The organism is Streptomyces sp. NPDC048604, from assembly GCF_043199435.1.
Classification (GTDB): Bacteria; Actinomycetota; Actinomycetes; order Streptomycetales; family Streptomycetaceae; genus Streptomyces.
This window is the reverse complement of sequence record NZ_JBICVX010000016.1, coordinates 101,662-157,937: the sequence shown is the minus strand read 5'-3', so window position 1 is coordinate 157,937 and position 56,276 is coordinate 101,662. Positions and strand designations below refer to the sequence as shown.

The window sequence follows — 56,276 nt, the reverse complement described above, 5'->3', positions numbered from 1 at the left end:
GTACGTCATCTGCAGGTTGCCGGTGCCCTCCTCCTCGGTGGCGAGGGTGGAGAGGGTGACGGTGCGCTTGGCGTGCTCGATCCGGTGGACCTCGCCGATGAGCACCCGGCACCGGTCGAGGACGCGGCGCAGCGGGACCACGACGTGGCGGGGCGAGATGGAGCCGGCCGCCGCCTCGGGCAGGAACGGCTGGTACGTCATGTACGGCTCGGGGGTGACCACCACGATCTCGACGGCGCCGTCTCTCAGCTCGGCCTTGAGCTGCCGCTGCAGGCGCAGCGCGGTGTACATCCCGACGTAGCCACCGCCGACAACGAGAATGCGCGCAGGTTCGGTCACTGTCCCATGACGCAACGCCGTCCGGGGTTTGTCCACAGGCCCGACGAATCATGTGACCGGAGGGATATGGAGGCATGGGGGGGCGCATGGGGTCGGTGTTCGGGGAAGTGCGCAGGTCACGATAGGGGTGGGGGGTGCGTGCAGGGGTCAGAATCGGGAGTGTTCCGGCCCTTGCTCCGATCGGGGGGCGCACCGTACGGAACGGCCCCTTCTGAATTGACCGCAACTCAACTATGTTCGTACCTCGTCGGGGTGTCGGGTCGTGGACGTGGACCTGAGCAAGTGACCGGTCCCCGGCCGTCAGGGCGGGGAGTCTCCGGGGGGAGACATCATGAGCGGGGGAACGCTTATGCACATTCAGGATTCTCATTGGCAGGCCGTCGTCGCGTCGCCGACCGACGGAGTGGTGAACGGTCGCGGGGCCGCGGGTCCGGCGGTGGGCCGTTCCGCTCCGCTGCGCGTGGACGCGCAGCGGAATCTGGAGCACGTGCTGCGGGCCGCGCGCGAGGTGTTCGGCGAGCTGGGCTACGGCGCTCCGATGGAGGACGTGGCGCGGCGGGCGCGGGTGGGTGTCGGCACGGTGTACCGGCGCTTCCCGAGCAAGGACGTACTGGTCCGGCGGATAGCCGAGGAGGAGACCTCCCGGCTGACGGAGCAGGCGCGGGCGGCGCTGGGGCAGGAGGAGGAGCCGTGGTCGGCGCTCTCCCGGTTCCTGCGTACGTCGGTGGCGTCGGGCGCGGGCCGGCTGCTGCCGCCGCAGATACTGCGGGTCGGCGTGGACGCGGACGAGCCGCTGGGTGGTCCGGTCGCGGAGGACGACGGGGCGCGGGTGCCGGCCCAGCGGGTCGTGATGGGCGTGCAGTCGGAGCCGCGGGTGGTCGCGCCGCGGACGGCTCCGCCGGCGGAGCAGGACGACGCGGGGGCCTCGGAGCTCCTGGAGGTCGTCGGCCGGCTGGTGGACCGGGCGCGGGCCGCGGGCGAGCTGCGCGGTGACGTGACGGTGGCGGACGTGCTGCTGGTGATCGCGACGGCGGCGCCCTCGCTGCCGGACGCGGCGCAGCAGGCGGCGGCGTCGTCGCGGCTGCTCGACATCCTGCTGGAGGGGCTGCGCTCGCGTCCGTCGGCGTGACATCGATGTGAAGGGGCCGGTGTCCGGTTCGTCCCGTGCCGGGCGTCGGTCCCGTCAATCTCCGGCGTCACTCGGATCGTTGAGCATTTCACGAACGAGTGATCGGTTACGCCCGTACCCGCGAAGTCTGCCCGGACGAGTGGTTGACTCACGCGGGGGTTCGGCGTACGCGCGCCCTGTGGCACTCTTGGCCGGTGTTCGGTTCTGAGCGTGCAAACGGGGGCTTCCGCGATGAGCGGTGAGGGTCGGGACGAGCCGCAGGGGGAGCACGGCGCCACGGAGACGGAGCCCGGAGGGCTGCCTTCCGGTCAGGTGCCGAACCAGGGCGGACCGCTGGGTTCCGCCGGTGTGACTGCCGCGGGTGTGCCTGCCTCGGGTGCGTCCGCCTCCGGTGCGTCCGCCGCGCATGTGTCCTCCGCTGATATGCCCGCGCACCCGGTCGACCCGAGCGTGCCCGCGCAGCGGGAGGCCAGGGGGACCGGTTCCGTGCTGCCCCCGCCGCTGGACCTGCCGCCCGCCGACGTCGAGCTGATCCAGCGGATGCGCGGCGGCGACGACAGCGCGTACGAAGAACTGTTTCGCCGCCACTCCGAGGCCGTCCGCCGCTATGCCCGCACCTGCTGCCGCGACGCACACACCGCCGACGACCTGACCGCCGAGGTGTTCGCCCGCACCCTGCAGGCGGTGCGCGGCGGCGCGGGGCCCGAGCATGCGGTCCGCGCGTACCTCATGACCACGGTCCGCCGGGTGGCCGCGACCTGGCTGAAGTCGCAGAAGCGGGAGCATCTGGTCGAGGACTTCGCGCTGTTCGCGGAGCAGGCCGCGCGTTCCGCCGAGGTCTCCGACGACGACACGCTGGAGCTGGGCGCGGACGTCCGCGCCATGCAGGAGGCCGAACAGACGCTGGCCCTGCAGGCGTTCCGGTCGCTGCCGGAGCGCTGGCAGGCCGTGCTGTGGCACACCACCGTCGAGGAGGAGTCGCCGAGCGAGGTCGCGCCGCTGTTCGGACTGACCCCGAACGCCACCGCCGTGCTCGCCAGCCGGGCCCGGGAGGGCCTGAAGCAGGCGTACCTGCAGGCCCACGTCAGCCAGACGCTGACCTCGGCCGGGGACTGCGCGCGGTACGCGGACCGGCTCGGCGCGTACGCCCGCGGCGGGCTGCGGATGCGGGCCGAGCGCGGACTGCGCAAGCACCTGGACGAGTGCGCCAAGTGCCGGCTCGCGGCGGGCGAACTCGAACACGTCAACGCCGGGATCCCGGCGCTGCTGCCGATCGCGGTCATCGGCTGGTTCGCGGCCGGGTACGCGATCAAGGCCGGCGGCGTGGTGGTCGGCGGTGTGGTGGGCGCGACCGGCGCGGGAGCGGCGGCCGCGGCGACCGGGGCGGCGTCCGGCTCGTCGACCGCGGGGGCCTCGTCGGCCGCCGCGGCGGAGGGGCTGGGCGCGCCCGCGAAGGCGGGCATCGCCGCGGCGGGGGCCGTCGCCGCGGCCGCGGGCCTGGTCTGGGCGCTGTCCGGCGACCCGCAGGAGCCGGTGGCGAAGCCCGCGCCGACCCCGCCGGCCGCCGCCCCCGCCGAGCAGCCGCCCCCGCCGCCGGCACCCACGCCGACGCCGCCTCCGCCGCCGGCCCCCGCGCCGAAGCCGAGACCGACGCCCACCCCGACCCCCACGCCGACGCCGGCGCCGCCCAAGCCGGCCCCGAAGCCGAAGCCGGCCCCCGAACCGAAGCCCAAACCCAAGCCGGCCCCGAAGCCCAAGCCGAAGCCCGCACCGTCCGCGTACCGGATCAGCGAGCTGGAGTACGGCACGTTCGGCGACGGCACCAAGCCGGAGGTGCGGCTCGGCGAGAGCACCTGGATGTGGCAGCGCCAGGGCCTGTACATGGGCGGCACGCCCTACGCCCACGGCGTCAGCGTCCACTCCCCGTCGTCCCTGGTCATCGACCTGAACCGGCAGTGCAGCAGCTACGACGCGGTGGCCGGCATCGACGACCTGAGCGCCGACCTCGGCGTCGGCGGGGTCCGCTTCGTGGTCCTCGCGGACGGCAACCGCGTCTGGCGCTCCAAGGTCGTCGAAGCCGGCGACCCCCCGGTCCCGGTCCACGTCCCCCTGACGGGCGTCCGCACGATCACCCTGCTCGTCGAACCGCACACCCCCTTCGGCCGCGCGGCCGTCGCCGACTGGGCGAACTCCCGCATCAGCTGCGCCTGACGGCTCCCGCCCTACCCCAGCGACGCGCGCGTCGGTACGCCGCCCGCGACTGCGCGTTGGCGGGGGGCCGCGGTGCCGGTCCAGCAGGTGCCTCGGCGGGCGAGGAGGCGGTGGAGCCAGAGTTCGGTGGAGACCAGGTCGGCGAGGCCGTCGAGGGGGACGGGTTCGCCGTCGGCGGCGGCGCGCAGGGCGCGGCGGACGACGCGGGCCTCGATCAGGCCGGCGTCGGCGAGGAGCGGGGCGGTGAAGAGGGCCAGGAGGTCGGGGAGGGCCGCCCGCAGGCCCGCGCGGGTGGCGGCCGCCGCGGGAGCGCCGCCGGCCGCGCCCCAGCCGGGGGGCAGGTCGTGGATGCCGGCGCCGGAGAGGACGGAGCGGAGGATCGTCGCCCTGGCGTCGGGCTGGACCCGGAGGGATTCGGGCAGTTCGCGGCAGGCGCGGACGACCTGGTTGTCGAGGAACGGGGTGTGAAGGCGCTGGCTGCGGATCTCCGCGGCCTGTTCCAGGATGCGGTGGTCGGCCGCCGCGCGGGCCAGCGCGGCCCGGGCACGGGACTCGCCGGGCCGCTGCACGGACGTCGGCAGCGTCGCCGCCCGGTTCAGCCGGGCCGACACCTCGGCCAGCGCCTCCCCGGTCAGCCAGCGCGCCGCCGGTCCCGGGCGCGACCAGGTCAGCGCGGCGAGCGAGGCCTCCAGGGGGCCGTGCGCGGCGACCGCGGCGCGGTTCGCGTGGAGCAGTCCGGCCGCTGCGGTCTCCAGACCGGTGCGGTACGGCGTACGGGCGAGGCGCCGGGCGGCGCGGTACACGGTCAGCGGAACGAGCAGCGCCTCCGCCGACGGGCCGGTCGCCTTCGCCAGCGCGGTCACCGGGCGCACCAGGGACCTGCGCCGGCGGTCCATCAGGAGGTCCGCGAGCCGCGCCGGGTGGGCGTCGAGGACCTGCCGGGCGCCGAGCCCGGTGAGGTGGTCCGCGCTGCCGGCCGCGAGCCGCCGCCGGTGTCGGGCGGCGGTGACCAGCGAGGGCCCGGGCTCGTCGGTGAGCGGCCCGTCGAGCTCGGCGTACGGCAGGGCCTCGTCGTGTGCGGGGACGACGACGTGGTGCAGCCGGGGGTTGGCGGCCAGCGCCCGGGCCCGCTCCAGTTCGTCCTCGCGGCCCCGGGTCGCCAGGTCGTTGAAGGTGACGGCGAGCAGCCGCTCCCCCGCGCCGGTGCCGTGCCCGAGGATCGTGCCGGGCACCCCGGGCAGCCCCGCGGCGAGCAGCGCGAGCGTGCCGGACGCGCTGCCGCCGGACAGGTCCGCGCCGATGCCGGGCGCGGGCACCGCCCCGCGGGCGGCCCGGCGTTCGGCCGGCCCCATGCCGGGCACGGGTCCCGGGTCGGGCGGCAGGGCGTCCGGCGCGTGCCGGGGCGCGGTGAGCCGGGCCCGTACGGCGTCGACGAGTGCGTCCCGCACCCCGTCGACGGCCTGCCGGGGGTCCTTCTCGGGCGCGGCGACCGCGAGCGAGGCGACCGGCTCGTACCCGGTGATCTCGCGGGAGCCCTCGCGCAGGACGAGCGCGTGGCCGGGCAGGACGCGGTGGACGCCTTCGTACGGGGTGGAGTCGCGCAGCGCCTCGGGGGTCTCGGGGCAGGCGAGCAGTGCGGCGAGGTGCCCGATGTCGAGCTGCGCCTCGATGAGGTCGGCGAGCGGGAGGGCGGCGGTGGCGTACGCGGTGCCGCCGGCCCACGGGGTGTGGAACACGGGCCGGGCGCCGGCGAGGTCGCCGGTGACGGTGATGCGGCGGCCGGCCTGGACGACGACGGTGTGGCTCCCGGCCCAGGCGGTGAGATGCCGCAGCGCCCCGCCGCGCGCCGCGAACAGCGCCACCTTCAGTTGTTCGTCGCTCGCGGCACAACAGCCCAGCACCGCAAGGCGGGTGTCGGCGTCGACGGAGACGACGCGGATCTCGTCGGGCCGCCAGTCGCCGACAGCCCACAGCGGATCGGGGTCGCCCCACAGGAGTTGGGCGCCGACGGGGTGGAGGGTGAGTCCCTCGGACGCGTCGCCGTATGCGCCGGCGGAGTCGGCGAAACCTGCGGGGCCGCCGGTGAACTGCGCCGCGCCGGCGGGCCCGACGCGGGTGCGCGTGCCGAAGCGCGCGGCGATACTGCTCCAGCCGACCAGCCACCGCATCGCTGCCTCCACAGACTGTGGACAACTTTCGTCACATCCAGTGGAGAACATGCTGCCACGGCGGAGGGCGCACGGGAGCGGCTCCGGGTCGCGCACGCAAAACGCGAATGCGCCCCTGGCATTGGCCAGTTGCCGACGGTCCGCGACGACTCGGCCCACCGTCGTCATTCGGCCATTCTCGGCGCGGGACGGTTCGGGCGTGTCGCGACACGAAAGGTGTCCCGTACGGGCCGTCCTCGGCTCCGGGTGACAGTCCGGGAGGCGCCGCTCGCCTCCCGGACCCTTCCGCCGCCCGCGGGGATTGGGGCGGCGGTATCCCCCAGCCCACTGCCGCTTCGCACAGCGGGCCGACCCACGCACTGCCCATGGAAGCGCTCCCCGGAGCGCCGGACGAGAGCGCACGGGCGGGCGCACGGCCACACGCCCGGAGCACGATCACCGGCCGCGGCCGCCCGCCCATCCCCCCGTACGCACCACAATCCCGCCATAGGGAACACCGCCTCTTAACGGTCGGGATGCGGCGAACTACGCTGGGTTTACGAATGCCGCACGCCTATGCCCGGCGTCGTGGCGGCCGTCTGGGTGTCGAGGGGTGGCGCATGTCCAGGGAACAACGCGGGCCGAACGACAAGCTCGGCACGGTTCTCGCCCTCGCGGGAATCAGCAACGCCGGCCTCGCCCGGCGGGTCAACGACCTCGGTGCGCAGCGCGGTCTGACGCTTCGTTACGACAAGACGTCGGTGGCGCGATGGGTGTCGAAGGGCATGGTGCCGCAGGGCGCCGCCCCGCACCTGATCGCCGCCGCGATCGGACAGAAGCTCGGCCGCCCCGTCCCCCTGCACGAGATCGGGCTGGCGGACGCCGACCCGGCCCCCGAGGTCGGGCTCGCCTTCCCGCGTGACGTCGGCGAGGCGGTCCGCTCGGCCACGGAGCTGTACCGGCTGGATCTCGCCGGTCGGCGGGGCGGCGGCGCCGGCATCTGGCAGTCGCTCGCGGGCTCGTTCTCGGTCAGCGCATACGCGACGCCCGCCTCCCGCTGGCTGATAACCCCCGCCGACCCGTCGGTGGCACGACAGGCCCCGGCGGACGGTACGAACGGCGCGGACGCCACGAACAGCGCGAGCAGCACGAACGGAGCGAAGAGCACGGCTTCGGCGGCCGACGCTGCCGCCCCGGCCTCCGAAGCTCCCGAGACCCCCGAGCTGCCCGACGACGGGTCCCCCCGGGTGGGCCACAGCGACGTCGCCAAGCTGCGCGAGGCCGCGGAGGACGCCCGCCGCTGGGACTCCAAGTACGGGGGCGGCGACTGGCGTTCCTCGATGGTCCCGGAGTGTCTGCGGGTCGACGCGGCGCCGCTGCTGCTCGGCTCGTACTCGGACGAGGTCGGCCGCGCCCTGTTCGGCGCGACGGCGGAGCTGACCCGGCTGGCCGGCTGGATGGCCTTCGACACCGGGCAGCAGGAGGCGGCGCAGCGGTACTACATCCAGGCCCTGCGGCTGGCCCGCGCGGCGGCGGACGTGCCGCTCGGCGGATACGTGCTCGCCTCGATGTCGCTGCAGGCGACGTACCGCGGCTTCGCCGACGAGGGCGTGGACCTCGCCCAGGCCGCCCTGGAACGCAACCGGGGTCTGGCGACGGCACGCACGATGTCGTTCTTCCGGCTGGTCGAGGCACGGGCGCACGCCAAGGCGAACGACGCGGCGGCGGCGGGCGCGGCACTGAAGGCGGCTGAGGGCTGGCTGGAGCGGTCCCGGGAGGGCGACGCGGACCCGTCGTGGCTGGGCTTCTACTCGGAGGACCGGTTCGCGGCGGACGCGGCCGAGTGCTACCGCGACCTGAAGGCGCCGCGTCAGGTGCGGAGGTTCACCGAGCAGGCGCTGTCGCGGCCGACCGAGGAGTTCGTCCGCTCGCACGGCTTACGCCTGGTGGTGAGCGCGGTCGCGGAGCTGGAGTCGGGGAACCTCGACGCGGCGTGCGCGGCGGGCGTGCGGGCGGTGGAGGTCGCGGGGCGGATCTCGTCGGCGCGGACGACGGAGTACGTGCGGGACCTGTTGCACCGCCTGGAGCCGTACGGCGACGAGCCTCGGGTGATGGAGCTGCGGGAGCGGGCGCGGCCGCTCCTGACGACGCCGGCGTAGTACTGCGGGGTCCGTCGGTTCCGTCGGTTCCGTCGGTTTTCCGGACGCGTGACACGCATCCCACGTCGTGGGCGTTTAGCGGGATTGTCAGCGGGCCAGTGCACTATCGGGGTGGGAGGTGGCACTGGTGTCCGGGTCTGGGTCCGCGTCGTCGTACGCGTCGTCGTACGCGTACGACTGTGATGTGCTGATCGTCGGCGGCGGGATCGTCGGTCTGTCGACGGCGTACGCGCTGACGCGCGCGCGGCCGGGCACGAAGGTCGCCGTCCTGGAGAAGGAGCTCGCCCCGGCGCGGCATCAGACGGGCCGCAACAGCGGGGTGATCCACAGCGGGATCTACTACCGGCCCGGCTCCCTGAAGGCGCGGTACGCCGTGACGGGCGCGGCGGAGATGGTGAAGTTCTGCGCCGAGTACGGCATCCCGCACGAGGTCACCGGCAAGCTGATCGTCGCCACCGGGCGGGACGAGCTGCCGCGGCTGCACGCCCTGGTGCAGCGGGGCCGGGAGAACGGGATCCCGGTGCGGGAGCTGGGGCCGGCGCAGATCAGCGAGTACGAGCCCCGGGTGCGCGGGATCGCGGCGATCCACGTCGGCACGACGGGGATCTGCGACTACGGGGCGGTCGCCGCCCAGCTGGCGGAGGCCGCGGGGGCGGCCGGGGCGGATGTCCTGTACGGCGCGGAGGTCGTCGCGGTCGACCGGCGGCCGTGGGGCGTGGCGGTCCGTACGGCGGACGGGCGGATCGTGCGGGGCCGGACCCTGGTGAACTGCGCGGGGCTGCACTGCGACCGGGTGGCCCGGCTCGCGGGAGACGACCCCGGGATGCGCATCGTCCCGTTCCGCGGCGAGTACTACGAGCTGGCGCGGCCGTCGCTGGTGCGGGGCCTGGTGTACCCGGTCCCGGATCCGGCGTTCCCGTTCCTCGGGGTGCATCTGACGCGGGGCGTCGACGGCGGCGTGCACGTCGGCCCGAACGCGGTGCCGGCGCTGGCCCGCGAGGGCTACGGCTGGACGACGGTCCGCCCGGGCGAGCTGGCCGCCACCCTGGCCTGGCCGGGCGCGTGGCAGATCGCCCGGCAGCACTGGCGGTACGGAGCGGGCGAGCTGCGCCGCTCCCTGTCGAAGCGCGCCTTCGCGGAGGCGGTGCGGCGGATGCTGCCGTCGGTCGAGGAGTCCGATCTGCGCCCCGCGCCGGCGGGCGTCCGCGCCCAGGCGGTGCTGCGGGACGGCACCCTGGCGGACGACTTCCTGATCAAGGAGTCGCCGCGGACGGTCCATGTCCTCAACGCCCCGTCGCCGGCGGCGACGGCGTCGCTGCCGATCGGCCGCGAGATCGCGCGCCGGGCGCTGAGCCACCTGTAGCGCCCGCACGGGCCGACGTGCCGCTCGGCGTGGCGCGTAAAATCGGACGCATTGTGTCTGAGATCCGTGAAACCTCCGCCCCCGCCCCCGCCCGCCGCGGCAGTCGTATGTTCGCGCCCGGGGAAGGGCCCGCGCCCGATCCGGCCGGGTCGCATCACGAGCGGCGGATCCGGAGCTTCCAGCCACGGCGCAGCCGCGTGACCGCAGGCCAGGCCGAGGCGCTGCTCAAGCGGTGGCCCGACTGGGGGCTCGACATCGACGGGCGGAGCGTGCTCGACCTCGACGCGATGTTCGGCGGACGGCCGGTCGTGCTGGAGATCGGGTTCGGCATGGGCGAGGCCACCGCGCAGATGGCGGCCGACGACCCGGACACCGGCATCCTCGCCGTCGACGTCCACACCCCCGGCCAGGGCAACCTCCTTGGTCTCGCCGACCGGCACGGCCTGGACAACGTGCGCGTCGCCAACGGCGACGCGATCATCCTGCTCCGCGAGATGCTCGCCCCCGACGCCCTCGCCGGCGTCCGCGTCTACTTCCCGGACCCGTGGCCCAAGAAGCGGCACCACAAGCGCCGCCTCATCCAGCCGGAATTCCTCACCCTCGCCGCGACGCGGATGAGGCCCGGCGCCGTCCTGCACTGCGCCACCGACTGGGAGCCGTACGCCGAGCAGATGCTCGAGGTGCTCGGCGCGCACCCCGGTTTCGAGAACACCGCCGCCGACGGCGGCTTCGCGCCCCGCCCCGCCTTCCGCCCGCTGACCCGTTTCGAGGGCCAGGGCCTCGACAAGGGGCACCGGGTGCATGATCTTCTTTTTCGCAGGAAGTAGCCCCTCCCCGCGGCTAACGTCGGACCGTGCCGAATGACGCCGTGCCCGCAGCCGACGCCGTGCCCGCAGCCGACGCCGCCGCCGTACCCACGGCTGCCGCTGCCGTGCCCACGGCCGACGCCGAAGCCCCGCCCACCGCGCCGGGCGACCGCGCGCAGTGGCGCTACCGCCCGCGGTGGGCGCTGCGGCACCGCAGGGCCCTGCGCGCCACCGCCGTCTTCGGTGTCCTCGCCCTGTGCGGCCTGGTGCTCCTGGCGCTGCTGCGCGAGAAGACCGGCACCGAGGGCTTCGTCGCCGGCCTGGGTCTCGCGGTGCTCCCGGTCCCGCTGCTCCTCGCCGCGTTCCGCTGGCTCGACCGGGTCGACCCCGGCCCGTGGAAGAACCTGATCTTCGCTTTCGCCTGGGGCTCCGGCGCCGCCGCGCTCATGGCGCTCACCGCGAACACCTTCGCGATCCGCTGGATCGCCGGCGCCACGGCCACCACCGACCCCGACGACGTGCTCAGCCTCGGCGCGACCTTCGTCGCCCCGGTCGTCGAGGAGAGCGTCAAGGGCGCCGCCCTGCTGCTGTTCTTCCTGCTGCGCCGCCGCCACTTCACCGGTCTCGTCGACGGCGTCGTCGTCGCCGGCGTCACCGCGACCGGCTTCGCCTTCACCGAGAACATCCTCTATCTCGGCAGCGCCTTCGGCGAGGACCTGGCGACCGGCGCGAGCGTCCTCGGCTCCAAGACCGTCGGGACCTTCTTCGGGCGGATCGTGCTGACGCCGCTCGCGCACCCGCTGTTCACCGTCTGCACCGGCATCGGCTTCGGCCTCGCCGCGGCCACCGCCCGCCGGCGCCGGGCCCGCCGCGTCCTGCTGCCGCTCGGCGGACTGCTCCTGGCGATGGGGGTGCACGCCCTGTGGAACGGCTCGGCCGTCCGCAGCCCGCTCGGCTTCCTCGCGGTGTACGGGGCGTTCATGGTGCCGGCCCTCGCCCTGCTGACCTGGCTCGCGATCTGGAGCCGGCAGCGCGAGCTGCGCACCATATCCGGGCGGCTCCCGGCGTACGCGGCGGCCGGCTGGCTCGCCCCCGCCGAACCGCTCGCGCTGTCGTCGATGCGGGCCCGCGCCATGGCCCGTTCGTTCGCCTCCGCCGCGTACGGTCCCGCCGCGGCGCGCGCGGTGCACGAGTACGAAGGGTTCGCGACGAGCCTGGCGTTCCTGCGCGACCGGGCCCACCGGGGCACGGCGGACGCGGACTTCACGGCGCGGGAGCAGGAGCTGCTGCACCACCTGTGGCAGCGCAAGGAGTTCGCCTCACCGGCGCTCACGTACGCGGCGGGGGCGACCGGCCGGTTCCGCCCGGCTCCGCCGCCCCCGCCGCACCGCGACTACACGGGTCCGAACCCGTACCGCGCCTGAGGTCTGCTCAGCCGCGTGCGTCAGATGCTCTGGCCCTTGTCCCGCAGCCAGGCCGCCGGGTCGATGCCCGCGCCGCCCGCGGTGTGGACCTCCAGGTGGAGGTGGGGGCCGGTCACGTTGCCGGTCGCGCCGACGCGGCCGATGGTGTCGCCGGTGGTCACCGTCTGGCCCGCGCTCACGGTCATCGAGGACAGGTGGGCGTACCAGACCTCGGTGCCGTCCTCGAGCTCGAGGACGATCCGGTAGCCGTACGAGCCGGACCAGCCCGCCGACTTGATGGTGCCGCCGTGCACGGCCTTCACCGGGGTGCCGGTGGGCGCGGCGAAGTCGAGGCCGGTGTGGTAGCCGGAGGACCACATCGAGCCGGCCTGGCCGTACTCGGAGGTGATCGTGTACGAGGAGGTGGGCAGCGAGTAGCTGGCGGCGAGCGCCGCCCGGCGGGCCGCCTCCGCCTTGGCCCTGGCCTCCGCCTCGGCCTTCGCCTTGGCCTCGGCGGCGGCCTTCTGCGCGGTGGCGGCAGCGGTCTGCTGGGTCTTCGCCTCGGTGGCGGCCTTCTCGGCGGCCGCCTTCTCCGCGGCGGCCTTGGCCTCGGCCTCGGCCGTCGCCTGCTGCTGCTCGGCCTGCTGGAGGATGCGGGCGCGCAGGGCCTCGCCCGCGTCGGCCGCCTCGATGGAGCCGCTCTGTCCGCCGTCGGCGGCGGGCAGGCTGAGGGACGCCTGGGTGAGCGGGCCGACCTTGTTGTCGGTGCTCTGGGAGTCGTCGGAGATCAGGGAGCCGACGCCGGGCAGGTCCTCGGCGGCGGGCAGGTTCATGTCCGGCAGCGAGATCGCGACCGGGGGCCTCTCCTTGGCGGTGGCCAGGCCGCCCGCGCCGACCGCCGCGATGACGCCGACGCCGAGGACGGTGGAGCTGCGGGCGATGCTGCGCTGCTTGACGACGCGGTGCCGGCCGCGGGTCGGGCGGAGCGTGTCCTCGCTGGGGTTCCACTCCTCCGTGAAGTCGCCTCCCCCGGCCATCGGGGCGCCATAGGCGTCGAAGTGGGTCTCGGGAGCAGCAGGGTTGGACGCCACGGAGGCGTACTCCTTTCCTTCCTTCTCGCCTACCGGGTTAGCTGACGGGTTCGGAGCAGGAAGGTCTCCTACGGGTCAACTTCGACCCGATTCACCCCAATAGGTGGTTCCCCGGTTCCCTTGCGGGATTCGGCGCGTGCGCACGGTGCCGTCTCTGGCGACGGCTGGGACGACCGCGCTGCGTTATCGAACGTTAATAGACACGCGGGCCCGATTCCAAGCTGTTCCTCTTGATCATTACGGGCATTGGCCTGGACTTAACCAGCCAGAACAGGGTGGAAACGGGCGAGTTGACCGGGCTCTTGACGAGACTCGAGCAACTGTTCACGAAGTGACAACACGTCAGCGTTATCTCTCCGAGATCCTTCGCTCACGGATCGTCACGAAGGCCTTCACACGGCATGTCACGGCACCACCGGCATCGTCCGCCGCCGCTCCGGCTGCCCCAGCGCGGGCCGGCTCACCGCCAGCAGCGCCATGTCGTCCGTCGCACCGCCCCCGGTGTGCCGGCGCACATCGTCGACCAGCGCGTCCAGGAGCGCCTCGGGCCCCTGGAAGATCCGGCCGGCCAGCCGCTCCCCCGGGGCGTAGAAGACCCCGTCCCCGTCGCGCGCCTCGGACAGCCCGTCCGTGTAGAAGAGGAGCGTCGCGCCCGTCGGGTACGGCCGCTCGTCGACCTGGTCCGGCCAGGAGGCCAGATCGCCCATGCCCAGCGGCAGCGCGGCCTGGCTCGGCGTCAGCCGCTCCAGGCCCCCGTCCGCGTGCAGCAGCAGCGGCTCCGGATGGCCCCGGTTGACGATCCGCACCCGGGCCCGGCCGTTCGGGATCTCGGCGAGCACGGCGGTGGTGAAGCCCTCGAAGGCGTCCAGGCTGCCGCGCCGCCGGCCCTCCCGGAACAGCGCCCGCTCCAGCCGCTGCGCCACGTCCTCCAGCGCGTCCTCCTGCTCGGCGGCCTCCCGGAACGCGCCGATGACCACCGCCACCGCCTCCACCGCGTCCAGCCCCTTGCCGCGCACGTCGCCGACGACGAGCCGCACCCCGTGCGGGGTGTCCTGGACGGCGAACAGGTCGCCGCCGATGAACGCGTCCGCCTGGGCCGCCTCGTAGCGGGCCGCCACCTGCAGCCCGCCGATCCGCCGGGCGGGCGTGGGCAGCACGGCCTTCTGCGCCGTCTCGGCGACGACCCGCGCGGAGGCGAGCTTCTCGCCGCTGCGCCGCACCACCCCGTTGATCAGCAGCGCGAACATCGAGACCGTCAGGACGGTGACGGTCTCGATGATCGCGGGCACGTCGGTGGCCGTGTCGTTGTACGTGTGCAGCGCCACGCTCATCACCACGGCGACGATGGCGGTCAGCAGCGTGGTGCGGAACGAGTAGAACGGCGCGGCGATCAGCGGGGCGGCGGAGTAGAACGGCGCGGCGGTGTACTCCGGCGGGGTGGCCAGGTCGAAGACGGCCCCGCCGAGGATCACGAGCGCGGGCAGGGCGCGGACGAACCGCCGCCCGCCCGGGGGCGTCGCCTCGCCCCTGCCGCCCTCCACCGATCGTCGCCCCACCTGTGCTCTCCCGCCGGTCCGCCCGAGCTGCGGACGGTACTCCGCCCCGTCCAGGCTGGCCGGAGCCGCGCCGCGCGGCGACCCGCCGTCGGCCGTCCGGGGGACACCGGCCCCCGGACGGCGCGCGGCATCAGCCGGGAACGGCCGCCGCCGCCCCTTCGTTCTCCTTCTGCCGCGGCGCGGCCAGATGCCCGCCGCGGGCCAGCAGCGCCACGGCCCCCGCGCACCCGAGCCCGACCGCGCACATCGCCAGCCACGGCAGCGGCGAGCGCACGCCGGTCGCGTCGAGCAGCACGCCCGTGCCCAGGTTCCCGAGGGTGATCCCGATCCCGCAGACGGTGTTGTAGAGCCCGTAGTGCGTGGCCACCCAGCGGTCCCGGGCGAGCGCGACGACGGTGTCCATCTCGTAGGGGTAGAGCACCGCGTTCGCCACCGCCAGGACCGCCGCGCACAGCAGCAGCCCCGCCACCGCAGGCACCGCCGCGGGCAGCAGGAACGCCACGCCCATCAGGGCGAGCCCGAGCACCAGGCAGCGGTTCCGGGTCAGCCGCCGCCTGCACCAGTCGGTGATCCGCAGCTGGCCGCCGAGCGTGACCAGCGCGGAGACCACGAACAGCGCGGTCGTCGCCGTCGTCGAGTCCGCCGCCAGCGGCAGCGCCAGGTACACCTGGAACGACAGCACGTACGAGCCGGTCATCGCCAGCGAGAACAGCCAGAAGGACCGGTTCGCGAGGACCGCCCGGAACTGCCCCCGGCCGTCCGCCCCCGGCTCCCCGGCGGCCTTGGCCCGGGCCGGCAGGTGCCGCAGCTGTACGAGCGTCAGCAGCGCGAACAGCACGGCCGCGACCGTGCAGGTCAGCCCGAAGGACACCCCCGTCAGCGCCACCCCCACCAGCGGCCCGAGCAGGATCCCCGCCTGGTAGTACGTGTTGAACAGGGCGAAGGCCTCCACGCGCCGCTCCCCCGCCTCCGCCGCCAGGTACGCCCGCACGGCCGGGTTGAACAGCGCACCGGCGAGGCCGGTCGCCACCGAGGCCGCGATCAGCACCGGCAGCGACTGCGCGAACGCCAGCGCCCCGAAGCCGACGGTGCGCAGCGCGCACCCGGCGACGATCAGCGGCTTGAAGCCGAGCCGGTCGGCGAGCGCCCCGCCGACCAGGAACATGCCCTGCTGGGACAGGTTGCGCACGCCGAGCACGAGGCCGACCGCCCAGGCCGCCATGCCGAGCCCGTCCGCGAGGTGCGCGGCAAGGTACGGCATCAGCATGTAGAAGCCGAGGTTGATGGTCAGCTGGTTGAGGAACAGCAGCCGGACGGCCGGGTCGAAGCTGCGGCTCTGCCGCCAGATGCGCCGCATCAGCGCTCCGCCTTCCGGTCCAGGACGCGCCGGGTCCACGCGGTGACCGCGCCCCCGTCCTCGTACGCGACGGGCGCCCCGCGCACCGGGCCGTCGAGCAGCCCGTGCGCGGCGCAGTACTCGTCGTTGAAGACGGTGTCGAAGTAGCGCTGCGGCCCGTCGGGGAAGACCGCCGCGATCCGCACGCCGCGCGGCCGGGTGCGGGCCAGCCAGCCGGCGACCAGCGCGACCGCGCCGACGCTCCAGCCGCCGCTGGCGAACTGCCGGGCGGCGAGCCGGCGCGCGGCGCGGACGGCCTCGGCCGGGGCGACCCAGTGGATCTCGTCGAAGGCCCCGTGGTCGACGTTGCCGGGGTGGATGGAGGAGCCGAGGCCGCGCATCAGCCGCTCGCCGGCCGGGAGGCCGAATACGGTCGAGTTGATGCTGTCGACGCCGACGAGTTCGAGCGCCGGGCTGCTGGTGGCGCGCAGCGCCCGGGAGATGCCGGCGGAGTGGCCGCCGGTGCCGACCGCGCAGACCAGGACGTCGATCCGGTCCAGCCGTTCGGAGAGCTCGGCGGCCAGCCCTTCGTACGCCTGCTGGTTGTCGGGGTTCTGGTACTGGTTGGGCCACCAGGCCCCGTCGAGGCGGAGCAGCAGTTCGGCGACCTTGTCCATGCGGGCCTGCTGCCAGCCGCCCTGCGGGCTGGGCTCGGTGACGACGTGGACCCGGGCGCCGTGGGCGGCGAGCATCCGCTCGACGATGGGCTCCAGGCCGGGGTCGGTGACGACGTGGACGGGGTGGCCGTGCAGCACGCCGGCGAGGGCGAGGCCCAGGCCGAGGGTGCCGGAGGTGGACTCGACGATCGGCGCGCCGGGCTTCAGATCGCCGCGGCGGCGGGCCTCCTCGACCATGTGGAGGGCGGCGCGGTCCTTGATGCCGCCGAAGTTGAAGCCCTCCAGCTTGGCCCAGTAACCGGTGCCGGGGCCCTCGTCCACCCAGAGGGTGGGGGTGTTGCCGACGGTCTGCAGGGCGATCTGGTCGGCGGCGGACAGCAGCTTGCTCATGATGTGCACATCCCTGGAAGTGGGTGCGGAAAAGAACGGAGCCTGTCGTGGTGTGCGGACGGGCCCGGCTCAGTTCCGGTCGACTCCCAGGGCGAGGCGCAGACTGTCGGGCGCGGGGCCGGGACCGGCGCGGTCGCGGACGCACGCGAGGTGCGGGGCGGCGACCGGGGTGTGCCGGTGCGCGAGGGGCGCGGCGCCGCCCTCGTCGGGGGCGGCGGGCTGCGGGGCGGCCTGGGCGGGCAGGTGCGCGTCGAAGGTCCAGCGCTCGTCGGGGCGCTCGCAGCCGTGCGGCAGCTCGGGCGCGGAGGCGACGGGGATGCCGGAGGCGCCGGTGACCGGGAGGCTGTGCCCGTGCGAACCGTGGCAGAGGCTCACGAGCAGGGCGGCGAGGGCGAGCAGGAGGACGACGGCGGGCAGCCGCCGTCGTACCCGTCGCAGTTCGGCCGCACGCTGGTCACTCATGGCGCACGTGACACTACGGGCGACGAGACTGCGACTGCAAAGAGGCGGGCTGGAATTCGGCCAGTGTTCACACAACGGCCCCCGGACCCAAGCGCTTCAGCCTCGGACATGCACGAAGGCCCGGATCCATCGAATGGATCCGGGCCTTCGTCTTCAGTAGCGGGGACAGGATTTGAACCTGCGACCTCTGGGTTATGAGCCCAGCGAGCTACCGAGCTGCTCCACCCCGCGTCGGTGAACCCAACAGTACGTCATCCGGAGCAGCATCGGAAATCGGATTTCGCCACAGCGGCGTGACCCTGGTCTCAGTGCCCTCTTCAGCAGCCGCAGTCGTCGGAGTCGACCGGTGCGGTCAGCGGGTCCGCGGCGCTCTGCGCGGGCCCCTCCCAGGTCTCGTACGCGAAGCCCTCGCGCACCCAGTACTCGAAGCCGCCGAGCATCTCCTTGACCTGGTAGCCCAGCTCGGCGAGGGCGAGCGCGGCGCGGGTCGCGCCGTTGCAGCCGGGGCCCCAGCAGTACGTGACGACCGGCACGCTCTTGTCGAGGAGCCGCTCGGCCTGCTCCGCGATCTGCGCGGTCGGCAGATGGAGCGCGCCGGGGACGTGGCCCTGGTCCCAGGAGGCGGTGGAGCGCGAGTCGAGGACCACGAAGCCCGGGTCGCCGCCGGCGGCGCGGGCGTCGGCGAGCGCGGCGGCGACGTCGGAGACGTCGGCGTGGAAAGCGAGGCTCGCGGAGAAGTACGCGGCGGCCGCGGCCGGGGAGGCGGGCGGCACGCGGAGCACGGGGTTGGCGGTTGCGGTGTTCTGCGGGTGCGTCGTCGTCATGTCTGAGAACCTACGGACGAAGATCATCGGGCTGAAGTGGGGATTCCCGGCGCTTGCCCGGATCGGCCGGGGAATCCCGTGCGTCGGGCGCGGCCCGGCGGGGATCTCACGTGCCGGGACGCGGACCGGTCACATCGTCCGCGCGCGGCCCGTCATGACGACGAGGGCCCGGCGCCGCGCCGGGCCGACGAGGGGAACCGACGACATGAACCCGGACAAGGACCTGCTCGCCCGGCGCTTCGAGGCCGACCGCGGCCGGCTGCGCGCGGTCGCGTACCGGATGCTCGGCTCGGTCAGCGAGGCGGAGGACGCCGTCCAGGAGGCCTGGATCAAGCTGAACCGCAGCGACACCTCCGCCGTCGAGAACCTCAGCGGCTGGCTCACGACCGTCGTCGGCCGGGTCTGCCTCGACATGCTGCGCTCGCGCACCTCCCGCCGCGAGGACTCGCTCGACGCCCGGGTGCACGTCCCCGACCCCGTGCTCCGCGCGGCCCCGGACCCGGTCGCGCGGACCGCCGACCCCGAACAGCAGGCGCTGGTCGCCGACTCGGTCGGCCTCGCGCTGCTCGTCGTCCTGGAGACGCTGAACCCGGCGGAGCGGCTCGCGTTCGTGCTGCACGACATGTTCGGGGTGTCCTTCGACGAGATCGGCCCGCTCGTCGACCGCACCCCGGCCGCCGCCCGCCAGCTCGCCAGCCGGGCCCGCCGCCGGGTGCAGGGCGCGGCCCCGGAGCCGGAGCGGGACGTCACCCGGCAGCGGAAGGTCGTCGACGCGTTCCTCGCGGCCTCCCGCGGTGGCGACTTCGAGGGCCTGCTCGCGGTGCTCGACCCGGACGTCGTGCTGCGCGCCGACGGCGGCTCGCTGCGGGCCGCCGCCACCAAGCTGGTCCGCGGCCCGGAGGCAGTCGCCTCGCAGGCCCTCTCCTTCGCCCGCTTCCAGGCGCAGGGCGTGCCGGTCCTGGTCAATGGCAACGCCGGCGTGCTCTCGCTGCAGGACGGCCGGGCGGTCGCGCTGCTCGCCTTCACGGTGTCCGAGGAGGGCCTGATCGTCCAGATGGACATCCTGGCCGACCCGGAGCGCCTGGAGCGGCTCGACGTGAGCGCGCTGGACTGAGCACCCGCCCGCCCCGGGAGTCACCCGCACGGGTGAAGGAACCCTTCGTACGGGTGTTGCGCCGGCGGGCGGACGTGGCTCCGGCCCCGCCCGCCCGACTTCACTGACTGATCGACACCGGTCGACCTCTCGGGAGAAGCCATGCGCAGCCACCGCTCGTTGCTCGTCGGGGCGGGGCTGCTGGCCCTCGCCTCGCTCGCCTCGCCCCCGGCGGCGTCCGACACGGACCCGGTGGCCGACGAGCCGGCGTGGGTGCTGCGCAGCCGTACGAAGCCGCTCGACCCGAAGGAGTACGCGCCGCTGTGCACCGCCGGCCCGGCCGGCGCGCCCGGGGTGCGCACTCTGGAGCTGTTCCCCGACGTGTCGGTGACCGCGGTCGCGGACCGGGTGGAGCGGGACGCGCACTCCACGGTGACCTGGGCGGGGCACGTCCCCGGACACCCGGAGCGGACGGTGCTCCTGACGGTGACGGGGGCGTGTGCCCCGGACGCCCGGGCCGCGGCGACGGCGGTGGACGCGGTGGTGACCCTGGACCCGCGCACGTACACGCTCTCCTCCGCGCCGGGCCGGCCGGGCCGGGTCCGGATCGCGGAGATCGACCCGCGCAAGAGGCCGAAGCCGGTGCCGGACGAGGTGCCGGCGCAGGGGGCCACGCCGGGCGAGCCGCCCGCGGAGGGCGAACCCGCCCCGGTCGTCATCGACATGACCGTCGGCTACACGCCCGCAGCCGCCGAGCGCATCGGCGGCGCGGCGGCGATGCGCTCCCGGATCGCGCTCGCCGACGCCGCCCTCGACAGCGCGCTCGCCGACAGCGGGGTGCGGGCGAGCGTCGACGTGGTGGCCTCGTACGAGGCCCGGTACGACGGCAGCGAGAACGCGGAGGACGCGTACCTGAAGCTGAAGGACCCCGACGAGGCCCAACTCGGCGCGCCCGCAGCCGAACTGCGCGAGCGTCACGCCGCGGACCTGGCCGCGCTGCTGGTGACGGTCCCGGCCGGATCCAGCACCGGACACGGCAGCCTGCCGCAGCCGCCGTCGGCGTCGACGGACCGCCAGGCGTACTCGGTGACGGACGTCGACAGCGTCGTCGACTGGTTCAACTTCGGCCACGAGGTGGGCCACAACCTGGGCCTGTGGCACGACCGGGCGACCCTGGAGCGCCAGACCGGCGGCCTGGACTACACCCGGTCGCTGACCACCCCGTACAGCACCGGCTGGATCACCGCGGACGGCCGCTTCCACACCCTCATGGCGTACGGCTCCTCCTGCCCCGACGCGTGCGCCCCGGTCAACCGGTACGCGAACACCGTGCGCCCCTGGGAGGGCCGGCCCCTGGGCGACGCCCGCAACGACAACGCCCGCGTGGCCCGCTGGACGGCCCCGATCGTGGCGGCGTACCGCACCCCGGCCACGCCGGTGGAGCGCCACGCCCTGACGCTGACCGCGAGCCCGGCCACGGGCGGCACGGTGACGCCGGCCACGTGGGGCCCGTACCGTCCGACGACGGAGATCACGGTGACGGCGACGCCGGCGGCGGGCCACGTCTTCGCGGGCTGGGAACTGGACGGCCGGGCCCTCGCCCACAAGGACCCGGCGCTGACGCTCCCGATGGCCACGGCGCACACGGTCGAGGCGAGGTTCGAACGACGCGCCTGAACGCGCGACGCCCCGCCCCTCAAGAGAGGGGCGGGGCGTCCGCGTGACGACTCGTAGGCCGTGTGGGACTCGAACCCACAACCAACGGATTAAAAGTCCGCTGCTCTGCCAATTGAGCTAACGGCCCTCGGCGAGTCACCCCCGAGCATAGCCGGACGCGGCCGGTGAGCCGATCGGGTATCGGTTCACCGGCCGCGCCGTTTCTCAGTACAGACCCTTGAACGAGCCCCAGCCGGACCCGATCTGCACGGGAGCGCCGAACCCGCCCTTGCCGTCCCCGGAGATCCGGAACAGCAGTCCGGTCCTGGTCCGGGCGACGAGATCGCGCTTGGCGTCGGAGTCGAGGTCACCGACGCCGACGACGGAGTTGTACGTGCCGCCCCACCCGGAGGCGATCTTCACGGCCGCCTTGAACTTGCCGGCCCCGGCACCGGAGTACCGGTACAGCGACCCGTCGCCCTTCCGCGCGACCAGGTCCCCGATCCGGTCCCCGTCGAGGTCCCCGGTCCCGGCGAGGTGCGTGAACACGCCCCACCCGGACCCGATCCTCACCCCGCTCGCCAGCGTCCCGCCGGCCTTCCCGGCGTACAGGTAGAGCGCGTCCCCGTTCCGCGTGACGAGATCGGCGCGGCCGTCCCTCGTCAGGTCCCCGGCCGAGGTCAGCACGTTCATCCCGCCGAAGCCGCTGCCGGCCTTGGTGTACGGAACGGACGGCGTCAGCGCCTTGCCGCACCCGGGCTTGTACACGCGCAGCTCACCGCTGGACATGCGGACGAGCACGTCCTTGCAGTTGTCCCCGTTCACGTCGCCGAACGGCACGGCGGCGTTGAGGGTCGTCCCCCAGCCGGGCCCGGCGAGCTTCCCGGAGACCCGTCCGGTCCCGGTGCCGAACCACACGTCCAGTGAACCGCCGGAGGTCAGCGCGAGGAGGTCGTCCTTCGCGTCGGGGTACGTGGACGGACCGGAGTGGTCGCGGGCGGAGGGCTGGGCGCCGCCGAGCGTGAACGTGCCGCTGGCGATGCCGTACTTCGCGGTGCCGTCGGCACCCTGGGCGCCCATACCCCAGGTGTAGACGCCGTCCGGCGCGGGGCGTCCGGCCGCGTCCTTGCCGTCCCACGTCAGCGTGACGACACCGCGCGCCGGGCCGCCCTCGACGGTGCGCACGATGCGGCCGGAGGCCGCGTGGACCACCGAGAGACTCGACGTCGTAACCGGCTTGGAGACCCAGGCGCGGGCGCTCCAGGAGGCCTTTCCGCCCGTCATGACGACGGAGGAGACGGGCGCGTCGGAGTCCAGCCGCCGCACGGGCAGGGTGGTGGGGATCCGCGTGACGCGCGTGTCGCCCGAGGCGTCGACGTAGGCCACGGTGCCGGCGAAGCGGTCGACGGTCCAGCCGTTGCCCGGCTTCACGTCGGCCGGCCTGCCCAGCTCCACAGCCGGGGAGGCGCCGTCGTAGCGCTTGAGGACGCCGTCCTGCTCCAGGACGACGAAGTTCTCGCCGAGGAGCGCCGAACGGTGGTCGGGCAGGTCCCAGCCGGCGCTGTTGTTCAGGGCGCGCAGGCCGTCGCGCTCGGCGCACTTCCAGTACGCGAGCTGGTTGCGCACCTGAAGGTCCGTGAGATCACAGGGGAAGTAGTAGTCCTTCTGCACCACGGTCTTGCCCGTGCGGACGTCGATCGCGTCGATCACGCCGTTCCGGGTCGCGCTCTGCACCCACAGCCGGTCGCCGTCCAGCGACGTGGGCCGCCCGCCGAGGTCCCGGCGGAAGACGATCTGGCCGGTGTCGAGGTTCACGACCTCGTGCCGGCCGTCGGACCCCTTGTACGAGGCGTACCGGCCGGAGGCCTCCAGGTCGCCGTTGATCTTCACGTCGGGGAAGTGCTTCGCCGGGAGCTGCTTGCCCTCCTCCAGGACGTACAGCCCGCTGCCGTTGATCTCCTCGAAGACGACCCTGCCGTCACCGGTGGGGACCAGCTCGGGGCACCAGAACGGCTCCTGGCAGCCTGCGTAGAACGCGTAGGAGTGCTCGCCGCGGTCCACCCGCGGGCCGGCCGTGAGCGCGCCGGAGACGGACAGCTCCGTGGAACGGACGCGGGCCGTGCGGTACGGCACGTCGTCGACGGTGTGCAGGACGCCCTGCGCGGCCGCGATGCGCCGGGTGCGGCTGGCGGCCAGGGGGACGTCGTACAGCTTGGCGGTGGCGGCCGTGCCGTCGGCCTCGGCCTTCACGGAGTGGACGGTGCGCTCGGTCGCGCCGTCGGCGCGGACGAACAGCAGCCGCCCGTCGGGGCCGGCGACCCGCGGGCCGGGCAGCGCCCCGCCGAGCAGGACCCGCTCCGCGCCGTCGGAGAGCCGCCGGGCCACGATCTCGCGGCTCGTCTGCGACCCGGACTCGGCGCGGGAGTACAGCAGTTCGCCGCCCACGACGCCGAGCGGCGTGCCCGCCGGCTTCGGGAACTCGTGCGCCGGCTTCGACCAGTCGGCGACGTCCCAGAGCTGCGCGGTGGTCGCGGTGGAATCCGCGGCATACAGGTGGCTGCCGAGGAGCTTCAGCGTGCTGACCGCCCCGGTCGCCTTGAACGGCGTCGGCTTCACGGTGAACGAGGTGTCGACGTACCCGACGGTCCAGGCGCCGGCGACCTGGTACTGGACGAAGAACCCGGCCTCGCCGCGCACGCCGAAGGCGACGACCTGGGTCGTGCCTTCCGGCAGTCCGCCGAGCAGCCGGTCCTTCACCTCGCCGTTCTCCACGGAGAGCGCGTGGATCGCGACGACGCGGCCGTCCTTGCGTTCGTCGGTGATCAGCGTGGTCCCGAGCATGTGCAGGAAGTTGCGCCCCGCCGGGATGGCGACGGTCTGCTCGGTGCCGCCGTGGACGTCCTGCAGGACGACCTTGCGGGCGGTGGTGTAGTAGCGGGCGATCGTGTCGGAGCCGGTCGCGTGCACGACGTTGGCGCCCTGCTGGTCCCAGCGGACCGCGTCGCCGCCGCCGTACGGGACCCAGGTGAAGCCGCCCTCGTACGAGCCGCGCAGGAAGCCGGTGGCCCCGGCGAGCTGCAGGCTCCCGGCGTCCGGGGCGACCTGCCGTTCGGCCGGGACGGTCAGCGCCGGCGGCAGTGGCTCTTCCGCCGCGGCGGTGCCCGCGCCGAGCGGCGAGAGTGTGGTGAACGCGGCGGCCACGGCGACGGCGACCGCCGTCGTACGGGCATGGCGGCGCGTCGAGGCGATGCGGGTCAAGTCCCCTCCCAGAGACCCGTGGTGAGGGTTTCGCAGGGCCCCCCGGCCGCACCTCTCACCACAGATGCACCGACTTTAACAGTCGCCTCTCTCGCCACGAATCAATTTCCGAACCCGTTCAAAGCCGTTCACGAGAAAGGCCCGCACCAGCAGTCGAACTGCTCGTACGGGCCTTGCTCAGGTTCTTACCGACGGATTCTTACCGACCGTCAGCCGTTGCGCTTCCAGCGGGGCTTGTCGTCGCGACGGCCGAAGGAGGAGCCGGAGCCGGAGCCGGTGCTGCCGCGGTGGTCGTCACGGCGGCCGAACGGGCGGTCGTCGCGGCGGTCGCGGTTGAACGGACGGTCGCTGCCGCGGTGGCCGCCGGACGGGCGGTCGTCGCGACGGAAGCCGCCACGGTCGTCACGGCGGTCGAAGTCGCGGCGGAAACCGCCACGGTCGCCACCACGGTCACCGTCACGACGGTCGTCGCGGCGGAAGCCGCCACGGTCGCCACCACGGTCGTTGTCGCGGCGGAAGCCACCCTGCGGGCGGTCGTCACGGCGGAAACCACCGCGGTCGCCACCACGGTCACCGTCACGACGGTCGTCGCGGCGGAAGCCGCCACGGTCGCCACCACGGTCGTTGTCACGACGGTCGAAGTCGCGGCGGAAGCCACCGCGGTCGCCACCACGGTCACCGTCACGACGGTCGTCGCGGCGGAAGCCGCCACGGTCGCCACCGCGGTCGTTGTCACGACGGTCGAAGTCACGGCGGAAACCGCCGCGGTCGCCACCGCGGTCGCCGTCACGACGGTCGTTGCGACGGTCGAAGTTGCCCCGGTCGTCGCGGCGCTCGCGCTCGCGGTCGCGCTCCTGCGCGGCAGCGGCGGCCTTGGCCTGCTCCTCGGCGGCCTTCGCGGCCTCGGCCAGCTCCGCCTCGGCGGCCTCGGCCACCTCGGCGACCGCGGCCTCCGGGTCCTCGCCGCGCTCGCGCGCGGAACGGGCGACCAGGCGGTCGGCCTCCTCGCGGAGTTCGGCGGCGCGGCGCGTCAGACGCTCCAGCTGCTTGGTGAGGTCGGCGACCTCACGCTCGGCCTGCTTGGCCGCGTTGTTCGCGGAGTCGGCCTGGACCTCGGTGAGCGAACGCGCACCGGTGATCTCGGCGACCTCCGGGTCGAACGCCCCGGCCCCGCCCACGATGTGGCGCGAGGCGTCGACGCCCGCGTCCTCCATCAGACGGAAGATCTGACGGCGCTGGTGCGGCAGCGCGAGAGAGACCACGACACCGGAGCGGCCGGCACGGGCGGTACGGCCCGAGCGGTGCAGGTAGTCCTTGTGGTCACCGGCCGGGTCCACGTTCAGGACCAGGTCGATGCCGTCGACGTGGATGCCGCGGGCGGCGACGTCGGTGGCGACCAGCGCGTTGACGTAACCGTCCTTGAAGTCGGCGAGAACGCGGGTACGGGCACCCTGCGTCATGCCGCCGTGCAGCGCGTCGGCCTTCACGCCGGCCTCGACGAGCTGCTCGGCGATGCGGTCGGCGCCCAGCTGGGTGCGGACGAAGATGATCGTGCGGCCCTTGCGGGCGGCGATGGCGGCCGTGACCGGCGCCTTGTCCTTCGGCTTCACGACGAGGACGTGGTGGGACATGGTCGTGACGTTGCCCTGGGCGCTGTCGACCTCGTGACTGACCGGGTTGTTCAGGTAGCGCTTGACCAGCGTGCCGATCTCGTTCTCCATGGTGGCGGAGAAGAGCATGCGCTGGCCGCCCTCGGGAACCTGGTCGAGCAGCTCGGTGACCTCGGGCAGGAAGCCCAGGTCGGACATCTGGTCGGCCTCGTCGAGGACGGCGACCTGGACGTTCTCCAGGGAGCAGGCGCCACGGTTGATGATGTCGCGCAGTCGGCCCGGGGTGGCGACGAGGATGTCGACGCCGCGCTCCAGGGCGTAGATCTGGTTGCCCATGGACGTACCGCCGCAGACGACCTTGATCTTCAGGCCGAGCACGTCGCCGTACGGCTGGAGGGCGTCCGCGACCTGCATCGCGAGCTCTCGGGTCGGGGTGAGGATGACCGCGCGGGGCTTCTTCTTCTCGGTGTGGCCGCCGGCCAGCTGCGCCAGGGTCGGCAGACCGAAGGAGAGGGTCTTGCCGGAGCCGGTGCGGCCGCGGCCGAGGATGTCCTTGCCGGCCAGGGCGTCCGGGATGGTCGCGGCCTGGATCGGGAAGGGGGTGGTCACACCGTTCTGCGCCAGCTTGCGCACGACGCCCTCGGGAAGACCCAGGTCGCCGAAGGTGACGGTCGGCTCGGCGGAGTCCTCGGACTCGGACGCCTCGGACTCGGACGCCTCGATCTCGGTCGTCTCGATGACGGCTTCCGCCACCTCGACGATCTCGACGATCTCGTCGTTCTCGGGCAGGACAGCGTGATCAGAACTGAAAATGGACATGCGAAATGCGAAACCTTCCGGAGTCTCGGCACGCGCCCGTCAACTCCGTGAATTCGCACAAGACCGCCTCAATGCGGTCAGCCACGGCAAGGGAGAGTACGCGCCAGTCACGGCGCTCTTCGGTAATGGCGCCGGGCAAATGGGATCAAACGATCTACCACCATACGCACCCTCCCCCACCCAAGGCAAACCGACCTCCGTCACACCGGCCCGACCTGCGGCGATGCCTGCGGCTCCGTCGCCGCGCCGGAGTCGTCCGCGGCCTTCATGGCCCCCATGTGGGTGTCCGCCCCGGGCGTCGCGGACGGCTGCTCGCTCGGCTTCGGATCCGGGTCGGGGTTCTGCGAGGGGTCCGGGCCCGGCGGCTGCTCCGTCGGCGTCGGGTCGACCGGAGGCGGCTCCTCGCCGCCCGGGTTCCCGGGCGGGCTCGGCTCGCCCGGCCCCTGCGGTTCCCCGGGCCCCGGCGGCGCCGGAGGCTGCTGCGGCCCGGGCCCGCCCGCGCCGCCGCCCGCCGCGGCCGGCTTGCCGGACCGCGCCGGCGAGGCCCCGGGCGACGGCGAGGCCCCGCCGTCGCCCTCCTCGCCCTTCGTCCCGTCCTTGCCGGCGGCGCCGTACCCGTGCGCGCCCTCACGCCCCGCGTCGGCGCCGCCCGCCCCGCCGGCCGAATCGGCCGTCACGCCCTCGCGCTTCCCCGCCGACTTGCCGGGCGCGGGCTTCGCGCCGTCGTCGGTCACGCTCATACAGCCGCTCAGTCCGGCGCAGGCGGCGACCGCAAGCGCGGTGGCGGCCCATCTCACGGGGGTGGGCAGTGGGCGCACGGAGGGCACCTCCAGGAGGGGGAAGAACGCGTTTCACAGCCCAACTCCCCGCGCGCCACGAGGGACACGCCCGGAACCCCAGGGATCCGAAAGGATCAGAGAACACCCCCGGAGCCCGTCTCCCGGGACCCGGAGCCCGCCCGCCCTCGCCCGCGGCTCAGCCGTAGCCCAGCGCGTGCAGCCGCTCGTCGTCGATCCCGAAGTGGTGCGCGATCTCGTGGACGACGGTGATCTCCGTCTCCGCGACCACGTCCTCCCTCGACTCGCACATCCGCAGCGTGGGCCCGCGGTAGATCGTGATGCGGTCCGGCAGCACCCCGGCGTACCACTCGCCGCGGTCCGTCAGCGGCGTCCCCTCATAGAGGCCCAGCAGTTCGGGGTCGTCCGGAGCAGGCTCCTCCTCCACGAACACCGCGACGTTGTCCATCAGCCGCGTCAGCTCCGGCGGGATCCTGTCCAGCGCCTCGGCGACCAGTTCCTCGAACTCCTCGCGTGTCATCTCCAGCACGCGGCCATTGTCCCTCCGCATCGCCCGCCCTGGGCGGCTCTCGCCGGCCCCGGGGAAACCGTTTTGGCGATAGCCGCCGGCATCCCATATGCTTCTCACGTCCCCGAGGCGCTGACGAAGTGCTCAGGTGGGCCCTTAGCCCTCATCGTCTAGTGGCCCAGGACGCCGCCCTTTCAAGGCGGTAGCACGGGTTCGAATCCCGTTGGGGGCACGCACCACCGTGTGCGAGACTGGTTCTCGCACACAAGCAAGGCTCTGTGGAGCAGTTGGTTAGCTCGCCACCCTGTCAAGGTGGAGGTCGCGGGTTCAAGTCCCGTCAGAGTCGCTGAAGCTGGAAACAGCTTCGTGGCTGGGTAGCTCAGTTGGTACGAGCGATCGCCTGAAAAGCGATAGGTCGCCGGTTCGACCCCGGCCCCAGCCACAACCGAAGGCCCCCGTCCGATGGACGGGGGCCTTCCGCTATCCCCTCTCGCTCTGCTTCAGCCGCTCGCTCTGCTTCAGTGCGCGGACGCCGAACACCGCGCCCACCACCGCGACCAGAGCCGCCAGCAGCGCCCAGTCCGGGACGACCGCGCCCAGCGCGCCCACCCGCCGCTCCACCGCGAACGAGGCGTCCACCGACAGCAGCCCCGGCAGGGCGGTCGTGCCGTCGAAGACCAGGAAGAGCGTGCCGAGCAGCACGAAGAACAGCCCGGCCAGCAGCGAGGTCGAATGCGCCTCGAAACGGCCGACCCGCAGCGGCCGGCCGCGCAGCCAGCGCCGCCGGCCCAGGTCGTACCGCTCCCAGAGCAGCGCCAGCAGGAACAGCGGGACCGCCATCCCCAGCGCGTACACCGCGAGGAGCAGCCCGCCGTACGCCGGGCTGCCGCTCAGCGCCGCCACCGTCAGGACGCTGCCGAGGATCGGGCCCGCACAGAACCCGGCCAGGCCGTACACCAGTCCGAGCGCGTACACGGAGACCGCTGTGGTCGGCCGGATCCGGCCGCTGACCTCGGCGATCCGGCGCGAGGCGAAGCCCAGGCCGAGGATCTGCAGCACGCCGAGGCCGATGATCAGCCAGCCGCCGGCGGTCACGAGAAGGTCCCGGTGGCCGTAGAAGAGACGGCCGGCGAACGAGCCAAGAGCGCCCAGCGGGACGAGCGTGGTGGCCAGGCCCGCGTAGAAGACGCCGGTACGGGCGAGCAGCCGGCCCGGCGAGTCGATCGAGTACGCGAAGAACGCCGGCAGCAGCAGGGCGCTGCACGGGCTGAGCAGCGCGAGCAGGCCGCCCAGGAGGGCGGCCAGATAGCCGAACTCGCCGGTCACCGCGCGGCCGCCGACGGCGAGGCGGAGACCGGGGCGCCCGGCGACGGCGTCCCCGACGGTCCGGCCGCCTTCGTGCCCTTCGCCTTCGCCGTCCGCGCCGCCGACTCGATGGCGTCGACGAACACGTCCAGCGGCTGCGCCCCCGCGATCGGCCGGCCGTTCACCAGGAACGACGGCGTCGACGTCGCGCCGAGCGAGTACCCCTGCTCCTGGTCCGCCGACACGGCCTCCCGGGCCGCCGGGCTGGCCGAGTCCGCGGCGAACTTCGCCAGGTCCGGCACCCCGGCCTCGCGCGCCAGCGCCGTCAGCCGCGCCTCGCCGAAGCCCTTCTCCTTCGCGCCCTTCGCGTACGCGGCCTTGTGGAACTCCCAGAACCGGCCCTGCCGCGCCGCCGCCCACGAGGCGCGGGCCGCGGCCTCCGACTCCTCGCCGAAGATCGGGAAGTTACGCCACTCGATGCGCAGGACGCCCGTCCGGACGTACTTCGCCACCAGGGACTGCTCGGTCCCCCGCGCGAACTGCCCGCAGTACCCGCACTTGAAGTCCGCGTACTCGATGAGGACGACGGGCGCGTCGGCGCGGCCCAGCGCCAGCCCGTCGGAGGCGTCGCGGCGGGCGTACGACTCCAGCTCGGGGTAGACCCCGGTCGTCGGCTCGGCGGAAGCCTCGGCCGCGGCGGAGCCGGCGCGAGGGTCGGGCTTGGTGGCGGTGTACGAGACGAGGCCGAGCACGGCGGCGGCGACGGCCACCCCGGCGACGATGGCGATCGGCTTGGACCTGGACATGCAGAAGTGCTCCTGAGCAGGAAGAAAGGGACGGACGACGGCGAACACGGCCGCCCGTCTAGACCCTCAGGACCGACAGCTCGGGCGGGGACGGCGGTACGAGCTCCGGCGGGCCCGCCCCCGGCTCCAGGTGCCGTACGAGGGCGTCGGCCGCCCCGTACCCGCAGAGCGCCCGGCCGCCCGCGAGCGCCGGCAGCAGTTCCCCGAAGCCCTGGGCGCGCGGCGGTACGACGGGGTTCGCGGCCCCCTCGCCGGTTCGGCTCCCCGGCCCGCAGCCGGGCTCCCCGGCGTCCGCCACCGCACCGGCGACGGCGACGGCGGTCACGGCCCGGTCGCCCGGGGCCGCCGCGCAGACCAGGAGCCCCAGCACCACGGCGGCCAGCGCGGCGAACGCCGCCGGCACGCGGGCGGCGGTGCGGGACATGGGGGGCCTTCCGGTCGGGTGCCCGAAATATTACGCACCGCCCCCCGTGCCCCTTCGGAACCCCCGGCCCGGGACGCCCCACGCCTGCCGGAACACCCCCGAACAGACCCGGACACACCCCCGGAAAGGGCCTCGTAAATCGGTTCGCCGGTTCTCGTCGGCAGGTGCGATCCTGGATTCCGTATGTCTACTTCCTTCGCCGCCCTCCAGACCGTCCTGGCCGAGGTCTCGCTGCGGGACGCCCACCGGCTCGGCCGCCGTCTCGAGGGCGCCCGCCGCATCCGCAAGCCCGAGGCCCGCGCGGCCGTACTGGACGAGATCGCCGCCGAGGCCGGCAAGGCCAAGGAGCGGGTCGACGGGCGCGCCGCCCGCATGCCCGCGGTCACGTACCCCGAGCAGCTGCCCGTCTCGCAGAAGAAGGACGAGATCGCCGAGGCGATACGCGACCACCAGGTCGTGATCGTCGCCGGTGAGACCGGCTCCGGCAAGACCACGCAGATCCCCAAGATCTGTCTGGAGCTGGGCCGCGGCGTCCGGGGCATGATCGGGCACACCCAGCCCCGCCGGATCGCCGCCCGCACCGTCGCCGAGCGGGTCGCGGAGGAGCTGAGGACCCCCCTCGGCGAGGCGGTCGGCTGGAAGGTCCGGTTCACCGACCAGGTCAACCCGGACGCGACCTTCGTCAAGCTGATGACCGACGGCATCCTGCTCGCCGAGATCCAGACGGACCGCGAGCTGCGCGCCTACGACACGATCATCATCGACGAGGCCCACGAGCGGTCCCTCAACATCGACTTCCTGCTCGGCTATCTGGCCCAGCTGCTCCCGAAGCGCCCCGACCTCAAGGTCGTGATCACCTCGGCGACCATCGACCCGGAGCGCTTCTCCCGCCACTTCGGCGACGCCCCGATCGTCGAGGTCAGCGGCCGTACGTACCCGGTCGAGGTCCGCTACCGGCCGCTCCTCGAGGAAGACTCAGAGGAGAGCGACCGGGACCAGATCACCGCGATCTGCGACGCCGTCGACGAACTCCAGGGCGAGGGCCCCGGCGACATCCTCGTCTTCCTCTCCGGCGAGCGGGAGATCCGCGACACCGCGGACGCGCTGCTGAAGAAGCAGCTCCGCAACACGGAGATCCTCCCGCTGTACGCGCGCCTGTCGCACGCCGAGCAGCACCGCGTCTTCCAGGCCCACACCGGCCGCCGCATCGTGCTCGCCACGAACGTCGCCGAGACCTCGCTGACCGTCCCCGGCATCAAGTACGTGATCGACCCGGGCACCGCCCGGATCTCCCGCTACTCGCACCGCACCAAGGTCCAGCGGCTGCCGATCGAGCCGGTCAGCCAGGCCAGCGCCAACCAGCGCAAGGGCCGCTGCGGCCGTACGTCCGACGGCATCTGCGTCCGGCTGTACTCCGAGGACGACTTCCTCGCCCGGCCCGAGTTCACGGACGCGGAGATCCTCCGGACCAACCTCGCGTCCGTCATCCTCCAGATGACCGCGGCCGGCCTCGGCGAGATCGAGAAGTTCCCCTTCATCGACCCGCCGGACCACCGCAACATCCGCGACGGCGTGCAGCTCCTTCAGGAGCTGGGCGCGCTCGACCCGGCCCAGAAGGATCCGAAGAAGCGGCTCACCGAGCAGGGCCGGAAGCTCTCCCAGCTCCCCGTCGACCCGCGGCTCGCCCGCATGGTCCTGGAGGCCGACCGGAACGGCTGCGTGCGCGAGGTCATGGTGATCGCGGCCGCGCTGTCCATCCAGGACCCGCGCGAGCGGCCCGCCGAGAAGCAGGCCCAGGCCGACCAGCAGCACGCCCGCTTCAAGGACGAGACCAGCGACTTCCTCGCCTTCCTCAACCTGTGGCGGTACATCCGCGAGCAGCAGAAGGAGCGCGGCTCCAGCTCCTTCCGCCGGATGTGCAAGTCGGAGTACCTGAACTTCCTGCGGATCCGCGAGTGGCAGGACATCTACGCCCAGCTGCGGACGGTCGCCAAGCAGATGGGCATCCATCTGAATGAGGAAGACGCGCCGGAACAGTCCGTCCACACCTCCCTCCTCGCCGGACTGCTCTCGCACATCGGCATGAAGGACGTGAAGGAGGGCGCGAAGAACGAGTACCTGGGTGCCCGCAACGCCAAGTTCGCGGTCTTCCCCGGCTCCGCGCTCTTCAAGAAGCCGCCGCGCTTCGTCATGTCCGCCGAGCTGGTGGAGACCTCGCGGCTGTGGGCCCGGGTCAACGCGAGGATCGAGCCGGAGTGGATCGAGCCGCTCGCGCAGCACCTGGTGAAGAAGACGTACAGCGAGCCGCACTGGGAGAAGGACCAGGCTGCGGTCATGGCGATCGAGAAGGTGACGCTGTACGGCGTGCCGATCGTCAGCGACCGCAAGGTCAACTACGGGAAGATCGACCCCGAGGCCTCCCGCGAGCTGTTCATCCGCAACGCGCTGGTCGAGGGCGACTGGCGCACGCACCACAAGTTCTTCGCCGACAACCGCAAACTCCTCACCGAGGTCGAGGAGTTGGAACACCGGGCCCGCCGCCGGGACATCCTCGTCGACGACGAGACGCTCTTCGACTTCTACGACCGGCGCGTGCCCGAACACGTCGTCTCCGGCGCGCACTTCGACTCCTGGTGGAAGCACAAGCGCCACGAGGAACCGGAGTTCCTCGACTTCGAGCGCGAGATGCTCATCAACGAGAAGGCCGGCGCGGTCACCAAGGCCGACTATCCGGACTCGTGGCGGCAGGGGCAGCTGAAGTTCCGGGTGACGTACCAGTTCGAGCCGGGCGCGGACGCGGACGGCGTGACCGTCCACATCCCGCTCCAGGTCCTGAACCAGGTCACCGACGACGGCTTCGACTGGCAGATCCCGGGCCTGCGGGAAGAGGTGGCGACGGAGCTGATCCGCTCCCTCCCCAAGCCGATCCGCCGCAACTACGTCCCGGCGCCGAACTTCGCATCCCGCTTCCTGGACGCGGTCGTCCCCGTGCAGGAGCCGCTGGCGACGGCGCTCGCGCGCGAGCTGCACCGGATGGTCGGGGTGCCGGTCGCGGCCGAGGACTTCGACTGGGCGAAGGTGCCCGAGCACCTCAAGATCACCTTCAGGATCGTCGACGAGCGGCGCCGCAAGCTCGCCGAAGACAAGGACCTGGAGGCGCTGAAGCTGAAGCTGCGCCCCAAGGCCCGCCAGGCCCTCTCCAAGGCCGCCGCGGCCGCCACGGCGGGCCCCAGCGGCTCCGGGCAGTCCCTGGAGCGCACGGGGCTCACGGACTGGACGATCGGCACGCTGACGAAGGTCTTCGAGACCCGTCGGGCCGGACAGCCCGTCAAGGCGTACCCGGCGCTCGTGGACGCCGGCGACACCGTCTCCGTACGGCTCTTCGACACGGAGGCCGAGCAGGCGGCGGCGATGTGGCAGGGCACGCGGAAGCTGATCATGCTGAACATCCCGGTGAACCCTGCGAAGTTCGCCTCGGACCGGCTCTCCAACCAGCAGAAGCTCGCGCTGTCCCGGAACCCGCACGGCTCCGTCCAGGCGCTGTTCGACGACTGCGCGACCGCGGCGGCGGACAAGCTGATGGCGGACCACGGCGGGCCGGTCTGGGACGAGGAGTCCTTCCGGAAGCTGTTCGACAAGGTCCGCACGGACCTCGTCGAGCTGACGATCCGCGCCGTCGACCAGGTCCAGCAGATCCTGGCCGCCTGGCACGCCTGCGAGCGGCGCCTGAAGGCGACGAACAGCCTGGCCCTGATCAACAACGTGGCGGACGTCCGGGACCAGCTCGCCTGGCTGATGCCGGCCGGCTTCGTCACCCGTACGGGCCTGCGCCGGCTGCCGGACCTGATGCGCTATCTGGTCGCGGCGGACCGCCGCCTGCAGCAGATGCCGACGGGCGTCCAGCGGGACACCACCCGCATGGAGAAGGTCCACGAGATGCTCGACGAGTACGCCTGGCTGCTCGAACAGCTCCCGAAGGGCCGCCCGGTGCCGACGGAGGTCACCGACATCCGCTGGATGATCGAGGAGCTCCGGGTGAGCTACTTCGCGCACGCCCTGGGCACGGCGCACCCCGTCTCCGACAAGCGGATCGTCAAGGCGATCGACGCGGCGGCGCCGTAGCCGCACCGCGGCGGAAACGCCGCCCGGCGTCAGTTCGACCGCACCGTCTGACCTGCTGTACAGTCTTCCTCGCAGCCACGCACACAAAGGCTGCGAGCAAGGTCCTGTGGAGCAGTTTGGAGTGCTCGCCACCCTGTCAAGGTGGAGGCCGCGGGTTCAAATCCCGTCAGGACCGCAGAAGGCAGAGGCCCGCACCGCAAGGTGCGGGCCTTCGTCGTAGTGAAACCAAGGCCCGCACCGAGAGGTGCGGGCCTTCCGTCGTATACGAAGCGGTGCGGCGTATGCCCGGGCGTCTTGACGCCGTCATCGTGCGCCGGTACCCCGGAGGCAGGGGTTGGGCCCACAGCGGAGGTGGCGCGCATGGCGGGGGCGTCGACGACGAGGCACGAGACCGGCGCGCTGCTGCGCGCCCACCTGGCGGCCGCATCGCGGTACGGCCATGTCACACGCACCTGCCCCGTCTGCCATCGCCTCCAGCGGCTCGCCATGGAGCTGCCCGAGCTGCCCGAGCCGGCGGAGGAACCGGACCCGGAGCCCGCCGAAAACGGCTCACCGGAGTGTGACGCGAGTCACTGAAAGACTTTCAGGAAGTTCTTCACTTACACCCTCCCTACAGCCGGCCGATTTAATATGTGCAATTGCACCACTCTCGCCGGCCAAAAAGAAGATCGCGCTGGACCCGGCGGAGTCCAGCGCGATCGATGACACAGAGCCTGTTGGGGCAGGCAGCCGGTCGGCAGAGCTAGGGGTGGGCGGCCGGATTGGGGGACCCGGAGAAGCCCGGTGTTACGGGGTGTTGCACGTGTTTCAGGCCTCGCTGCGCTGCTGCGGGATACCCGCAAGAAGCGCGCGGACCTCTGCCTCGCGGTAGCGGCGATGTCCACCCAGCGTGCGGATGGACGTCAGCTTGCCCGCCTTCGCCCAACGGGTCACCGTCTTCGGGTCCACGCGGAACATCGTGGCGACCTCGGCGGGGGTCAGCAGCGGCTCGGCATCAGGGGTGCGAGCGGTCATGAGCGGCCTCCTCGGGAGAACCGAACCTTCTCGGTTCTTTCCTCTAAATTCTGCACCTTGACCCGCGTTGCCCGAAATGGCGGACGCGAGCCGAGTCGGTTATAGGACGAACGGCTTGTCCTCGGCACTACAACTACACCATCTGTCCAGCCACGTCGGCCAAACCGATGGAATTGCCCTCTCAGGTGTCCATCAGCGACGGAAGCCGATGGACCATGCCATAGCGGACAGTCACGCCACCGTGACGATCAGTCACAGAGCGATCAGGAGGCGTCAGACCCCCCATGGAGTGCAATGCTGAGCATTCCGCCCACAGTTGGACGGAAGGAACCCTCCCCGGACTCCTTGTCCTATTTTGGCACGAGGGTGGGTGATGGGCGCAAGGGCGCACTAAGTGCTGTCCGTCACGCTTGAGCCAAAGGCCCGGATCGGGACCTACGTCCCGCGCTCGCGTACCCCAAGGACTCTGCGGCCTTAAAGATCATTTACACGAGACGCCCGCCGTCTGTCGACGGTTCCCCGATCAACAGTTCGCCAATATCCCCACTCAGTTCGCGAACTGCCGGTCCCGGACCGCGCGCCACCGCTCCATCAGCCGCCCGTACGCCACGCCCGCCGCCTCGCCGTCGCCGTCCCGCAGCGCCGCGATCCCCTCGGCCACGTCCGCCGCCGACCGGTCCTCCGCCAGCACCGCCGCCGGCATCGCGTGCACGAGGCCCCCGTAGTCCAGCTCCACCAGCGAGCGCGGGTGGAACTCCTCCAGCCAGCGGCCCACGTCCACCAGACCCTCCGTCAGCGGCCCCTCGTCGATGGTCTCCCGCAGCGTCCGCAGCGCCCGGGCCAGCCGCCGCCGCGCCTGCACCATCGGCGTCCGGTACCGCAGCACCGGCTGCTCCGCCGCCTCCGCGTCCGCCCGGCCGCCCCCGGGGACGTACTCGCGCTCCTCGTCCGCGAACAGCGCGAACCAGCGCACCGGCACCTCCCACACCGAGGTGCGGATCCACGGCCGCGCGTCCGGGTTCCCCTCCCGCCAGCGCTCGAAGTCCGCCGCCGCCTGTGCCCGCACGACCGGCGGCAGCATCGCGTCGAGCAGCGGCGCCGGCAGCGACTCCACCAGCTCCGTCATCGCCAGCCAGCCCCGCAGCCGGGTCCGCCACGGACAGACGCAGACCACCCCGTCCACGTCCGCCACGAACGCGTCCGCGCTCTCGTGGACCGGCACCGGGACGGGCGGCGTGGGCGCCAAGTCCGCCAGCGAACGGAGCAGTTCGTCCTGGGCCGTGGGGGTCTCGGAGCGCCGTGCGTACCGCGCCCAGTGGGTCCGTTCCGGCTCCGGGAAGGCCGCCAGCGGCTCGTACACACGCAGATAGGAGGCATACGGGACGCGCGCTGAGGAGACGACCGACATGTCGCGAATCCTTCCACGCGGGTACTCCGCCAGGGGGTGATCCTCAGCACTGCGGCGGATCTACCAACCCGTAGGACTTACCCTGCTGCCGAACCGGTCCCTCCCCACCCGCAGGAGGGACCTCTCCGCCGCTTCGTACTTGGGAGTCACCACCGTGACCGATGTGACCGACGGCGTCCTGCACACCCTGTTCCACTCGGAGCAGGGCGGCCACGAGCAAGTCGTGCTGTGCCAGGACCGCGCCTCCGGCCTGAAGGCCGTCATCGCCCTCCACTCCACCGCCCTGGGCCCGGCCCTCGGCGGCACCCGCTTCTACCCGTACGCCAACGAGGCCGAGGCCGTCGCCGACGCGCTGAACCTCTCGCGCGGGATGTCGTACAAGAACGCCATGGCCGGCCTGGAGCACGGCGGCGGCAAGGCCGTGATCATCGGCGACCCGGAGAAGATCAAGACGGAGGAGCTGCTGCTGGCCTACGGCCGGTTCGTGGCCTCCCTCGGCGGCCGGTACGTGACGGCCTGCGACGTCGGCACCTACGTCGCCGACATGGACGTCGTCGCCCGCGAGAACCGCTGGACCACCGGCCGCTCCCCCGAGAACGGCGGCGCCGGCGACTCCTCGGTGCTCACCGCCTTCGGCGTCTTCCAGGGCATGCGCGCCTCCGCGCAGACCGTCTGGGGCGACCCCACGCTGCGCGGCCGCAAGGTCGGCGTCGCGGGCGTCGGCAAGGTCGGCCACTACCTGGTGGAGCACCTGCTCCAGGACGGCGCCGAGGTCGTGATCACGGACGTCCGCGAGGAGTCGGTCCGCCGGATCACCGACAAGCACCCGCAGGTCACCGTGGTCGCCGACACCGACGCGCTGATCCGTGTCGAGGGCCTGGACGTGTACGCGCCCTGCGCGCTCGGCGGCGCCCTGAACGACGACACCGTGCCCGTGCTGACCGCCAAGGTGGTCTGCGGCGCGGCGAACAACCAGCTCGCCCACCCGGGCGTCGAGAAGGACCTCGCGGACCGCGGGATCGTCTACGCGCCCGACTACGTCGTCAACGCCGGCGGCGTGATCCAGGTGGCCGACGAGCTGCACGGCTTCGACTTCGACCGCTGCAAGAAGAAGGCGGCGAAGATCTTCGACACCACCCTCGAGATCTTCGCGCGTGCGAAGTCGGACGGGGTTCCGCCGGCCGCGGCGGCCGACCGGATCGCCGAGCAGCGGATGGCCGAGGCGCGCCGCGGCTGATTCTTGACAGGTCGGCCCGCCGGGTCCCTCTTTGGAGGTTCGCCCAGAGGCGGAGACAAGACTCACGCCGGTCGGCGGGTCGACCTCAAGAAGGGGTTAAAATCGCGGTTGACCAGCGGGGACGGGGCGCCTCGCAGGTTCTGTACCGAGGCATGTGATGCGGGCGGCGTACCGTATGGCCACGGAAGCAGGTACCGTTGAAGCCTACGGGCCGGTCTCTCTGTCGAGAGCCCGTTCCGACTCATGAACGCGTGTCAAGACTCTGGGGCCGTCGAGCCCCGTCACCGAGGGGGTCGAGCCATGGGGCGCGGCCGGGCAAAGGCCAAGCAGACGAAGGTCGCCCGCCAGCTGAAGTACAGCAGCGGCGGGACTGACCTGTCGCGTCTGGCCAACGAGCTGGGCGCATCGACTTCGAGCCAGCCGCCGAATGGCGAGCCGTTCGAGGACGACGACGAGGAAGACGACCCGTACGCGCAGTACGCGGATCGTTACAACGACGACGACGAGGACGAGGACGACGAGTCCGGTCCCGCGGCGTCCCAGCGTCGCGCTTGACCTCTTACTGATCGACAGAGACCCGGTCCGGGCTTCCCGGACCGGGTCTCTGTGCGTTCTGCGTACGGAACGACCGCCGCACGGGCCCGGCGCCCGGCAGGGCCCCTGCGGTCCGTGGACGGGACCGCAAGGGCCGGGATCCGGCCGGCGCCGATCCGGTGTCAGACGGCGTAGTCGCCGACCAGCTCCGCGCCCGTGGTGTGCGCGCCGCGCTCGACGATCTCGCCGGCCACCCAGGAGTCCACCCCGCGGTCCGCGAGCGTGGTCAGGGCGGCGTCGACGGAGTCGGCCGGGACGACGGCCATCATGCCGACGCCCATGTTCAGGGTCTTCTCCAGCTCCAGCCGCTCGACCTGCCCGGCCTTGCCGACCAGGTCGAAGATCGCGCCCGGGGTCCAGGTCGAACGGTCGACCGTGGCGTGCAGCCCGTCCGGGATCACCCGGGCCAGGTTGGCCGCCAGGCCGCCGCCGGTGATGTGGCTGTAGGCGTGGACCTCGGTGGTCCGGGTCAGCGCCAGGCAGTCCAGCGAGTAGATCTTCGTGGGCTCCAGGAGCTCCTCGCCGAGCGTCCGGCCGAGCTCCTCGACCCGCTGGTCGAGGGTCATGCCGGCGCGGTCGAAGACCACGTGCCGGACGAGCGAGTACCCGTTGGAGTGAAGGCCGGAGGAGGCCATGGCGATGACCGCGTCCCCCGTACGGATACGATCCGCGCCGAGCAGCCGGTCGTGCTCCACGACGCCCGTGCCCGCACCGGCGACGTCGAAGTCGTCCGGGCCGAGCAGGCCCGGGTGCTCCGCCGTCTCGCCGCCGACCAGCGCGCAGCCGGCCAGGACGCAGCCCTCGGCGATGCCCTTGACGATGGCGGCGACCCGCTCGGGGTGGACCTTGCCGACGCAGATGTAGTCCGTCATGAACAGCGGCTCTGCGCCGCAGACGACGATGTCGTCCATGACCATCGCGACCAGGTCGTGGCCGATCGTGTCGTACACGCCCATCTGGCGGGCGATGTCGACCTTCGTGCCGACGCCGTCCGTCGCCGAGGCGAGGAGCGGGCGCTCGTAACGCTTGAGGGCGGAGGCGTCGAAGAGGCCGGCGAAACCGCCGAGGCCGCCGAGGACCTCGGGGCGCTGGGTCTTCTTCACCCACTCCTTCATGAGCTCGACGGCGCGGTCGCCGGCCTCGATGTCGACGCCGGCGGACGCGTAGCTGGCACCAGTGGTCTCAGACATGCTGAAGGCTTTCGTGTCGTACTGCGTGAGTGTGCAGCGGGGACTTACGGCCGACGCAGGGCGTCGGCGGCCGCGGTGGCGGCCGGGCCGGCGGCCAGCTCGGTCTCGAGCAGCTGCTTGCCGAGCAGCTCCGGGTCCGGCAGCTCCATCGGGTACTCGCCGTCGAAGCAGGCCCGGCAGAGGTTCGGCTTGTCGATGGTGGTCGCCTCGATCATCCCGTCGAGCGAGATGTACGAGAGCGAGTCCGCTCCGAGCGACTTGCCGATCTCGTCGACGGACATGCCGTTGGCGATCAGCTCCGCGCGGGTGGCGAAGTCGATGCCGAAGAAGCACGGCCACTTGACCGGCGGCGAGGAGATCCGGATGTGGACCTCGGCGGCGCCCGCCTCGCGGAGCATCCGGACGAGGGCGCGCTGTGTGTTGCCGCGGACGATCGAGTCGTCGACGACCACGAGCTTCTTCCCCTTGATGACTTCCTTCAGGGGGTTCAGCTTCAGCCGGATGCCGAGCTGGCGGATGGTCTGCGAGGGCTGGATGAAGGTGCGGCCGACGTAGGCGTTCTTCACCAGGCCGGCGCCGAACGGGATGCCGGACTGCTCGGCGTAGCCGATCGCGGCCGGGGTGCCGGACTCGGGCGTCGCTATGACCAGGTCGGCCTCGACCGGGGCCTCCTTCGCGAGCCGGCGGCCCATCTCCACGCGGGAGAGGTACACGTTCCGGCCGGCGATGTCGGTGTCCGGGCGGGCCAGGTACACGTACTCGAAGACACAGCCCTTGGGCTTCGCTTCCGCGAATCGCGACGTGCGGATGCCGTTCTCGTCGATCGCGATCATCTCGCCCGGCTCGACCTCGCGGACGTAGCTGGCGCCGCAGATGTCGAGGGCGGCGGACTCGGAGGCGACGACCCAGCCGCGCTCGAGCCGGCCGAGGACCAGCGGGCGGATGCCCTGCGGGTCACGGGCCGCGTAGAGCGTGTGCTCGTCCATGAAGACGAGCGAGAAGGCGCCCCGGACGTCGGGGAGGACCTTCGCGGCGGCCTGCTCGATGGTGAGCGGCTTGCCGTCCTCGTCGACCTGGGCGGCGAGGAGCGCCGTGAGGAGGTCCGTGTCGTTGGTGGCCGCCACGCGGGTGGTGCGGCCTTCCTGCTTGGGCAGGTCCGCGACCATCTCGGCGAGCTGCGCCGTGTTCACCAGGTTGCCGTTGTGGCCGAGCGCGATGGAGCCGTGGGCGGTCGCCCGGAACGTCGGCTGCGCGTTCTCCCACACAGAGGCCCCGGTGGTCGAGTAGCGGGCGTGACCGACCGCGATATGACCTTGGAGGGAACCGAGAGAGGTCTCGTCGAAGACCTGGGACACGAGGCCCATGTCCTTGAAGACGAGGATCTGGGAGCCGTTGCTGACCGCGATTCCCGCGGATTCCTGGCCCCGATGCTGGAGGGCGTAGAGCCCGAAGTACGTGAGCTTTGCGACCTCTTCACCCGGAGCCCAGACACCGAAGACGCCACACGCGTCCTGGGGGCCTTTCTCGCCGGGGAGCAGATCGTGATTGAGTCGACCGTCACCACGTGGCACGTTCCCGAGTGTAGGCGAGATCGACCACTGGTCCGAATTGGCGAATGTGCGGGAGTGCGCAGGTAGTGCGATCGCACGAGCTGATCCACCGGCGTGCGCGGGAGCGGTCACGGAGCTCCGCACCCCTGGTGGGGAAGGGGTCCACGGGGTCGCGCACACGGCGGTCCGCGCCGAGCGGACGCTCGTACCAGGGCCGGGGGTGAGGCCCGAGTGTGACGGAGTTCGCAGGGACGGCGGGTTTCGGGAACGCCCTCAGTCCTTGACTACGCGCGTTGCGGAGGCCGCCACGCCCGAGCCGTCCGGAGCGGTGAGGGTGAGCTGCCGGACGTGGAGCTCGTACGCCGCCCTGCTCTCGAAGACCTTCAGCATCGCCTTCTCCACGGTCATCTGTGGCGGGGCGCAGAGCATCCGCGTCGAGACGACCCGGCCGAAGGAGATCGTCGAGCCGGAGACGGCGGCGGTGGTGGAGAAGCGGTTGCAGCCGAGGTTGCCGGTGACCTTGCCGTCCGCGCCGATGACGAAGTGCGCCCGGCCCTCGGAGCCGGCCGGCAGCGAGGTGGCGGTCTCTGCGGAGACCAGGGTGTCGACGGTCCACTTGGTGCCCTTGAGCGGGGCCGGCGGCTGGGAGCTGAGGACGAGGGTGTCGCCGTCCTGCCGGGTCAGGGTGAGGGTGTCGCCGTCGAGGACGGCCTTGAACCGCCCGTCGAAGGTCTTGTGCAGCAGCGCCTCGAAGCTCTGACTCGGCTCCTCGCAGGCCATCTCGGTGGTCTCCCCGAGGCTGAAGGTCAGGCTGTCGCCCTCCACCGCGGCCTCGCCGCCGAAGTGGTTGCATCCGGAGTTCCCGGACGCCCGGCCGTTCTCGGCGAACTCCACGTACGCGCCGGCCGGGGCGGTGGTCTTCTTCCCGTCCACGGTGAGCGTGTCGAAGGCCCAGCGGACGTTGGCGACGAACACGTCGGACTCGACGGAGGAGCCGCCCCCGGCGCCGCCCTCCGTACCGCAGGCGGTGAGCAGGGCGAGCGAGGCCAGGGCGGCGACTGCGGAGATGCGCGGCTTCTGCATGCCGATGGGACGGCGCGGCGGGCCGGGCGGTTCCGCCCGGTTCCGGACGCCGCCCGGACGGACGCGGCGTTCGGGCGGGCCCGGCTGCCGTCAGCCCATGATCGGCAGGAGTTCCGCCAGGTCCGCCCGCTCCCCGCTCGCGCTCACCCGGGCCGCGTCCAGCTCGGCCGCCCAGTCCGCGCGGCCGGCGGCCAGCCGGATCCAGGTCAGCGGATCGGTCTCGACGACGTTGGGCGGGGTGCCCCGGGTGTGCCGCGGGCCCGGCACGCACTGCACGACCGCGTACGGCGGGATCCGCACCTCCACCGAGCCGCCCGGGGCCTTCACGGCGAGCGCGTCGGCGAGCAGCCGGGTGCAGGCGGCGAGGGCCTGGCGGTCGTACGGGATCTCCAGGCCGGCCGCGGCGTTCAGGTCGTCGGTGTGGACGACGAGCTCGACGGTGCGGGTGACCAGGAAGTCCGCCAGCCGCATCGCGCCGAACCGGGTCGGCACGAGCCGGTCGTCCGAGACGCCGGCCAGCCGCTCCGTGTACTGCTCCGCGGTCCGCACGTACAGCGCCGCCAGGTCGCCGGTGTCGATCGCCCGGGTGTCCTCGTCGACCTGCGCGGCCGCCGTGACCGTGGCGAACGGCCAGTCGAGCAGCGTCAGTTCCTGCTTCGCAGGCTCCGGCTCGGCGAGGTACCGGGCGACCGCGCCGACGGCCGTCGTCAGGTGCCCGGCAAGCTCCCGCACCGTCCACGCCCCCAGCCGGGTCGGCCCGGCGAGCTGCTCGGGCGTGAGCGTCACGACCGCCGCCCGCACGTTCTCGAACTGGGCGAGCACGGCGGCCCGGGTCCTGGCGGAGTCGTACGAACGCGTGCGCTTCTTGGCAGGGGGCATGGGCCCGAGGCTAGTCCGGTCGCCGTGTGGCAGGGCCGTAACCCCCGGCGGAGACTGGGAAGAGGGCTACGAGAAGGGGTGGAGGGATCATGGCGGAACACCCTGACGCGGCAGTGGTGCGCAAGGGCTACGAGGCGTTCGTCAAAGGAGACATGGACACGGTCGCCTCTCTGATGACGGGCGACTGCACGCACCACGCGCCCGGTGAGAGCCAGATGTCCGGGCACATCAAGGGCCGGGACAACGTGATGGCCCACTTCGGCAGGCTCATGGAGCTGACCCACGGCACCTTCCGAGTGGAACTGCTGGACCTCTTCGCGGACGGCCGGGGCCATGTCATGGCCGTCCACAAGTGGCACGGCGACCGCGGTGACCGGGGCATCGAGATGAAGGGCGGCCTCTTCGTCTCCCTCATCGGAGGCAAGTTCGCCGACGTCGACGAGTGCGTCGCGGACATCGACGAGACCGACGCCTTCTGGGGTCAGGCCGAGTAGGCGGCGCTTCCCGCCTCGAACGTCTCCCCGTTCCTCGGCACCCCCACGCCGCGCCAGGTGAACGGCACGCCCCGGGCCGTGTCCAGGTCCGGGCCGTCCATCAGCTGGAAGTGCACGTGCGGCTCGGTGGAGTTGCCGGAGTTCCCGCAGCGGGCCAGCTCCTGGCCGGCGGTGACCCGGTCGCCCGGGCGCACCGCGAGGGAGCCCTGCTCCAGGTGCGCGTACATCGCGAACGTCCCGTCGCCCAGGTCGAGGACGAGGTGGTTGCCGGTGACCCGGCGGGCGCCGGACATCGCGCGCACGGCGGCCTCGACCAGCATCAGGTACAGCACGGCGGGCAGCGAGTTGCGGCTCAGGTGGTCGCGCTGGCCGTCCTCGGCGCGTACGACGGTCCCGTCGGCGACGGCGAGCAGCGGTGCGCCGAACGCGGGGAAGTCCCGGCTCGGGCGCATGACCGGCCAGAACGCGGCGAACTCGGGACGGGGCCGCTCGTCGGACTCCGCGACGACGTCGATCGCGTACGTCTGGCCGTACTGGTGGGTGCCGTGGCTGGGCGTACGGTCCGCCGGGCTGTTCAGCGCCGACCAGCGGCCGGTGACCGGGGGCAGCACCTCGACCGGCTCGCGCGCCGACAGGACGGCGGCCTTCCGGCGCGCGGTCGCCATCAGCGCGAGCCCGAGGGCGCCGGCGGCGAGCGCCGGCAGCCAGCCGGCCCAGTACGGGTAGGGCAGGTCGACGACGACCGAGGCGACGGCCTGGACGGCGAACAGCAGCCAGAGCGCGCGGTGGAGGACCACCGCGGCCTTGCGTACGGACATGAACGTTTCCCCCTGAGACGTGTGCGCCTTGAGACGTGTGCGGTCAGGGACGGGCCGCCGTCAGCAGCACCAGAAGCGGGACGACCCGCGCTCCCGGCACCTCGTGGCGGCCGCGTCCGGTGGTGTGGAGCCAGCCGGCGGCGGTCAGCTGACGCAGGTGGTGGTAGATCTGGCCGGTCGTGCCGATCTCCTCCAGCTCCGCCAGTTCGGCGGCGGTGCGCCGGCCGCCGAGGATCTCCCGCAGCAGCCGGAGGCGTACGGGATGGCCGAGCGCGGCGAACGAGTCGGCGGCCTCGGACCAGTCGCGGTCGAGGAGGTCCTCGGCGAGCGCGCCGAACTGCCACTCGTACCGCTCCGCGGTGGGCAGCCGGACCGCGCCGGTGAACAGCACCCCGCCGTCCTCCGCCGCCGCGCCCGCCTCGGCGAGCTCCGCCTTGAGACCGTCCAGCGCCCAGAAGTCGCCCTCGGCGGGCGCGCGCTCCGGGCGCCCGGCGCTCTCCAGGGCCGCCATGCGCCGCTCCAGCTCGGCGACGCGCTCTTCCAGCTCCATGAATACGAGATTACGTAATCACGTAAGACCGTGCAAGCGTGCGATGCCCGCGGAAACGCGAGGAGGCCCCCGCCGTCCGGCAGGGGCCTCTTCGGTACCGCGATGCGTCAGGCCAGCAGGCCCGGGATCGTCGCCTCGTGCGCGGTGCGCAGCTCCTCCAGGGAGAGCGCGAACTCGCCCTGGACGTCCACGGCGTCGCCGTCGACGACACCGATGCGGGTGGCGGGCAGACCCCGCGCGCCGCACATGTCGGTGAAGCGGAGCTCCTCGCTGCGCGGGACGGCGACGACTGCACGGCCCGCCGACTCGCTGAAGAGGAACGTGAAGGCGTCCAGGCCCTCCGGGACGACCAGGCGCGCGCCCGTGCCGCCGCGCAGGCAGGACTCGACGACCGCCTGGATCAGACCGCCGTCCGAGAGGTCGTGCGCCGCGTCGATCATGCCGTCGCGGGAGCCCGAGATCAGGATCTCGCCGAGCAGCTTCTCGCGGTCGAGGTCCACCGCCGGCGGCAGACCGCCGAGGTGCTGGTGGATGACCTCGGACCACGCCGAGCCACCGAACTCCTCCTTGGTGTCGCCGAGCAGGTAGAGGAGCTGGCCCTCTTCCGCGAAGGCGATCGGGGTACGGCGGTTGACGTCGTCGATCACGCCGAGCACGGCCACGACCGGCGTCGGGTGGATCGCCACGTCACCGGTCTGGTTGTACAGCGACACGTTGCCGCCGGTGACCGGGGTGCCGAGCGCGAGGCAGCCGTCCGCGAGACCGCGGGTGGCCTCGGCGAACTGCCACATGACGCCCGGGTCCTCGGGCGAGCCGAAGTTCAGGCAGTCGGAGATCGCCAGCGGCTTGGCGCCGGAGGCGGCCACGTTGCGGTACGCCTCCGCCAGCGCGAGCTGCGCGCCGGTGTACGGGTCGAGCTTGGCGTACCGGCCGTTGCCGTCGGTCGCCATGGCCACGCCGAGGTTGGTCTCCTCGTCGATACGGACCATGCCGGCGTCCTCGGGCTGGGCGAGCACGGTGTTGCCCTGCACGAAGCGGTCGTACTGGTCCGTGATCCACGACTTCGACGCCTGGTTCGGCGACGAGACCAGCTTCACGACCTGGTCCTTCAGCTCCACGCCGGTCTGCGGGCGGGCCAGCTTGCCGGCGTCGTCCGCCTGCAGCGCGTCCTGCCACTCGGGGCGGGCGTAGGGCCGGTGGTACGTCGGGCCCTCGTGGGCGACGGTGCCCGGGGGCACGTCCACGATCAGCTCGCCGTGCCAGAAGATCTCCAGGTGGTCGCCGTCCGTGACCTCACCGATGACGGTGGCGGTGACGTCCCACTTCTCGCAGATCTCCATGAAGCGGTCGACGTGCTGCGGCTCGACGATCGCGCACATGCGCTCCTGCGACTCGCTCATGAGGATCTCCTCGGGAGAGAGCGTCGCGTCGCGCAGCGGCACGGTGTCCAGCTCGACCCGCATGCCGCCGGAGCCCGCGGAGGCCAGCTCGGAGGTGGCGCAGGAGAGCCCGGCGCCGCCGAGGTCCTGGATGCCCGCGACGAGCTTCTCCTTGAAGATCTCCAGGGTGCACTCGATGAGGAGCTTCTCCTGGAACGGGTCGCCGACCTGGACGGCGGGGCGCTTGGTCGGCTTCGTGTCGTCGAAGGTCTCGGACGCGAGGACCGAGACGCCGCCGATGCCGTCGCCGCCGGTGCGGGCGCCGTAGAGGATCACCTTGTTGCCGGGGCCGGAGGCCTTGGCGAGGTGGATGTCCTCGTGCTTCATCACGCCGATGCAGCCGGCGTTGACCAGCGGGTTGCCCTGGTAGCAGGAGTCGAAGACGACCTCGCCGCCGATGTTGGGCAGACCCAGGCAGTTGCCGTAGCCGCCGATGCCGGCGACGACACCGGGCAGCACGCGCTTGGTGTCGGGGTGGTCGGCCGCGCCGAAGCGCAGCGGGTCGACGACCGCGACCGGACGGGCGCCCATGGCGAGGATGTCGCGGACGATGCCGCCCACGCCGGTGGCCGCGCCCTGGTAGGGCTCGATGTACGAGGGGTGGTTGTGCGACTCGACCTTGAAGGTGACGGCGTACCCCTGGCCGACGTCGACGACGCCCGCGTTCTCGCCGATGCCGACGAGCATGGCGTCGTTGGCGGGGACCTTCTCGCCGAACTGCTTCAGGTGGACCTTGCTGCTCTTGTAGGAGCAGTGCTCGGACCACATGACGGAGTACATGGCGAGCTCGGCGCCGGTGGGACGGCGGCCGAGGATCTCGCGGATGCGCGCGTACTCGTCCTCCTTGAGGCCGAGCTCCTTCCAGGGCTGCTCGCTGTCCGGCGTCTCGCTCGCGTGCTTGACGGTGTCGAGGCTCATCAGGCGTTGACCAGCTTCTTGAGGATCGAGGTGAAGAAACCGAGACCGTCCGTCTTGCCGGTGCCGACCAGCGGCTCGACGGCGTGCTCGGGGTGCGGCATGAGGCCGACCACGTTGCCCGCGGCGTTGGTGATGCCCGCGATGTCGCGCAGCGAGCCGTTGGGGTTCATGTCCAGGTAGCGGAAGGCCACCCGCCCCTCGGCCTCCAGCTCGTCGAGCGTGTGCTCGTCGGCGACGTACCGGCCGTCCATGTTCTTGAGCGGGACCTCGATCTCCTGGCCCTGCTCGTAGTCCACGGTCCAGGCGGTCTGCGCGTTCTCCACGCGCAGCTTCTGGTCGCGGCAGATGAAGTGCAGGTGGTTGTTGCGCAGCATCGCGCCCGGCAGCAGATGGGCCTCGGTGAGGATCTGGAAGCCGTTGCAGATGCCGAGGACGGGCATGCCCGCCTTCGCCTGCTCGATGATCGTCTCCATCACCGGCGAGAAGCGGGAGATGGCTCCGGCCCGCAGGTAGTCGCCGTAGGAGAAGCCGCCGGCCAGGACCACCGCGTCGACCTGCTTGAGGTCCTTGTCGCGGTGCCAGAGCGAGACGGGCTCGGCGCCCGCGAGGCGGGCGGCGCGCAGAGCGTCCTGGTCGTCGAGAGTCCCAGGGAAAGTGACGACTCCGATGCGAGAGGTCACGACTCCACCTTCACGGTGAAGTCCTCGATCACGGTGTTGGCGAGGAAGGTTTCGGCCATCTCATGGATGCGGGCGAGGGCGGCGTCGTCGACGGGACCCTCCACCTCGAGCTCGAAGCGCTTCCCCTGACGGACGTCGGCGATCCCCTGGAATCCGAGGCGCGGCAGTGCACGGTGCACCGCCTGCCCCTGCGGGTCGAGGATCTCCGGCTTGAGCATGACGTCGACTACGACGCGTGCCACTGGCACTCCCGGTGGTGTGTTGCGTGGGCGGTTCCCTCAGCGTACCTGCCTCCAAATTCTACGCGAGTAGACTTTTGGAGGAGCACACAAAGACCTCCAGGAAAAATCCATGTGAAAAATCGCGTCCCCCATTGCCGACGACGTGACACGCTGATGGAATTGCCGGGGCTTCACGATGCCGTGCCGACCGCTGTACAAAGGAATGCAGGGGAAAGCAGCATTGCCCCTCAACAGCCGGAAAATCCGGCATCGCCGCATGTCAAGCACGCCCAACAGGCAGGCAGGACGCGACGAACCGCAGGAAAGGACCGATATCCGTGGCGCAGCGCGTAGTGGTCACGCTCTTCGATGACATCGACGGCGGAGAAGCGGCGGAAACGGTCACGTTCGGCCTCGACGGTAAGACGTACGAGATCGACCTCAATCCCGCCAATGCAAAGAAACTGCGCAAGGTCCTGGCGCCCTACGTGGCAGCCGGCCGAAAGCAGAGCGCCGGCCGCTCCGGCGCGGCCGCGAAGCCCCGCACGGTGACGGCGCTGGCCCCCGACCCGGCGGCGGTACGCGCCTGGGCGCAGTCCCACAAGATGGAGGTGCCGGCCCGCGGACGCATCCCCAAGCGGGTCTACGAGGCGTTCCGCGAGGCCAGTTGACCCCCGGCACTGACGGGCAGCCAGGAAGCGATTTGCCATCCACCCCCGCCGATCGGCTAAAGTCTGGATCACGCCGAGGGGCGAGGCCGACAGGCCGGACCTCACGCAGCGTGCGGGTGTAGTTCAGTAGTAGAACAGCCCCCTTCCAGGGGGAAGGCGCAGTGTGCAATTCCTGTCACCCGCTCTGCATCGTGATACCGACCACTCCGGTGGATCAGGTAGAGTGGTGCTCGCACCGCCCGGTGAGAGCCGGTCGGGAGCAATGCGGACGTGGCTCAGTTGGTAGAGCATCACCTTGCCAAGGTGAGGGTCGCGAGTTCGAATCTCGTCGTCCGCTCGGGATAAAAGGCCCCGGTTCATCGAACCGGGGCCTTTGCCGTGCGCCCGCGTGTTGGTCCGCCCCGATCGGCCGCGATCGGCCTTGATGACATTTGTCATGAGCAGTCGTGACAGCGCGCACTGCCGAGCGGCTTCCTCCGCCGGGAGTCTGGTGCACATGACAGACGTGATCGAGGCGGACGGCCTCCACCGGACCTACTCCGGCGGCTTCGAGGCCGTGCGGGGGATCTCCTTCACCGTGCCCCGGGGCGAGATCTTCGCGCTCCTCGGCACCAACGGAGCCGGCAAGACCTCCACCGTGGAGCTCCTGGAGGGGCTGGCCCGGCCGACCGGCGGCACCGTGCGGGTGCTCGGCCACGACCCGTACGCCGAGCGGGCCGCCGTACGCCCCCGGATCGGCATGATGCTTCAGGAGGGCGGCTTCCCCTCCGATCTGACCGTGGCCGAAACCGTACGCATGTGGGCCGGCTGCACCACGAACGCCCGGCCCGCCGGCGAGGCCCTCGACATGGTCGGCCTCGACCACCGCGCCCGGGTCCGGATCAAGCAGCTCTCCGGCGGCGAGCGCCGCCGGCTCGACCTGGCGCTCGCCCTGCTCGGCCGGCCCGAGGTGCTGTTCCTCGACGAACCGACCACCGGCCTGGACGCCGAGGGCCGCCGCGACACCTGGGAACTGGTCCACCGGCTGCGCGAGAGCGGCGCGACCGTGCTCCTCACCACGCACTACCTGGAGGAGGCCGAGTCCCTCGCCGACCGGCTGGCGATCATGCACCGCGGCCGGATCGTCACCGCCGGCACGCCCGCCGAGGTCACCGCCGCCCGGCCAGCCCGGATCCGCTTCACCCTGCCCGAGGGCACGGGCCACGAGCGGCTGCCGCTCGGCCTGCGGGCCGCCGCCGACGGGCGGCGCGTGGAGATCCGTACGCACGAACTCCAGGACGCGCTCGCCGAGCTGCTCGGCTGGGCCGCGGACGCCGGCGTACGGCTCGAAGGGCTCGACGCGCGCTCCGCCTCGCTGGAGGAGGCCTTCCTGGAGATCGCCTCGCGCGCCGACGACGACAGCCACACCTCCCACGACACCGACCACGACACCGACCTGGAAGAGGCCCGATGAACGCCACCGCCGCGCGCCTGACCGCCCTCGGCCGGGCCGAGCTCACCCTGCTCTCGCGCAACAGGAACAACCTCTTCATCGCGGTGCTCATGCCGGTGCTGATGATCTTCCTGCTGCGCTCCTCCCTCACCAACCTCGACGGCGACCTCCCCATGGGCATCGCCGGAGCCACCCTGGTCGGCGGCACCGGGATGGTCCTCGTCCTCGTCGTCTACATGAGCCTCGTCTCCACCTACGTCGCCCGCCGTGAGGAACTCGTCCTCAAGCGGCTGCGCAGCGGCGAGGCCCGCGACGCCGAGATCCTGGCCGGCGGCGCGCTGCCCGCCTCCGTGATCGCCCTCGTCCAGTGCGCGATCCTCACCGCGCTCGGCCCCACCGTCCTCGAAGCGAGCGCCCCGCGCCGCCCCGACCTGCTGCTCGCCGGAGTCCTCGGCGGGATCGTGCTGCTCGTCGCGGCGGCCGCCGTCACCACCGTGATCACCCGCTCCGTGGAGAGCGCGGGCCTGACCACGCTGCCGTTCTTCCTGATCTCCGCGATGGGCTCGGGCCTGATGGTCCCCGTCGACACCCTGCCCGACCCGGTCGCCTCCGTCGCCGGACTGCTCCCGCTCAGCGGGGTCATGGAGCTGATCCGGGCCGGCTGGCTGGGCGCCGGCGCGGTCGGCGGCAAGGAGCTGCTGGGCGCGGGCCTGACCACGGTGGCCTGGATCGTGCTGAGCGTGTTTGCTGTCCGGAAGTGGTTCCGCTGGGAACCGCGGCGCTAGGGGATACAGGGCGCCAGGGGACCGAACAGGACTGGGGGTCGGCCGTGTCGAGGCTGACGGGGTGGTGGAGCGGCCGCAGCAGCGCGGCCAAGGTGGAGCTGTACACGCGGTGGACCTTCCATCTGCTCGTCCTGTTCCAGCTCCTGGGCATCGGGATGGTCCCGCTCGCCAGTCACGCCGAGGGGGACGTCGGCATCGCCCCGGCCGTGGCGGTCACGCTGCTGGTCGGCGTGCACGCGGTGCTGTGCGCGGTGCTCTGCTCCCGCGCGCTCGACTGGCAGCTCGACCGGCGGGAACGCCCCGTACGGCTCCTGGGCGTCCAGGTCGGGCTGGCCGCGACCATGTCGCTGACGCTGATGACGCTGCAGGCGACGGAGCGGCTCGGAGACCCGGGTATCGCCGGCGCCACCGTCGTCGGCATGTCCGCCTTCACCCTCGGTTCGGCCGCGCTGTGCCTGAAGTCGGCCCGGAAGATGGTCGGCGTCGCGCTGGCGGCCGGTCTCGGGGCCGGACTCGCGGCCCTCGTCCTCGGTCTGGCCTGGCCGCAGGTGCTGGCGTACGTGTTCGGGGTGCTGTTCAGCGGCGGCTTCATGGTCGCCGCGTTCGGGTTCTCCGGCTGGCTGCTGCGGACCGTCTGGGAACTGGAACGCTCCCGGGAGCTCAAGGCGCGGCTCGCCGTCGCCGAGGAGCGGCTGCGGTTCGGCCGCGACCTGCACGACGTCATGGGCCGCAACCTTTCGGTGATCGCGCTCAAGAGCGAGCTCGCGGTCCAACTGGCCCGGCGCGGGCGTACGGAGAGCGCCGTGGACCAGATGACCGAGGTGCAGCGGATCGCCCGGGAGTCCCAGCGCGAGGTGCGCGACGTGGTGCGCGGCTACCGCGAGGCGGACCTGCGGGTGGAACTGGAGGGCGCGCGCGGCGTGCTGGCCGCGGCGGGCATCGCCTGCGCGATGGAGCCGGCCGGCGCGCTCGAACTGCCCGGCGCGGTGCAGTCGGCGCTGGGCTGGGTGGTCCGCGAGGCCACCACGAACGTGCTGCGCCACGGCGACCCGAAGCACTGCCGCATCGCCCTGCGCGAGGAGTCCGGCGCGGTGCTGCTCGAGGTGGAGAACGACGGCGTACGCCCGTCCCCCCTGCCGCCCCGTCTCCCCGGCTCCGGCCTCACCGGCCTGCGGGAGCGCCTGACGGCGGTGAACGGAACGCTGGAAGCGGGCCCGGAAAAGGGCGGCCGCTTCCGGGTCACGGCACGCGTGCCGCTGCTGCCCACGCCCGTACCCGCCCCCCGGCCGTCGGACCGTACGACGGAGCCGTCGGACCGTACGACCAAGGAGACCGCCCGGTGACCGTGCGCGTGCTGCTCGCCGACGACGAGCATCTGATCCGCGGCGCCCTCGCCGCGCTGCTCGCCCTGGAGGACGACCTCGTGGTCGTCGCCGAGGCGGCGTCCGGGCCGGAGGCGCTCGCGATGGCGCTGGCCCACGAGCCCGACGTCGCGGTGCTCGATCTGCAGATGCCGGGCGCGGACGGTGTGAAGGTGGCCACAGCGCTGCGCGAGCGGCTGCCCGGCTGCAAGACCATGATCGTGACCAGTCACGGCCGCCCGGGGCACCTCAAGCGGGCCCTCGCGGCCGGCGTGCGCGGCTTCGTGCCCAAGACCGTCAGCGCCCAGCGGCTCGCCGAGATCATCCGCTCCGTACAGGACGGAAACCGGTACGTGGACCCGGAGTTGGCTGCCGACGCGATCTCCGCCGGCGACTCCCCGCTGACCGCCCGGGAGGCCGAGGTGCTCGAACTCGCGGCCGACGGAGCGCCCATCGCGGAGATCGCCGAGCGCGTCTCGCTCTCCCCCGGGACGGTCCGGAACTACCTCTCCTCCGCCGCCGCGAAGCTCGGTGCGGAGAACCGGCACACAGCCGTACGGCTCGCCCGGGCGAAAGGTTGGGTATAGTGGGCGCAGCGCTTCGGCGCATGCGGACGTGGCTCAGTTGGTAGAGCATCACCTTGCCAAGGTGAGGGTCGCGAGTTCGAATCTCGTCGTCCGCTCCATACGAAGAAGCCCCCGGTCGATCCGACCGGGGGCTTCTTCGTGTCCGTCAGCTCCAGCTCGTGCCGGTCAGCAGCTCGTACGCCTCCACGTACTTGGCGCGCGTCGCGTCCACGATCTCCTGCGGCAGCGCCGGCGGCGGCTGCTCGCTCCTGCGGTCCCAGCCGGAGGCCGGCGAGGTCAGCCAGTCGCGCACGAACTGCTTGTCGTACGAGGGCTGGGCGCGGCCCGGCTGCCACTGGGCGGCCGGCCAGAAGCGCGACGAGTCCGGGGTGAGGACCTCGTCGGCGAGGACCAGCCGGGGGCCGTCCGGGCCGTCCTCGAAGCCGAACTCGAACTTGGTGTCGGCGAGGATGATCCCGCGCTCCCGAGCGATGTCACGGGCCCGGCCGTACACGGCGAGGGTGGTCTGGCGCAGCAGCGCGGCGGTCTCCGCGCCGACCTGGCGGGCGACTTCCTCGTAGCTGACGTTCTCGTCGTGGTCGCCGACGGCGGCCTTCGTGGCGGGGGTGAAGATCGGCGCCGGCAGCTCGGAGCCGTCGGTCAGTCCCTCGGGCAGGGCGAGGCCGCAGACCGTGCGGGACTCCTCGTACTCGACGAGGCCGGAGCCGGTGAGGTAGCCGCGGGCGACGCACTCGACGGGCACCATGTCCAGCGACTTGCAGACGAGGGTGCGGCCCTCCCAGTCGGCGGGGGCGCCCTTGGGCAGCTCGGTCGACAGGACGTGGTTGGGCACCAGGTCGGCGAGCAGGTCGAACCACCACAGGGAGAGCCTGGTGAGCACCCGGCCCTTGTCGGGGATCTCGGTGGGCAGCACCCAGTCGTACGCGGACATGCGGTCGCTGGCCACCATGACGAGGTCGCCGGCCTCGTCGCGGTACAGGTCGCGAACCTTGCCCGTGTGGAGATGGGTCAGGCCCGGGACCTGGACGGGCTCGGGCTTTTCTACGAATCCGGACACGGTTCCTCCGCGTAGGTTGATCCAGGAGCTGTCCGATTCTCTCCCATCGCGGAGGGCGTCCGCCGCTCGGGCCCGGTCAGTCCCGTTTGCAGATGCGGTCCAGGAGGTTCGCGGTGGCGCGCTGAACGCGCAGGTCGGTGTGGCCCGGGCGGTCCAGCGCGGGCGACCAGGCGAAGGTACCGGAGGCGAACACCCAGGCGCCGGACGGGGATCGGTACAGCGAGGTCTCCTGGTGCCGGAGCGCGCCCTCGCCGTCGCGGTAGGGCGAGTGGGCCAGCAGGATGCGGCTCTCGTGCGGCGGCAGGGCGGTGCGCGGGAAGTACCGGTCGGCCTCGCCGGCGACCAGTCCGGGCAGCTCGTCGCCCTCGCCTGCGCCGGTGGCCTCCCAGAGCCAGTGCTCGGCGTTCCGCACGACCAGCGGGGACGGTTCGGGGACCCGGCCCGCGTACTGGATGCCGAGGAGCTGCTGCTCGGGGCGGTCGATTTCGCGCCAGAGGGCGGGGCGGCCGGGGCCGCGGCGCTTGCGGCAGGTGAGCAGCCGGTCGGGCGCGCCGGACGGCGAAGGGGCGAGCTCCACCTGCCAGTACAGGGTGTTGGCGGACAGGAAGACCAGCGAGGTGCCCTGTTCGCGGGCGAGTTCGACGGTCCGCCGCATGGGGACGGACCAGTACTCGTCGTGGCCGGGGAAGACCAGGCCGCGGTAGCGGGTGGGGTCGACGCGGCCGGCGTGCAGATCGCGGGTCTCGGCGTACGCGAGGTCGTAGCCGTAGCGCTCGGCCCAGCGGATGAAGTCGTACGCGTGGCCCACGTGCAGAGGCAGGCCCGCGCCCGCGTACGGGCGGTCGAAGGAGACGGTGACGGCCGCGTCCTCCTCGCCGAGCAGCCGGCCGTCCTCGTCCCAGGCGTGGTAGAGACTGGCGCCGGTGCGACCGTCCTCCGGATAGAGGTTGTACGCCTGCCAGGTGACGTCCGGCAGGACGAGGAGCAGGTCGGCGGGGCGGTCGTCGCGGACCGTGAACGGGATGTGGGAGCGGTAGCCGTCGCAGGTGGTGAGCACGGCGACATACGCGCCGACCGACCAGTACGAGGGGATCTGCAGCCGCCAGGACTGCCACCAGTGGTGGCAGGAGACCGTCCGGTCGGCGGTGAGCGGCGGCGGCTGGACGATCCCGGAGAGCCGGGGACTGGTGGTGATCTTGGCGGCGCCGTCGCCGCCGTAGTGACCGATCCGGTAGACGTCGACGGAGAACTGCTGCGGCGGGTCCACGGTGATGTGGAAGTCGATCGCCTCGCCGGGCGCGACGGCCGCGTTGGAGGCGAAGCCCTTGATCTGACGGCGCACGTCGTCGGCCGTGCGCGGGCCGCCGCTGCCGCCCGCTCCCCGGCCTAGCGCGGCGTCCGCGTACCAGGGGACGACGTGGCCGGTGTCGTCGAAGTAGTGCTCGCTGCCCCGCAGCCAGGGCAGCGGGCCCTGTCCGAAGGGATCCGTGACGGCATGGGCGAGCGCTCCTGATTCCCACCGCCTGATGTGCTCCGCCCCCATGATGCGCCCCTCCTCGACTCCCCCGCGCCTGTGGTGGTGTGTGTGCCTGCCGTGCGCCGTGGCGTGCCTGGCGCGAGCCTGGCGCGAGCGGTGGCGCGGATCTGTTGTCAGTGCCGAAACCCAGCACATCACATAACGCACGCACTCCGTCACCGTTCGTCGCGGATTGACGAGAACGGAAGCGGGTCTTCCGGATCTGGGAGGGGTGGGTGGGGTGGCGGAGGCAGCGCGGAGGCGGCCCCGATGCGGTCCCCGGGGAGGTCCTCGCGCGGTCTCAGACCAGCCGGACGGGCTTCTCCGGCCGCACACCGGTACGGGCCAACCAGGCCTTCAGGGGATCCGGATCGCCGTCCTCGACGAGCGTCAGCACGCAGCCGGCCAGCTCGGACTGGCGCACCTCGCCCAGGAACAGGGCGGGACCGTCCAGCCAGTCGAGCCCGGGACGGGCCCCCGCGGTGTCGACCGCGGCGCAGC

The 56,276-nt window shown here is 72.5% G+C and carries 47 protein-coding genes, 9 tRNA genes and 1 riboswitch (2 of these 57 only partly in view); of the genes, 25 read left to right on the top strand and 31 right to left on the bottom strand.

Annotated elements, in window-relative coordinates; genetic code table 11:
- A protein-coding gene (locus ACGFMM_RS29280) for an NAD(P)/FAD-dependent oxidoreductase (protein ID WP_393649471.1) crosses the window boundary here: on the bottom strand, positions 1-291 show its beginning. It extends 1,155 nt beyond the left edge of the window; 291 of the gene's 1,446 nt are visible here — the first part of the coding sequence; its start codon is at positions 289-291; the stop codon falls past the left edge of the window.
- 397 nt (positions 292-688) lie between these two features.
- Between ACGFMM_RS29280 and ACGFMM_RS29275 the strand changes: the two genes are divergently transcribed.
- Both ACGFMM_RS29275 and ACGFMM_RS29270 read left to right on the top strand, forming a co-directional pair.
- A complete protein-coding gene (locus ACGFMM_RS29275; protein ID WP_393649459.1) occupies positions 689-1,468 on the top strand; it encodes a TetR/AcrR family transcriptional regulator in 780 nt (259 codons plus the stop codon).
- 231 nt (positions 1,469-1,699) lie between these two features.
- On the top strand, positions 1,700-3,679 hold the full coding sequence (locus tag ACGFMM_RS29270) for a sigma-70 family RNA polymerase sigma factor (protein ID WP_393649458.1): 1,980 nt from the start codon (positions 1,700-1,702) through the stop codon (positions 3,677-3,679).
- Positions 3,680-3,690: 11 nt separating this feature from the next.
- Here ACGFMM_RS29270 and ACGFMM_RS29265 read toward each other — a convergent pair whose 3' ends face one another.
- The gene (locus ACGFMM_RS29265; RefSeq protein ID WP_393649457.1) at positions 3,691-5,847 is read right to left on the bottom strand and encodes an asparagine synthase-related protein; all 2,157 of its coding nucleotides are present in this window, start codon (positions 5,845-5,847) and stop codon (positions 3,691-3,693) included.
- Positions 5,848-6,446: 599 nt separating this feature from the next.
- On the opposite strand from ACGFMM_RS29265, the gene ACGFMM_RS29260 reads away from it, so the two are divergent.
- From ACGFMM_RS29260 to ACGFMM_RS29245, 4 genes are all read left to right on the top strand, one after another.
- Positions 6,447-7,985: an MFS transporter gene (locus tag ACGFMM_RS29260; RefSeq protein WP_393649456.1), complete on the top strand. Its 1,539-nt coding sequence runs from the start codon at positions 6,447-6,449 to the stop codon at positions 7,983-7,985.
- A 127-nt stretch (positions 7,986-8,112) separates the two neighbouring features.
- Positions 8,113-9,348, top strand: a complete 1,236-nt coding sequence (gene lhgO, locus ACGFMM_RS29255) for an L-2-hydroxyglutarate oxidase (protein ID WP_393649455.1) — start codon at positions 8,113-8,115, stop codon at positions 9,346-9,348.
- A 107-nt stretch (positions 9,349-9,455) separates the two neighbouring features.
- The gene (gene trmB / locus ACGFMM_RS29250) at positions 9,456-10,175 is read left to right on the top strand and encodes a tRNA (guanosine(46)-N7)-methyltransferase TrmB (RefSeq protein WP_393649470.1); all 720 of its coding nucleotides are present in this window, start codon (positions 9,456-9,458) and stop codon (positions 10,173-10,175) included.
- Between the two features lie 26 nt (positions 10,176-10,201).
- The gene (locus tag ACGFMM_RS29245) at positions 10,202-11,578 is read left to right on the top strand and encodes a PrsW family intramembrane metalloprotease (RefSeq protein WP_393649454.1); all 1,377 of its coding nucleotides are present in this window, start codon (positions 10,202-10,204) and stop codon (positions 11,576-11,578) included.
- 20 nt (positions 11,579-11,598) lie between these two features.
- Here the strand turns inward: ACGFMM_RS29245 and ACGFMM_RS29240 are convergent, their stop codons facing one another.
- The 7 genes from ACGFMM_RS29240 to ACGFMM_RS29210 form a co-directional block, all read right to left on the bottom strand.
- Positions 11,599-12,648 carry a M23 family metallopeptidase gene (locus ACGFMM_RS29240; protein WP_393649453.1) on the bottom strand — a complete coding sequence of 350 codons (1,050 nt, stop codon included), beginning with the start codon at positions 12,646-12,648 and terminating at the stop codon, positions 11,599-11,601.
- Between the two features lie 11 nt (positions 12,649-12,659).
- Positions 12,660-12,793: riboswitch (cyclic di-AMP (ydaO/yuaA leader) on the bottom strand.
- Positions 12,794-13,052: 259 nt separating this feature from the next.
- On the bottom strand, positions 13,053-14,204 hold the full coding sequence (locus ACGFMM_RS29235; RefSeq protein ID WP_393649452.1) for a PP2C family protein-serine/threonine phosphatase: 1,152 nt from the start codon (positions 14,202-14,204) through the stop codon (positions 13,053-13,055).
- Positions 14,205-14,334: 130 nt separating this feature from the next.
- Entirely contained in the window at positions 14,335-15,561 is a 1,227-nt protein-coding gene (locus ACGFMM_RS29230) for an MFS transporter (RefSeq protein WP_393649451.1), read from the bottom strand.
- Positions 15,561-16,607: a PLP-dependent cysteine synthase family protein gene (locus ACGFMM_RS29225; RefSeq protein ID WP_393649450.1), complete on the bottom strand. Its 1,047-nt coding sequence runs from the start codon at positions 16,605-16,607 to the stop codon at positions 15,561-15,563. The genes ACGFMM_RS29230 and ACGFMM_RS29225 overlap by 1 nt, the downstream gene beginning before the upstream one ends.
- Before the next feature lie 69 nt (positions 16,608-16,676).
- Positions 16,677-17,069, bottom strand: a complete 393-nt coding sequence (locus ACGFMM_RS29220; protein WP_393649449.1) for a hypothetical protein — start codon at positions 17,067-17,069, stop codon at positions 16,677-16,679.
- 157 nt (positions 17,070-17,226) lie between these two features.
- Positions 17,227-17,300 (bottom strand) — tRNA-Met (locus tag ACGFMM_RS29215).
- A gap of 86 nt (positions 17,301-17,386) precedes the next feature.
- Complete coding sequence (locus ACGFMM_RS29210; protein ID WP_393649448.1) at positions 17,387-17,893, bottom strand: rhodanese-like domain-containing protein; 507 nt, start codon at positions 17,891-17,893, stop codon at positions 17,387-17,389.
- A gap of 205 nt (positions 17,894-18,098) precedes the next feature.
- On the opposite strand from ACGFMM_RS29210, the gene ACGFMM_RS29205 reads away from it, so the two are divergent.
- Together ACGFMM_RS29205 and ACGFMM_RS29200 are read left to right on the top strand one after the other, a co-directional pair.
- The gene (locus tag ACGFMM_RS29205; protein ID WP_393649447.1) at positions 18,099-19,007 is read left to right on the top strand and encodes a sigma-70 family RNA polymerase sigma factor; all 909 of its coding nucleotides are present in this window, start codon (positions 18,099-18,101) and stop codon (positions 19,005-19,007) included.
- 141 nt (positions 19,008-19,148) lie between these two features.
- A complete protein-coding gene (locus tag ACGFMM_RS29200) occupies positions 19,149-20,663 on the top strand; it encodes a M12 family metallo-peptidase (RefSeq protein WP_393649446.1) in 1,515 nt (504 codons plus the stop codon).
- 54 nt (positions 20,664-20,717) lie between these two features.
- Here ACGFMM_RS29200 and ACGFMM_RS29195 read toward each other — a convergent pair.
- The 5 genes from ACGFMM_RS29195 to ACGFMM_RS29175 form a co-directional block, all read right to left on the bottom strand.
- A tRNA-Lys gene (locus ACGFMM_RS29195) sits at positions 20,718-20,790 on the bottom strand.
- Between the two features lie 77 nt (positions 20,791-20,867).
- A complete protein-coding gene (locus ACGFMM_RS29190; protein WP_393649445.1) occupies positions 20,868-23,900 on the bottom strand; it encodes an FG-GAP-like repeat-containing protein in 3,033 nt (1,010 codons plus the stop codon).
- Between the two features lie 209 nt (positions 23,901-24,109).
- Positions 24,110-26,329, bottom strand: a complete 2,220-nt coding sequence (locus tag ACGFMM_RS29185) for a DEAD/DEAH box helicase (RefSeq protein ID WP_393649444.1) — start codon at positions 26,327-26,329, stop codon at positions 24,110-24,112.
- A 200-nt stretch (positions 26,330-26,529) separates the two neighbouring features.
- Complete coding sequence (locus ACGFMM_RS29180) at positions 26,530-27,147, bottom strand: hypothetical protein (RefSeq protein ID WP_393649443.1); 618 nt, start codon at positions 27,145-27,147, stop codon at positions 26,530-26,532.
- Positions 27,148-27,304: 157 nt separating this feature from the next.
- Positions 27,305-27,655 carry a metallopeptidase family protein gene (locus tag ACGFMM_RS29175; protein ID WP_393649442.1) on the bottom strand — a complete coding sequence of 117 codons (351 nt, stop codon included), beginning with the start codon at positions 27,653-27,655 and terminating at the stop codon, positions 27,305-27,307.
- Between the two features lie 138 nt (positions 27,656-27,793).
- Here ACGFMM_RS29175 and ACGFMM_RS29170 point away from each other — a divergent pair.
- The 3 genes from ACGFMM_RS29170 to ACGFMM_RS29160 all read left to right on the top strand — a co-directional run bounded on the left by ACGFMM_RS29170 (position 27,794) and on the right by ACGFMM_RS29160 (position 28,076).
- A tRNA-Glu gene (locus ACGFMM_RS29170) sits at positions 27,794-27,866 on the top strand.
- Positions 27,867-27,906: 40 nt separating this feature from the next.
- A tRNA-Asp gene (locus ACGFMM_RS29165) sits at positions 27,907-27,980 on the top strand.
- A 22-nt stretch (positions 27,981-28,002) separates the two neighbouring features.
- A tRNA-Phe gene (locus ACGFMM_RS29160) sits at positions 28,003-28,076 on the top strand.
- A gap of 38 nt (positions 28,077-28,114) precedes the next feature.
- On the opposite strand, the gene ACGFMM_RS29155 is transcribed toward ACGFMM_RS29160, so the two are convergent.
- The 3 genes from ACGFMM_RS29155 to ACGFMM_RS29145 are packed head-to-tail and all read right to left on the bottom strand — an operon-like array spanning position 28,115 to position 30,169.
- Entirely contained in the window at positions 28,115-28,960 is an 846-nt protein-coding gene (locus tag ACGFMM_RS29155; RefSeq protein WP_393649441.1) for a cytochrome c biogenesis CcdA family protein, read from the bottom strand.
- Positions 28,957-29,745: a DsbA family protein gene (locus tag ACGFMM_RS29150; RefSeq protein ID WP_393649440.1), complete on the bottom strand. Its 789-nt coding sequence runs from the start codon at positions 29,743-29,745 to the stop codon at positions 28,957-28,959. Before ACGFMM_RS29150 ends, ACGFMM_RS29155 begins: the two co-directional genes overlap by 4 nt.
- A gap of 58 nt (positions 29,746-29,803) precedes the next feature.
- Complete coding sequence (locus ACGFMM_RS29145) at positions 29,804-30,169, bottom strand: hypothetical protein (protein WP_393649439.1); 366 nt, start codon at positions 30,167-30,169, stop codon at positions 29,804-29,806.
- A gap of 183 nt (positions 30,170-30,352) precedes the next feature.
- On the opposite strand from ACGFMM_RS29145, the gene hrpA reads away from it, so the two are divergent.
- From hrpA to ACGFMM_RS29130, 3 genes are all read left to right on the top strand, one after another.
- Positions 30,353-34,291 (top strand): ATP-dependent RNA helicase HrpA, encoded by a 3,939-nt coding sequence (gene hrpA, locus ACGFMM_RS29140; protein ID WP_393649438.1) that lies wholly within the window; start codon positions 30,353-30,355, stop codon positions 34,289-34,291.
- 100 nt (positions 34,292-34,391) lie between these two features.
- A tRNA-Asp gene (locus ACGFMM_RS29135) sits at positions 34,392-34,466 on the top strand.
- 185 nt (positions 34,467-34,651) lie between these two features.
- Positions 34,652-34,867, top strand: a complete 216-nt coding sequence (locus tag ACGFMM_RS29130) for a DUF6274 family protein (RefSeq protein ID WP_393649437.1) — start codon at positions 34,652-34,654, stop codon at positions 34,865-34,867.
- Between the two features lie 231 nt (positions 34,868-35,098).
- On the opposite strand, the gene bldC is transcribed toward ACGFMM_RS29130, so the two are convergent.
- Together bldC and ACGFMM_RS29120 are read right to left on the bottom strand one after the other, a co-directional pair.
- The gene (gene bldC, locus ACGFMM_RS29125) at positions 35,099-35,305 is read right to left on the bottom strand and encodes a developmental transcriptional regulator BldC (RefSeq protein ID WP_003949541.1); all 207 of its coding nucleotides are present in this window, start codon (positions 35,303-35,305) and stop codon (positions 35,099-35,101) included.
- 547 nt (positions 35,306-35,852) lie between these two features.
- Complete coding sequence (locus ACGFMM_RS29120) at positions 35,853-36,713, bottom strand: hypothetical protein (protein ID WP_393649436.1); 861 nt, start codon at positions 36,711-36,713, stop codon at positions 35,853-35,855.
- Between the two features lie 154 nt (positions 36,714-36,867).
- On the opposite strand from ACGFMM_RS29120, the gene ACGFMM_RS29115 reads away from it, so the two are divergent.
- Both ACGFMM_RS29115 and ACGFMM_RS29110 read left to right on the top strand, forming a co-directional pair.
- Complete coding sequence (locus tag ACGFMM_RS29115; RefSeq protein WP_393649435.1) at positions 36,868-37,950, top strand: Leu/Phe/Val dehydrogenase; 1,083 nt, start codon at positions 36,868-36,870, stop codon at positions 37,948-37,950.
- A 300-nt stretch (positions 37,951-38,250) separates the two neighbouring features.
- Positions 38,251-38,505 carry a DUF3073 domain-containing protein gene (locus tag ACGFMM_RS29110; RefSeq protein ID WP_393649434.1) on the top strand — a complete coding sequence of 85 codons (255 nt, stop codon included), beginning with the start codon at positions 38,251-38,253 and terminating at the stop codon, positions 38,503-38,505.
- Positions 38,506-38,666: 161 nt separating this feature from the next.
- On the opposite strand, the gene purM is transcribed toward ACGFMM_RS29110, so the two are convergent.
- From purM to ACGFMM_RS29090, 4 genes are all read right to left on the bottom strand, one after another.
- Positions 38,667-39,734 (bottom strand): phosphoribosylformylglycinamidine cyclo-ligase, encoded by a 1,068-nt coding sequence (purM, locus tag ACGFMM_RS29105; RefSeq protein WP_393649433.1) that lies wholly within the window; start codon positions 39,732-39,734, stop codon positions 38,667-38,669.
- Positions 39,735-39,778: 44 nt separating this feature from the next.
- Positions 39,779-41,305, bottom strand: coding sequence for an amidophosphoribosyltransferase (purF, locus tag ACGFMM_RS29100; RefSeq protein WP_393649432.1), 1,527 nt, complete (start codon positions 41,303-41,305; stop codon positions 39,779-39,781).
- 252 nt (positions 41,306-41,557) lie between these two features.
- Positions 41,558-42,367: an META domain-containing protein gene (locus tag ACGFMM_RS29095; RefSeq protein ID WP_393649431.1), complete on the bottom strand. Its 810-nt coding sequence runs from the start codon at positions 42,365-42,367 to the stop codon at positions 41,558-41,560.
- A gap of 90 nt (positions 42,368-42,457) precedes the next feature.
- Positions 42,458-43,246 (bottom strand): sterol carrier family protein, encoded by a 789-nt coding sequence (locus ACGFMM_RS29090; RefSeq protein ID WP_393649430.1) that lies wholly within the window; start codon positions 43,244-43,246, stop codon positions 42,458-42,460.
- Between the two features lie 89 nt (positions 43,247-43,335).
- On the opposite strand from ACGFMM_RS29090, the gene ACGFMM_RS29085 reads away from it, so the two are divergent.
- Positions 43,336-43,740: a nuclear transport factor 2 family protein gene (locus tag ACGFMM_RS29085; protein WP_393649429.1), complete on the top strand. Its 405-nt coding sequence runs from the start codon at positions 43,336-43,338 to the stop codon at positions 43,738-43,740.
- Here the strand turns inward: ACGFMM_RS29085 and ACGFMM_RS29080 are convergent.
- The 5 genes from ACGFMM_RS29080 to purS form a co-directional block, all read right to left on the bottom strand.
- Complete coding sequence (locus tag ACGFMM_RS29080) at positions 43,728-44,558, bottom strand: M23 family metallopeptidase (RefSeq protein WP_393649428.1); 831 nt, start codon at positions 44,556-44,558, stop codon at positions 43,728-43,730. The two genes, ACGFMM_RS29085 and ACGFMM_RS29080, sit on opposite strands and share 13 nt — an antisense overlap.
- 43 nt (positions 44,559-44,601) lie before the next feature.
- On the bottom strand, positions 44,602-45,108 hold the full coding sequence (locus ACGFMM_RS29075; protein ID WP_393649427.1) for an ArsR/SmtB family transcription factor: 507 nt from the start codon (positions 45,106-45,108) through the stop codon (positions 44,602-44,604).
- Between the two features lie 107 nt (positions 45,109-45,215).
- The gene (gene purL / locus ACGFMM_RS29070; RefSeq protein ID WP_393649426.1) at positions 45,216-47,465 is read right to left on the bottom strand and encodes a phosphoribosylformylglycinamidine synthase subunit PurL; all 2,250 of its coding nucleotides are present in this window, start codon (positions 47,463-47,465) and stop codon (positions 45,216-45,218) included.
- Positions 47,465-48,145, bottom strand: a complete 681-nt coding sequence (gene purQ, locus ACGFMM_RS29065; RefSeq protein ID WP_393649425.1) for a phosphoribosylformylglycinamidine synthase subunit PurQ — start codon at positions 48,143-48,145, stop codon at positions 47,465-47,467. The genes purL and purQ overlap by 1 nt, the downstream gene beginning before the upstream one ends.
- Complete coding sequence (gene purS / locus ACGFMM_RS29060) at positions 48,142-48,387, bottom strand: phosphoribosylformylglycinamidine synthase subunit PurS (protein ID WP_393649424.1); 246 nt, start codon at positions 48,385-48,387, stop codon at positions 48,142-48,144. The genes purQ and purS overlap by 4 nt, the downstream gene beginning before the upstream one ends.
- 317 nt (positions 48,388-48,704) lie before the next feature.
- Between purS and ACGFMM_RS29055 the strand changes: the two genes are divergently transcribed.
- The 8 genes from ACGFMM_RS29055 to ACGFMM_RS29020 all read left to right on the top strand — a co-directional run bounded on the left by ACGFMM_RS29055 (position 48,705) and on the right by ACGFMM_RS29020 (position 53,300).
- Positions 48,705-49,037 (top strand): Lsr2 family protein, encoded by a 333-nt coding sequence (locus ACGFMM_RS29055; protein ID WP_393649423.1) that lies wholly within the window; start codon positions 48,705-48,707, stop codon positions 49,035-49,037.
- Between the two features lie 112 nt (positions 49,038-49,149).
- Positions 49,150-49,221 (top strand) — tRNA-Gly (locus ACGFMM_RS29050).
- Between the two features lie 80 nt (positions 49,222-49,301).
- Positions 49,302-49,374 (top strand) — tRNA-Gly (locus tag ACGFMM_RS29045).
- 159 nt (positions 49,375-49,533) lie between these two features.
- Complete coding sequence (locus ACGFMM_RS29040; RefSeq protein ID WP_393649422.1) at positions 49,534-50,490, top strand: ABC transporter ATP-binding protein; 957 nt, start codon at positions 49,534-49,536, stop codon at positions 50,488-50,490.
- A complete protein-coding gene (locus tag ACGFMM_RS29035; RefSeq protein WP_393649421.1) occupies positions 50,487-51,254 on the top strand; it encodes an ABC transporter permease in 768 nt (255 codons plus the stop codon). The genes ACGFMM_RS29040 and ACGFMM_RS29035 overlap by 4 nt, the downstream gene beginning before the upstream one ends.
- A 44-nt stretch (positions 51,255-51,298) precedes the next feature.
- Complete coding sequence (locus ACGFMM_RS29030) at positions 51,299-52,597, top strand: sensor histidine kinase (RefSeq protein ID WP_393649420.1); 1,299 nt, start codon at positions 51,299-51,301, stop codon at positions 52,595-52,597.
- Positions 52,594-53,202, top strand: a complete 609-nt coding sequence (locus ACGFMM_RS29025; RefSeq protein ID WP_393649419.1) for a response regulator — start codon at positions 52,594-52,596, stop codon at positions 53,200-53,202. The genes ACGFMM_RS29030 and ACGFMM_RS29025 overlap by 4 nt, the downstream gene beginning before the upstream one ends.
- A gap of 22 nt (positions 53,203-53,224) precedes the next feature.
- Positions 53,225-53,300, top strand: a tRNA-Gly gene (locus tag ACGFMM_RS29020).
- A 47-nt stretch (positions 53,301-53,347) separates the two neighbouring features.
- Here the strand turns inward: ACGFMM_RS29020 and ACGFMM_RS29015 are convergent.
- The 3 genes from ACGFMM_RS29015 to ACGFMM_RS29005 all read right to left on the bottom strand — a co-directional run.
- Positions 53,348-54,259: a phosphoribosylaminoimidazolesuccinocarboxamide synthase gene (locus tag ACGFMM_RS29015; RefSeq protein WP_393649418.1), complete on the bottom strand. Its 912-nt coding sequence runs from the start codon at positions 54,257-54,259 to the stop codon at positions 53,348-53,350.
- Between the two features lie 76 nt (positions 54,260-54,335).
- Complete coding sequence (locus tag ACGFMM_RS29010; protein ID WP_393649417.1) at positions 54,336-55,802, bottom strand: N,N-dimethylformamidase beta subunit family domain-containing protein; 1,467 nt, start codon at positions 55,800-55,802, stop codon at positions 54,336-54,338.
- A 274-nt stretch (positions 55,803-56,076) separates the two neighbouring features.
- Positions 56,077-56,276: the 3' end of a hypothetical protein gene (locus tag ACGFMM_RS29005; protein WP_393649416.1), read on the bottom strand. The gene runs 1,555 nt beyond the window's last position; 200 of the gene's 1,755 nt are visible here — the last part of the coding sequence; the start codon falls outside the window, past its right edge — the gene reads right to left on this strand; its stop codon occupies positions 56,077-56,079.

Coding starts and splice junctions, on each gene's coding strand:
- ACGFMM_RS29265 (WP_393649457.1), bottom strand. CDS start 5,847: ATGCGGTGGCTGGTCGGCTGGAGCAGTATCGCCGCGCGCTTCGGCACG.
- ACGFMM_RS29145 (WP_393649439.1), bottom strand. CDS start 30,169: ATGTCCCGCACCGCCGCCCGCGTGCCGGCGGCGTTCGCCGCGCTGGCC.
- ACGFMM_RS29075 (WP_393649427.1), bottom strand. CDS start 45,108: ATGGAGCTGGAAGAGCGCGTCGCCGAGCTGGAGCGGCGCATGGCGGCC.
- ACGFMM_RS29130 (WP_393649437.1), top strand. CDS start 34,652: ATGGCGGGGGCGTCGACGACGAGGCACGAGACCGGCGCGCTGCTGCGC.
- ACGFMM_RS29150 (WP_393649440.1), bottom strand. CDS start 29,745: ATGTCCAGGTCCAAGCCGATCGCCATCGTCGCCGGGGTGGCCGTCGCC.
- ACGFMM_RS29230 (WP_393649451.1), bottom strand. CDS start 15,561: ATGCGGCGCATCTGGCGGCAGAGCCGCAGCTTCGACCCGGCCGTCCGG.
- purL (WP_393649426.1), bottom strand. CDS start 47,465: ATGAGCCTCGACACCGTCAAGCACGCGAGCGAGACGCCGGACAGCGAG.
- bldC (WP_003949541.1), bottom strand. CDS start 35,305: ATGACCGCTCGCACCCCTGATGCCGAGCCGCTGCTGACCCCCGCCGAG.
- ACGFMM_RS29110 (WP_393649434.1), top strand. CDS start 38,251: ATGGGGCGCGGCCGGGCAAAGGCCAAGCAGACGAAGGTCGCCCGCCAG.
- ACGFMM_RS29120 (WP_393649436.1), bottom strand. CDS start 36,713: ATGTCGGTCGTCTCCTCAGCGCGCGTCCCGTATGCCTCCTATCTGCGT.
- ACGFMM_RS29210 (WP_393649448.1), bottom strand. CDS start 17,893: ATGACGACGACGCACCCGCAGAACACCGCAACCGCCAACCCCGTGCTC.
- ACGFMM_RS29270 (WP_393649458.1), top strand. CDS start 1,700: ATGAGCGGTGAGGGTCGGGACGAGCCGCAGGGGGAGCACGGCGCCACG.
- ACGFMM_RS29225 (WP_393649450.1), bottom strand. CDS start 16,607: ATGAGCAAGCTGCTGTCCGCCGCCGACCAGATCGCCCTGCAGACCGTC.
- ACGFMM_RS29010 (WP_393649417.1), bottom strand. CDS start 55,802: ATGGGGGCGGAGCACATCAGGCGGTGGGAATCAGGAGCGCTCGCCCAT.
- ACGFMM_RS29080 (WP_393649428.1), bottom strand. CDS start 44,558: ATGTCCGTACGCAAGGCCGCGGTGGTCCTCCACCGCGCGCTCTGGCTG.
- ACGFMM_RS29095 (WP_393649431.1), bottom strand. CDS start 42,367: ATGCAGAAGCCGCGCATCTCCGCAGTCGCCGCCCTGGCCTCGCTCGCC.
- hrpA (WP_393649438.1), top strand. CDS start 30,353: ATGTCTACTTCCTTCGCCGCCCTCCAGACCGTCCTGGCCGAGGTCTCG.
- ACGFMM_RS29200 (WP_393649446.1), top strand. CDS start 19,149: ATGCGCAGCCACCGCTCGTTGCTCGTCGGGGCGGGGCTGCTGGCCCTC.
- ACGFMM_RS29085 (WP_393649429.1), top strand. CDS start 43,336: ATGGCGGAACACCCTGACGCGGCAGTGGTGCGCAAGGGCTACGAGGCG.
- ACGFMM_RS29185 (WP_393649444.1), bottom strand. CDS start 26,329: ATGTCCATTTTCAGTTCTGATCACGCTGTCCTGCCCGAGAACGACGAG.
- ACGFMM_RS29035 (WP_393649421.1), top strand. CDS start 50,487: ATGAACGCCACCGCCGCGCGCCTGACCGCCCTCGGCCGGGCCGAGCTC.
- ACGFMM_RS29260 (WP_393649456.1), top strand. CDS start 6,447: ATGTCCAGGGAACAACGCGGGCCGAACGACAAGCTCGGCACGGTTCTC.
- trmB (WP_393649470.1), top strand. CDS start 9,456: ATGTTCGCGCCCGGGGAAGGGCCCGCGCCCGATCCGGCCGGGTCGCAT.
- ACGFMM_RS29275 (WP_393649459.1), top strand. CDS start 689: ATGCACATTCAGGATTCTCATTGGCAGGCCGTCGTCGCGTCGCCGACC.
- ACGFMM_RS29220 (WP_393649449.1), bottom strand. CDS start 17,069: ATGAGTGACCAGCGTGCGGCCGAACTGCGACGGGTACGACGGCGGCTG.
- purM (WP_393649433.1), bottom strand. CDS start 39,734: ATGTCTGAGACCACTGGTGCCAGCTACGCGTCCGCCGGCGTCGACATC.
- ACGFMM_RS29040 (WP_393649422.1), top strand. CDS start 49,534: ATGACAGACGTGATCGAGGCGGACGGCCTCCACCGGACCTACTCCGGC.
- ACGFMM_RS29205 (WP_393649447.1), top strand. CDS start 18,099: ATGAACCCGGACAAGGACCTGCTCGCCCGGCGCTTCGAGGCCGACCGC.
- ACGFMM_RS29090 (WP_393649430.1), bottom strand. CDS start 43,246: ATGCCCCCTGCCAAGAAGCGCACGCGTTCGTACGACTCCGCCAGGACC.